A 56117-nucleotide genomic window follows, 5' to 3' on the forward strand; every position below is an offset into this window, starting at 1 on the left:
ATCGCCGAACGCAACCGGGGCTATGACGCATGATGATGCCCGTTCCGCAAAAAGCCCCTTTTTCTGGCTTGCTTCCTTTCGCCGTTTCCAGGTATAGTTTTCTCGCTGTCGCAAAATCGGCAGCCGGGCGTAGGAACCCGTGTTTAACTATGGCGACACCAGACGCGCCTTGCGTCTTTTTTTGTGTCCGTGCCTTGATGCACCCATTCAATACACAGTGGCCTTTTCGCCATTGTGGGTATCGCGTAATGGTGGCTCAGGCGGGGCAGCCTTCGGGCTGGCCGGTTCTCATAGTTACCGGTATTCCTACCCCCGTCTGGGCTACCACCCATGAGCGTAGGAACTCCGGTGGTGGCTGTAACCAGCTAACTATGGAGGTTGCCCCTATGGCTACGACCCTCACCCCGTCACACCCGCAGTTTGTCTTTGTGTTTGCCGCCGTTCGCCGCGCAGACCGTCAGCCCCGTATCTGTATGCTCCGCGCCGTCGCCGGAGATGAACACGCCGCACGTCTTTCCCTCGTTCGCGATTATGTCCTCTCGTTTGCCGGGCGTCTGCCGGTGGCGGAGGTGCGCGCATGAAACAGCCCGCTATCACCGTCAAAGACCTCGAATGTCTGGAGCACCTGCGTAACGTCGGCCAGTTCGTCGGCGAGCTGATGCAGGTGCAGGACTGTACCTCCCTGCGTCGTGACCCGGCCCAGCAGTTACAGCTCACCTCCGTGATTTACCTCATGACCGCCCAGCTCGACGGCGTGGTCGAGCGCTGCAACCACCGCTGGTTCACCGGGGAGGGCAACGTATGAAAACGCCATTACCGCCCGTATTACGTGCCGCCCTGTATCGCCGCGCCGTGGCCTGTGCCTGGCTGAGACTGTGCGAACGTCAGCACCGCTATCCCCACCTCACCCTCGACGCGCTGGAAAGCGCCATCGCCGCCGAGCTGGAGGGCTTCTATCTGCGCCAGCACGGCGAGGAAAAAGGCCGCCTGATTGCCTGTGCATTACTGGAAGATTTGATGGAGGCCGGGCCGCTGAAAGCCGCCCCGTCGCTGTCCTTCCTCGGGCTCGCCGTGATGGATGAGCTCTGCGCCCGCCATATCACATCGCCTGTACTGCACTGAGGGAGAAAAAACCATGAAAATGAACGTAACGGATACGGTAAAACAGGCGTGCGGCCACTGGCCGCGCATTCTCCCGGCGCTGGGAATGAAGGTAATAAAAAACCGCCATCAGGCCTGTCCGGTATGCGGCGGCGCTGACCGGTTCCGCTTTGACGATAAAGAGGGGCGCGGCACATGGTTCTGTAACCAGTGCGGCGCCGGTGACGGCCTGAAACTGGTTGAGAAGGTGTTTGGCATATCGGCATCCGAGGCCGCCGGGAAGGTGAACGCCGTCACCGGGACGCTGCCGCCGGTAGCCCCGGAGGTGACAGCGGCCGCAGAGGCCGGAACGGAGACCGACCGTAAAGCGGCGGCCGCGCTGGCCGTCAGGCTGCTGGAGAAAACCCGCCCGGCCACCGGCAACGCCTACCTGACCCGCAAGGGATTTCCCGCCCGGGAATGTCTGACGCTGACCACGTCGCACAAAACCGGCGGCGTGGCCTACCGTGCCGGTGATGTGGTGGTGCCGCTGTATGATGAGTCCGGCACGCTGGTTAACCTCCAGCTTATTAATGCTGAGGGTCTCAAGCGCACCCTGAAAGGCGGGCAGGTCAAAGGGGCGTGCCATCTTATCGACGGACAGAAACAGGCGGGAAAACGCCTGTGGATAGCGGAGGGCTATGCGACGGCCCTTACCGTGCATCACCTGACCGGGGAAACCGTCATGGTGGCGCTGTCGTCCGTGAACCTTCTTTCTCTGGCGAGCCTTGCCCGCAGCAGGTACCCGGCCTGTCAGATTATCCTTGCCGCCGACCGTGACCTGAACGGCGACGGCCAGACTAAAGCCGCCGCGGCCGCAGCAGCCTGTGAGGGCGTTGTCGCCCTGCCGCCGGTGTTTGGTGACTGGAATGATGCGGTGATGCTGAAGGGGGAGGACGTGACGCGGAACGCCATTTATGCCGCCATCCGGCCAGCAGCACAAAGCCCCTTCGACACCATGAGCGAGGCGGAATTTACCGCCATGAGCGCCAGCGATAAGGCGATGCGGGTGCATGAGCATTACGGCGAAGCGCTGGCCGTGGACGCCAACGGCCAGCTCCTGTCCCGCTATGAAAATGGCATCTGGAAAGTGATTCCGCCGTCTGATTTTGCCCGCGACGTGGCCGGACTGTTTCAGCGCCTGCGCGCCCCGTTCTCATCGGGGAGAATTGCGTCGGTGGTGGAGACCCTGAAACTGATTATTCCGCAGCAGGATGCACCGGCACGCCGTCTGATTGGTTTTCGCAACGGGGTGCTCGACACCCAAAGCGGGATATTCAGCCCGCACAGTAAATCGCACTGGCTGCGCACCCTGTGCGACGTGGATTTTACCCCGCCGGTGGAGGGGGAAACGCTGGAAACCCACGCGCCTAACTTCTGGCGCTGGCTCGACCGGGCGGCCAGCAGCAACCCGACAAAACGTAATGTGATTCTGGCTGCGCTGTTTATGGTGCTGGCGAACCGCTACGACTGGCAGCTCTTTCTCGAAGTGACCGGCCCCGGCGGCAGCGGGAAAAGTATCCTCGCCGAAATTGCCACGATGCTGGCCGGAGAGGATAACGCCACGTCAGCCGCTATCGACACGCTGGAAGACCCGCGCAAGCGTGCCTCTCTGATTGGCTTCTCGCTCATTCGTCTGCCTGACCAGGAAAAATGGAGCGGTGACGGTGCCGGACTCAAGGCCATCACCGGCGGCGATGCGGTCTCCGTTGACCCGAAATACCAGAACCCGTATTCAACACATATTCCGGCGGTCATTCTGGCCGTGAACAATAACCCGATGCGCTTCACCGACCGCAGCGGCGGCGTGTCGCGTCGCCGGGTGATTATTCATTTCCCGGAGCAGATAGCCCCGGAGGAGCGCGACCCGCAGCTCAGGGATAAAATCGCCCGCGAGCTGGCCGTCATCGTGCGCCAGTTGATGCAGCAGTTCAGCGACCCGATGAGCGCCCGCGCCCTGCTCCAGTCGCAGCAGAACTCCGACGAAGCGCTCAGCATCAAGCGTGATGCTGACCCGACGTTTGATTTTTGCGGCTATCTGGAGGCACTGCCGGAGCCGGACGGGATGTATATGGGGAACGCCAACATTATCCCGCGTCAGCCGCGCCTCTACCTGTATCACGCCTATCTGGTGTACATGGAAGCCCACGGCTACCGGAACGCGCTCAGCCTGACCATGTTCGGCAAGGGGCTCTCAGCCATGCTGAAAGAGTACGGTCTGAATTATGAGAAGCGCCGCACAAATCAGGGCATGCAGACCAATCTCGCTCTCAGGGAGGAAAGCAACGCCGACTGGCTGCCGAAGTGCGACGAACCCACCGCGACATAACCTACCCGGACCGGCATTGCCGGTCTTTTTTTACCGGCACACCGGCCAGAGTGAACAGTAAAGTGTTCACTATTCACTGAGTGTTCACCAGATAACACAATGAAATTAAACAATAAAAACCCTGAGTGAACAGTGTGAACAGTTTTTCCAGAAAAAACTTTTTACCCTCAAAAGTGATCATACCGCTCAGGGCGTGAAGCAGACTTCCGTAGCAGTTGTTCATATGTTAATCTCTTATGAATCCAAAATGATAAAAAACGACATTCCCTAAAGGTAATCTATGGATTTAGATGCGTTTTTCCAGGATTTATATCAAATTGATTCTGATGAACTAATTACAGATTTCTGTCGTAAAAATATTTTACACGGAACCCCGTATGTGTTTTCATCAAATGATGGCGATTTTTATGAGTTCAGAAAGAGAATTGGTGATTTCTTTAAAATACCATTTTATGAAATTTACATCATGGGTTCTGCAAAATTAGGATTTAGCCCTTTTAAAAAGAAAGAATTTGATTATGACTCAGATATAGATGTTGCGTTAGTATCACCGATTTTATTTGAGAAAATAATGGGTGACATTTCTGAATTTCAAATGAGTTTCAGGAAAAACCGTAGTGCCGTTCAAGAAAGGGAACTTAAACAATACCACTTATTTCTTGAGTATGTTGCTATGGGCTGGATAAGGCCAGATAAACTGCCTGTTTCGTTCCAAATGAAAGAGTTTAAAGATAGTTGGTTTGATTTTTTTAGAAGTATATCTAATGGTAAATCCGAAGTTGGGAATTATCAAGTAACTGCTGGTGTTTTCAAAAGTTACAGTCATTTAGAGAAATACACAGTTTCGGGATTAAAAGATCTTAAAAACGTCCAAAGAATAGGCAGGTAATATGGTAGATCAAATAAAGGCATCAGTTACAAACCCTACAATTGCCGATATATATGAAAAAATTGACTCAAACAGACTGATTTTAGCACCAGATTTCCAGAGGAAGTTTGTATGGACTCAAGATCACCAAGAACAATTTCTAGATACCATATTAAATGGATATCCATTCCCTGAGGTATACGTTTGCCAAGGAGAAACTGATGTCAGAAAACTACGCACAACTCAAAAAATAATAGATGGTCAACAGAGATTAACAACCATAAAAAATTACATAGAAAATAATTTTTCAAAAGATTTAAAATTGGTTAAATCTTTTGATTCTCTCAATGAAGAGGAAAGGGGAAATTTCCTTTCTTATCAGATAGTTTTGCGGGATATTGGTAAAGTTGAAGATAGTTTGGTCAAGGAGATATTTCGTAGGATTAACCTAACTAAATTCAAACTTGAAGATATTGAAATACATAATGCGATTTATGACGGCCATTTCATCCGAACAGCTAAAGAGTTAGCTGAGCAGATTGATCTTACTCAATTCGGAGTTTATTACGAATCTGAAATGTCTAGAATGGCAGATGTTAATTTATTTTTATTAGTTATGTCTACCATTGAAAGAGACGGATATTTCCCAAGAGATAATGAACTGGAAAGATGCGTTGCAGAATTCAATGAAGAATATCCAAATGCATATAAAATGAAATCTTTGATTTTGAAGGTTATGTCTGAAATTAAGAGTTTTAACCTAGAAGCTGACTCTATCTGGTTCAGGAAGTCATGTTTCTTCACTATGATAGTTGAGTTATGCTGGGCAAAACAACTCCCTAGCGACATCGTTAAAAGATTAAATTCGCTAGATAACATTATAATGGGTAGCAAGCAAGATTTAACTAGTGATACTGGAAAATTTTATCGCGCAATGTATTCTGGAACTAATGATAGAAAATCAAGAGTTATTCGTTCTGAGGTATTCAGGAAATACATTTTAAATTAGCGAAAATCTTGGTTAGTATCTCAGCAGCAGTTGGAATATGGGAACTCTAACTAATCTACTATTTTTCTAAAAAAAGCTTTGCACCTACCCAGTGCAAGGCTTTTTTTTCAAAGTTCAAGGTTAATTATATTAACCGCCCCGTTCTAAACGGGGATTAAATTATATAATCAATCAAAAAAATAATTACCATTTATAATATAAAGTTTTTAAAAATAAAATTAATACGGCAATTTATTATTATACTTTTTATTCAATTTTAAAGGACACGGTGTCGCAGCTTTAAGTTCCGCTCTTCGCTCACTGCAAACTATAACGCTTGTACCTACGGTCTGTTGAGGTGAACAGTAAAGTGTTCACTGTTCACCGAGTATACACACGCTAACACCATGAAAATAAATAACAAAAATGCTCAGTGAACAGTGTGAACAGTTAAACCCAAAAAAACTTTTTACCCCCTCACCACCATCGTATTGCGGTGATGGTCGCCGGAAACATGCCAGAAACGCGCTGAGGTGAAGAGTTGACTGTTCACTCTTCACCAACTAATCACCACCAACCAACAGGAAAATAACAAGAAAAATACCGAGGTGAACCGTGAGAACATTTAAAAGCAACAAAACTTTCTTATGGTATTTGAGGTCCGGTTAGGATCCGGGTTTCGGATCCTAACCGAATGGGGCGTTAGTCTTTAATTAGATAGTAATATCAAACAGCTAAGTTTGATATGGTCGCAAAAATGGTTGGGGGCACAAAAGGGGGCATATAATTTTTGATTTATATATTATCTTTTTAATTTCATTAAGTTATGACATGATTTGAGTCCGGCCTTCGCACCTTTCCCATTTTTAAAAAATCAGCTCAGTGAAATATTTTACTTTTCTTGCATGCCCAATCTTACCTCATTCTTTCCCGCACAAAGGCAACTGTGAGTGTTAATGGCGTTAGACTGTTAGCTCACAGCTTGCGAGTATCTGCCTGGCTTAAACTCTGTCTGCATCTCAGCCAGATTCCTGAAGAGAACATGCATATCCTGATAAATTTCACTATTTGCCATAACCCATATATTACCGCCAGAAGCCGACCATCAAAAAAATAAGATTACTTTAAATAAAATCATAAAGTTAAAATGGACTGTCGGCTAAACAGCTTATACCCTAATCCGCATGTTATAAAATAGTATTGGGTGGTTTATGGCTCTACAAGGAAAGTTGATTTTGAACGGGGCAGACTATGCACCTTTCAACCTGTACGGCGTGGGCGTGTTCATGGCTTTTTCCGGTAATGGTGTTTACCGAAACAAAGGAGCGTGTGGAGCTGTAAAAGGGGATGGCCCGTTGCCTCCTAGAAAATATTGGATAGTTGATCGTGGTGCTGGCGGGTTCCTTTCAGGATTGAAAGCCAAAGGACAGGATACATGGAACAAGATTAGGCACGGCGCAGAGTTTGGACGTGATGAATGGTTTGCTCTGTATAAAGATGGTTGGGGCATTGAAGACGGAACCTGGATTAACGGTGTTCACCGTGAATTATTCCGGCTTCATCCTGGAACATTATCAGAGGGCTGCATAACTATTGCCCATAACTCCGACTTCGCACAAATTCGCAATGCATTGATGAACACATCGCTTATTCAGGTTCCGTGTATGCGTTCTCTTATGGCTCGTGGCTGGGTTGAGGTAGTGGCTAATGGCAACACCAACACTTGCCCGTAGATGGGGCGAAAGATTGCTAAAGACGGCTCTATTTCTGCTGACCGGTATGGCTGTGGGGATAATATTAGGCAATCCAGAAATTTACATTAATCATGCAATTGCATCAAAGATAAGTGACCTTGTTTACGACGATATTAACGCAGAAACCATGTATGACACTTATTTTTACCTTGATGTTCTGGCAGTAGTTATTATCACCACTGTTATTTAATAACGATGAAGTTGATCAGAAAAATAACGAGCAAATGAAATGTCAATCCCTCCGTACATGTGGCTAAAAGATGATGCCGGCGCAGACTGTAGTGACACGCTGTCAGAAGGTTGTATCACCCTTCCACATGATTCAGATTTTGCCATGTTACGCAATGCGTTACTGAGAACACAGCAGGTATATGTTCCTTGTATGAGTAAACTAAAGGCATACGGCACAATTGAAGTGATTGCCAATGGCAAAACATGCCCTTAGCTTGTTCATTAAGATAGCGCTGTTTTTTGTGGTTATGGCGATTGTCTCTAAGATAATTCCTTACGACGGTTTAGTCAGTTCAATCATTGGTCTTTTCGATTACCAAAGCGCCAGTAATTTTACTAGCTTCATACTAGGTGCACCTGATTTAGAGGTGTGGGAATCGTTACATATTTACTTCAGTATCCTGATTAATACCCTGATCAGTGTTCCTGTCATGAGTGCGATTATTACCGCTTACAGCGGCGTTACGCATAAGGTTAGTCCAACCAATCTCCCTGAGGATTGGATTTTATCCACACTGCGACGTTTAGCTAAGTTATTTGCGTTCACGTTGTTGTTCTGGATACTGTTCCGCTTTCTGCCTTACCAGGCTTTTCTCCCCGATGGAGAAAAATATTCAGATCTCATTATTACGGCAATCATCACTTTCAATTTTTTGCTAACGGTGGCTTGTTATCGGGTCATTATGAATAAAATCACAACTAAAAGGAGTTTGTAAAATGCCTGTTCCGGCTTATATGTGGCTTAAAGATGATGGCGGCGCAGATATTAAGGGATCTGTAGACGTTAAGGATCGTGAAGGGAGTATCGATATTATTGGTTTTAGTCACGGTTTGAACATTTCGGTGGACGGAGTCAATGGCAAGATCACTGGCAAGCGATCGCACTCTCCAATGATGATTGAAAAGGAGTTTGATAGTTCCAGCCCGTATCTATATAGCGCCGTATCTATGGGTCAGACGCTGAAAAGCGCGGAGATTCGCTGGTATCGCATTAACTATGCAGGGCAGGAAGAGTGCTATTTCATTATGACCCTTGAGGGCGTGAAGATTACAGGCGTGAATCCGGGTATGCCAAACGCTAAAATGGCCGGTAACTCGCAGATTAATCATATGGAATCTATTGCTCTTATGTACAATAGAATCACATGGCGCTATGTCGATGGTAACGTGCAGTATACCGACGACTGGAATGTGAGAGCGTAGCCGGATAGATAAGGGAGCGTGACGGCCCCTCAGCATGCTCACACGTACCGTAGGCTTGCGCGCCTCAGCGTTAACATGACATGGCCTTTCATAGCGATCGCCGCGCAAAAGCTCTTCTACTAAATTATTTCGCACATCCCGACCATACCTGATGTAATACCTTATTGAGGGTGGATGCGTTTGTCTTAAAATACTCTATTTCCCCCCGGAATAGCTAAAATGAAAAATAACCGCTCCTGACCTATCAGGAGCGGTATTTATTATGTTCTCGCGGCTTTCCCCGCAATCACCCCAATAAACTCCCGGATCTGCTTCTGCTTCCTCGCCGACAGCTTCTCCACCCGACGCATCGCTTCTTCCAGCTCCGGTTCCGGCTCTACCGCCGTCAGCACGATACATCCCGCCATCACCCGGGCTTCCACCTTTGTGCCCGTCGCGAACCCTGCGGCTTCCAGCCACTGGCCTTTCATCGTTAACGCCGGAATAGGGCTGTAATCCGGAAAACGGCTCACATAGCTCACGGTTAACTGGCGCTTATTTTTCGGCGACACTTCTGGATCGCATGAATCTGCAATACAATCGGTTTCAGTCATAATTGCTATTCCGTATAAATAGTGATTGTGATGAGCGATGCGGGTGTGTTGGCGCACATCCGCATCGCGCTAAATAACACCTGTAAATTTAGCCAGTAATAAAAACAAAGTCCAGCGGATAATAAAACTTAATCGGCACCTTCTGACTTATTTTAAGAACCGGGGATTATATTGAAGAGTGATCTTTACAGTGGAGAAATAGAGTGCATGAATGGATTTATTTCTTGCTGGTAATTAAATGAGTTAACGCTAAATATTATTAGCAACCATCGGGGAACAACGTCAGCCCATCCCCCATCCCGCGAATAAGCCCGCTCGCCTCAGCGCTGATACCAGCCCGCCACCACTTCCGCCAGATCGTCCTCAACCGTATAAAAATAACAGGCCGGGATTTTCAGCACTTCCGCCAGCCGGCAGGCCAGCGCGAAATCAGGGGTGTGGATCCCGCGTTCATACTGGTTCATCCGCGCGCTCGCCGTCGCCTCATCGATACCCGCGAGGATGCCCAGCTTCTGCTGGGAAAGCCCCGTTCTGAGGCGCGCTTCTTTTAAACGGTGCGGCAGCATGATGATCCTGAAAGGCTGGAGACAGAATCACGATTTTGGAAGCTGTTAGTTGAAAATGTACTAAGTATTACTTAGTGTGGTGGTGGGAATTTGCACGACTTCGCGAACGCAAAGGGATAAATGAGATGAACAGAACTGATATGCATCCGGCTGATATTATTGCGCAATTGAAAAAGCGCAACCTGTCGCTGGCGGCGGTGTCGCGCCAGGCGGGGCTGAGCTCGTCAACGCTGGCCAACACGCTGTCTCGCCCCTGGCCCAAGGGGGAGTTTTTAATTGCCCAGGCGCTGGGGATCGACCCTGCGGAAATCTGGCCGAGCCGCTATTTTGACCGGGAAGGTAATCCGATCGACAGGAAGAAACTGATTCGTTCGAAGTGTGAATGATTCGCACCCGCAGGCCTGATGTGGATAGCTATTCGCAGGGCAGGACATCCGGCCACCGGCTAACGCCGGTAGCCAGATGTATAAAGTGACAAGGAGAAGGGAACATCCCTGTTCCCGGAGCCCTTAAACCAGCAGCTCCGCCTGGCCGCTCAGCAGGCTTTTATGCGCCGTCTCGCAAATCCGGCTGGCCTGTAGCCCGTCGTCTGCGCTGGCGGCATAGGGGGTATCGGTCTGCACCGCTTTAATAAAGTCATTAATCGGGTCAATACCAAACCCGCTGGCGACGCCGTCGCGGTAGGTAATGAAGTAGCTGTTCGGGGTCTTAACCGTTTGCTGGCCGAAGATCTCCAGCCCGCGGTTTTGTGAATCGGAGCGGATCCAGGCGTTATCGCACAGCACCGCCATGCGCCCGTCGTTGTCTTTCGGGAAAGCGGCGGGCAGGACCCAGCTGTTTTCAATGACCCATGAACTGCCGTCCTCCATCAGCAGGGTGCTTTGCACGCTGTCCCAGGTGTCCAGCCCTTTACTCGCCAGCAGGCGTTTCTGCCCGACGGCGTAAACCGATTTCACCTCCTGCCCGCTGATATAGCGCACCATGTCGAAGCAGTGCGATCCGAGGAACCACACCGGCGAACTGTGCGCTGACCAGGCCAGCCAGTCGGTGGGAACGGCGATCACATCATCCATATTGATATAGCCGCGCAGGATCCTGCCGCTTTCCGCCTTCTGCACCTCCATGCGCACGCGGATCGCCGCCGGATCCCAGCGCTTGTGAAAATCGACGCCGACGGTTACCCCATGCTCCCTGGCGGCGGCAATAATCGCCTCGCAGTCGGCCACCGAGGTCGCCAGCGGTTTTTCAATCAGCACATGCTTACCGTGGGCAATGGCCTGCAGAGCCGGTTCCTTATGGAAAGGATCGGACGTCGCCACGGAAATGATATCCACCTGCTGTTCATCCAGCAGGGCGGACAGGCTGGCGTACCCGGCGATGCCCAGCTCATCCGTTACGGCATGGCAACGCTCCGTGTTGTTGTCGCAGACCGCGACCAGCTCCACGTCCGGGTTATGCAGATAGGCGTTGATATGGTGCTTGCCATAGATCCCCGCGCCGACAACGGCCACTTTTAACTTGCTCATCATGACGTTCCTTATATGTCTGTTAAAACAGTCCCAGAGAGAATGCCCAGCCAATCATCACGGCCAGCGGGCCGGTCAACTGGCGGGAAAGCAGGAAGGCCGGTACGCCGCTGGCGATGGTCTCCGGTTTGGCCTCCTGCATCGAGAGGCCGACGGGCACGAAGTCGCAGCCCACCTGTACGTTAATGGCGAACAGAGCGGGCAGGGCGAAAGCCGGCGAGATATTCCCCAACCCAATCTGGGTGCCAATCATCACCCCCACCACTTGGGTAATCGCCGCGCCGGGCCCGAGAATGGGCGACAGAAAGGGGATACCGCAGATCACCGACAGCAGCAGCAGTCCCCACAGCGAGTTCGCCATCGGCGTCAGAGCGTGGGCGATCACGTTGCCCAACGACGTGGCCTGGACGATGGCGATCAGCACGGAGACAAAGGCCATAAACGGGATCACCGTTCGCACCGACACGTCCACCGCCTCGCGGCTGGCGGCAAACAGCAGGGCGATCACGTGGCCGGTCTTATTGCCCAGCGTTTCCACCGCCAGAATCAGCTGATTGCCGAAGGTGGCGGGCGGCGGCGTCTGCGCGACCGGCGGGGCAGGCTCCACCGCAATCGTCTGCGGCTCATCCGGCATCGCGTCCGCCGCCACGCGGGTGATCTGCCCTTCATGCACGTCCGACACGTAGTTGCTGGCGTTAATAAACTGCGCCAGCGGCCCGGCCTGGCCGGTGGGCATCACGTTAATCGTCTTGATGCCTTTTTTCGGATACAGCCCGCAGCGCAGCGAGCCGCCGCAGTTGATCACCACGCACAGCGTCTCTTCATCCGGCGGAACGGCCTGAAAGCCGTTGATCACCTCCGATTGCGTGAGTTCGCCCAGCCGACGGGCGACGGGATGGATCTCCCGTCCGGTCAGCGACACCACCTTCAGGCCGCTGCCGATCGGCAGCCTCAGCCCGGTCCCGAACCCTTCGGCGCCGGGAGCTACGTTGATCAGGTTCATTGCGCACTCTCCTTAACGATCAGATCGCCCTGCAGCACCGCAAACGCAGGGACCTTGCCGGCAAGATGTACCGTGCCCTGATGGCGCGGCGCGCTGGCGCTATCGAACACCAGCGTCAGGTGCCCGAGCTCCAGCAGCGCCTGCAGGGCGTGGCTGCCAACGGCGGTGATGGGGTAGTCTTCGCCCCCGAGCGTGAACCGATCGCCCGCCCGTAGCCGGGCATGCTCGTGCTGAAAAACGGGCCGCAGGGCCAGGGCGTAATCCAGGCAGTCCGCCGGGCCGTCGGCGTGAAAGGTAATCAGCAGGTTATCCGCCAGGCCGTCCGCCACATGGGGGCCGACGCGTTCGATATGGGCCTGATAGATCATGCCGCACCTCCCGTCGCCTTATGGCGCAGGCGCAGGAACAGATATTCGGTGATCATGCCGCGCAGCAGGCCAATGATGATGGCGGCGGCGATATAGCGCAGCGCCAGTTCGGTCACCGGCAGGCCGAGGGTTTTGATCCCGGCGGCGACGCCCAGCCAGATGAACAGCTCCGAGGGCACCACGTGGGGGAACAGGCTGGTCAGCGGGTGGGCGGTGGTGCCCAGCGCGTCTTCATACCCGGGTTTGCTCTTTTCCGGCAGCAGCTTGCCGAGCGTTAGCGCGCCGGGGCTGCTCATAAAGAACCAGCCGAGGATCGGCAGCAGGCCATAGGTCAGGATCCGCGAGCGACCAAACAGCGTCGCTACCCGTTCCATGCGCCGCTGGCCGACCAGCTTCATCAGAAAGTTGATGGCGAGCAGCAGGCAAATCAGCATCGGAATGATCCCGCTCATCATGTCGAGAAAGACCTTCCCGGCGAGCTGGAAAATATTGATAAAGCTTTCAGCAAGGGTAACCAGAAACATGGCGACCTCCTTGCGTAGGGCGGGTTGGCAGTGCGACAGCGGTGGTGATTTTCATAAGTAAAGTTCCCTGTGTTGGTTAAGGTTACAAACGAAATTCATTGTTTTTAGCGGGCTTATATTTGTCTTCTTCTGGAAACTGAAGGCGGCGGTCCTGACTATGCCCCTGAGTCACGCAGCGGCCAGAATCCCAAGGTTTCACCCGGAGTAAATTAGCTGGCGGTTATTTCTCGTCGGTCATGGGCGCTGAGCTATCGTGATGCGTTCTGATTGTTATTGGATATTGTTGGATAATTTATTATCCCGTTTTGGGATATTTATGGAAGCGATCGATATTCGATTTTGGGATATCGATCGAGAAAAATGACATGTCTTCTATTTATTCTGATGAATATCAATCGGTTATAAAAATATTACGTGCTGCGAGAAAAGAGAAGGGGCTAACTCAGGTCAAGCTGGCCCAGGCGCTGGGGCGCCCACAGTCATTTGTCGCCAAAATGGAGAATGGTGAGAGGAGATTAGATGTCGTGGAATTCGCGCATATTGCTGCCTTGCTATCCATTGATCCGGTCAATGTATTAAATATCATTATGTCAAAATACGAATCATAAGATCTGAGTGGCTTTGCTGGTCTTAAAATCATTTGTGCTGACGGGGCAATATTTGCGTACTGCTGCCAATCTATTTATCCCCTTATGCAAATTGGTCATCCGCGGCCTGACAGGTTAAAAGCATCATATTATTTATATGAATGACTCCTCCTCAGATTCAGGCTCTCTGGAGGGGCGCATTAAAAAGCTCAGATTGCAATCTGGCCCGTCCCAGGAGGCATTTGCGGACAAGTACGGGCTTGATCGCGCTCACATCAACGGCATCGAGTGCGGACTCAGAAACTCAACCCTCGAGGTGATTAATGTTCTGGCGAAAGGTCCGGAAGTGGGGAGCTTATTCCACTTTGATATAGATCGAAAAAAATGACATGCCTTCGATTAGATGACGGGTTCTCACCCCATCATTGGAGCCGCCAGCTGATCCTTAACCGATCGGCATTACGTAACCATGCGGATTAATATAAGGCGGCGGCGTGCGTGGTGTTATTACCGAGCAGTCTGGCAATCTCAAGGCGCGTGTCCTGGAGCGCAGGCAAGTATTGGCGGATGCGTGCATCGGTCATATGGTTCACGGTTCCGGAAATACAGATCGCTAGCGGAGCGCTGTTAGCTGCGGTGAGCAGCGGAATGGCGATACCACGTAATCCCTTTTCCGCTTCCTCATCGTCAATAGCATAACCCGCCTGCGCCACCGTTTGTAGTTGTTGCAGTAATTCGCTACGAGTCGCAATAGTCTGCGGAGTTCGTGTCAGCAATGTTTCTTGTGGATAGAGTTCCATCAGGCGAGGAACAGGCAGAGTGGCGAGCATGCATTTGCCGGTTGAGGTGCAATGGGCTGGCATACGCAGACCTTCCGCAATGGAAAAACCATAAAAATCTTGTGTGGTGACGCGTGAGAGATAAATCACTTCGGCGTCGGTTAAGGTAGCGAGCTGCACCGTTTCTTCCACCTGCTCGCTGAGCTTTTTCATCCATGGCAGGACCACAGCGTGCGTGACAATACGCGACTGATACAGCATACCCAGCTCGTAATTAATATGTCCGAGCGAGTAAAGCCTTGATTTTGCATCCTGTTGTAGAAGTTTTTCCTCCTCAAGCGTTTTTACCAACCCGTGCACTGTCGTTTTGCTCAGGTTCATCAGAAGGGCTATTTGCGCGATCGACAGTTTTTCGTGTTCGCGAAACAGTTTTAAAATAGCGGATGCTCTGCTAACGCTCTGTATGGACATTTTAACCTCCCAGTTAGCGGGATATAGTAGCAAAGTTGCCATCAGTTTAATCCCCTTAATCACCACTGTGTGTCCTATCTACTGATATGCGTTTGGCAGTAAAATTCTGTCTCTCGTTGTTGGTCAGTTTTGATCGACATCACAAAAATTTATCATGGCTGGCGAAATTTCTGGCTTTTTTATGCACTGTCCATTAAATGATCAATTCGACATTGTTGAACGAGGTTCAGAACGCAAGCGGATGAATAAAACCATTGAACGGACGGTTCAGATTCTGGAGTTCATAGCAAAAAGTCGCGAACCCGTCACCATGGCGGAGGTGCGAAACGCACTGGGGCTACCGAAAAGTAGCGCGTCGGATATTTTTAATTCATTGCTGGATTTGGCTATTTTACGATTGGACGATCGCGGCTATGCGACGCTAACCGCCGGAGCACGCTTTTATGACATCAGCGCCGGATTTATCGCAAAAAACGATCTGATTTCCGTCAGTAATGACGTGTGTGTCGGGTTAGCAAAAGAGACTGGCAAATTGGTTTGTCTGTCACTGTTTAATGATAATGAAATTGTGTTACTGGAGAAAATTAGTGGCAGTGATATTGTTCAGCCGCAGTTGAATGGCTTGCCGAAATTTTCTCTTAGCCAGAGCGCCAGCGGTAAGGCGATTTTAGCCGCAAGTAGCCGCAGACAAATACGGCAATTACTGCCTGGTGCGCAGGAAGCGGATCTGTACTCTGAACTGATGCAAGTATCCCGCGATGGCTATGCGATAAGCCATGAACTGCCTGATTTATCAACCATCGCGGCGCCAGTACTTCAATCAATCGGCGACCCGCTGGCGGCGATCTGTATCATTGATTTTGATTTCCGATTGGATAGCGAAGAGCAAAGACGGTTAGGTGAGAAAATTGCGGCAGCGGCGCTAACCGCTTCCCGGCAAATTGGTTTTAAAGGGCAGAGTCTGTTCCAGGATCCGCAAGTCTTTCGTCATAACTAAAGGATGGCCGTCAGGACGGCCTTTTTTAGAATCATTATTATGAACTTCGTTCGACAATGTCGAATATGTGAGGTGGCTATGCTAGAAGGTGTGAAAGTTCTTAGTTTTACTCATTACTTACAGGGGCCTTCTGCAGCGCAGATGTTGGCAGATTTAGGCGCTGATGTTGTGAAAGTGGAATCACCGAAAGGGGCCTATGAGCGTTCCTGGTCCGGTTGTGACACCTATGTCAATGGGGTCAGCGTGTTTTTCCTGTTGGCAAATCGCAATCAGCGCGGTATGGCAATAGATCTCAAGTCAGAAAGTGGGAAGCAGATTATTTACGATCTGCTAAGTCAATACGATGTGATCATCGAAAATTTTAAACCTGGCGTAATGGATCGGTTGGGGCTGGGCTATGAGGAAGTTAAAAAGGTTAATCCGCGCATCGTGTACTGTTCCTGTACCGGCTATGGTTCTGCTGGTCCTAAGGCTAAAGAACCGGGGCAAGATTTAATGGCGCAGAGTATTAGCGGACTGGCGGCCTTAAACGGACCTGGCTCCCATCCGCCGATGCCTGTGGGGACCGCTATTGTCGATCAGCATGGTGCAGCATTGGCTGCGCTTGGAATTATCGCGGCGATCTTCAATCGGGAAAAAAGCGGCAAGGGACATAAAGTCGACGCGTGTTTACTGCATTCGGCGCTCGATCTGCAAATCGAACCATTGAATTATTTTCTCAACGGCGGCCAGTTAACGCCACGGGCAGATAGCGGTTTATCCAGCCGTTTTCATCAAAGCCCGTATGGTATTTACGCCACGCGTGATGGCTATATTTCTCTCTCGCTAACGCCATTTGAACGTTTAAAGTCGGTGTTCAGTCCACAGGCGCTAGCCGGTTTTACCGCCCAGGATCAAATGCGCCAGCGGATAGATTTTGATGCATGCGTTGCGACTGAAATGTGCACTAAAACTACGGCGGAATGGACGGCGTTATTTAAACAGGAAGGTATTTGGCATGCTCCGGTGAATGAATACCCCCAAGTGGTCGAAGATGAACAGGTGCAATTCAACGAGGTCTTTTTGACTATGGATCATCCGGTTGCTGGTAGGGTGCGCGTTTTAGGGCATCCCAATCATTACGATGGCAAGCCATTGCCGCTACGACGGTTACCGCCCGAACTGGGAGAGCACAGCGAAGAAGTGCTGCTCGAACTGGGCTATTCGGCAGAAAAGGTCGCCGAGCTGTTGGCGAATAATGTTATTACTACCCACCAGGAGTAAATATTTATGTTACTGATCAATTGTGAGAGGCAGGGTGCGGTTGCAGTTGTCACACTGAATAATCCGCCGTTAAATCTGGTCACGCTTTCGTTATCAAAACAATTACGTGCAACTTTGCAGTCTCTGGATGCCGATGATGAGGTTCGGGTCATCGTTTTAACCGGTTCGGGTCACAAAGCATTCTGTGTGGGCTCGGATATTAAGGAGTTTCCTGAGGTCTGGGATAACGTAATTGAAAAGAAACTCCAGAAAGAGAATGAAACTTTTAATACTATTGAGTTTTTGAATAAGCCGGTGATTGCTGCTATGGAAGGCGTCGTTTGCGGCGGTGGCTTCGAAATGGCAATGGCCTGTGATTTACGGGTTTTATCCGACAGCGGAAAAATAGCATTACCTGAAATTAATCTCGGTGTGTTTCCCGGTAGTGGGGGATTATTTCGGTTGCCAAAACTTATCGGCGCGGCGCGAGCGGTGGAACTGATGATGACCGGAACATTTGTTGAAGCGCAACAATGCATCGCATGGGGTATGGTCAATCGTCTGGCGCCTGCCGGGACAGTGTTAGAGGCAGCGGTCAGTTTAGCGCAAGAAATTGCATTAAAACCACGAGAAGCAATTAAATTAATTAAGCGAGGGGTGCGTGAGATTGGTATGCAACCTACTGAGCAATGCTTCCTGCAGAATTTGCGCTTTAGTGAAAATATTTTCCGTACGGTTGATTGTGCGGAGGGTGTTGCTGCTTTCCTGGAAAAAAGGGAGGCGAAATTCTTATAAAAAAACATCGGCAAAATAATCATCTCGATAAAAAATATAACGATCCTCTTAAATTCAATTGAGGTTAGCAAGATGAATACATTACCTGTACGCCGTTGGCTATATATTATGCCAACGATTTTTATCACCTACAGTTTGTCTTATCTCGATAAAGCAAACTACAGCTTTGCTTCGGCTGCCGGGATCGGCGATGACCTGGGAATTGACCCTTCAATGGCTTCATTGATTGGCGCGTTGTTTTTTCTGGGCTATTTTACCTTACAAATTCCGGGAGGAATGTTGGCGGAAAAATGGAGCGTGCGTAAATTACTGACCTGGAGTTTGGTTATCTGGGGGCTTTGCGCGACATTGACCGGCCTGGTTACTAACGTCACCTCGTTGATTATAATCCGTTTTATGCTTGGGGTGGTGGAAGCCATCGTAACGCCCTGTTTGCTGATTTTGGTTTCCCGCTGGTTTAGTCATTCCGAAAGGTCCAGGGCTAATACCCTGTTTTTGTTAGGCAATCCTGTGACAGTGTTGTGGATGTCCATTCTCTCGGGCTGGTTAGTCGAGCGTTGGGGATGGCGCCATATGTTCGTCATTGAAGGGATCCCGGCAGTGCTGTGGGCGGTGGTCTGGTGGTACGTGATCCGCGATAAACCCGAGCAGGCCGACTGGTTAAGCGCCGAAGAAAAAACGGCAATCAACCAGGCGCTGGAGAATGAGCAAAAAAGTAAAGAAGTCATGACCAGCTGGCGTGAAGTTTTCCGTTCTGCCAATGTGATCAAACTGGCGGGCTGGATGTTTTTCCAGAGCATTGGTTTTTATGGTTTTTTAATGTGGTTGCCGTCAATTTTACATTCCGGGGCGATCTCAATGTCTGAAACCGGATTGCTCTCAGCCTTACCTTATGGTTTGGCCGCTATTTTCATGTTAATTGCAGCCTGGCTGAGTGATAAGTATCAAAAACGCGTAGCATTTGTCGCCTGGCCTATTTTTATTGCCGCCTGCTGTTTCTTAGCGCTGGCGCTGCTCGGCAATACGCATTTTTGGGTTTCTTATCTGTTGCTGGTCATCACGGGGATTTGCCTGTATGTTCCATTCGGCCCTTTTTTCGCCTTGGTACATGATGTATTACCCACTTCGATGGTGGGGGGCGCAGGGGGGATGATCAATAGCATGGCCGCGGTGGGGGCCTTTATTGGGTCTTATTTAGTTGGGATGCTGAATGGTATTACACATTCAACAAACTCCTCTTATTATTTGATGGCGGTAAGCTTAGCGATTTCGGTAATTTTCGGCCTCTCGATTAAGCAAAAAAAAGTCGTTGACGGCGAGTCATTACGGCATCGATCCGGAGTGGCGTAATAATGCAAATATAATGCGTCATTGATGTCCGCTAAGTGAATATCAATCATTGCATGACAAATATCGTTAAGCGCTCTATTTATTTTTATCAGGCTACTTTACTAAAGCAGTTCGAGTCTGTATGTCTAAATATTCGGACTGAATGAGGATTCTATGAATTGGTTATCTGATGCGATTAATAAGTGTCTTGCTAAAACGCATGTAAATGCGCAGAAGTTTACTAACTTTCCACATATTACTGAACGAGGTAAATATGTCTTTACGTCGGATGGCGTGTGGACTGGCGGTTTTTGGAGCGGTATTCTTTGGTTGGCTTACCAGCGTAATCCGTCGCCAGCATTATTAACCGTTGCCACACATTTTACCGAGCGCTTACTGCCGAGAGCCAACGATCGACACAATCATGATTTGGGCTTTATGTTTTATCCGAGCGCAATAGCTGGATGGCGACTCACCCATCAGGCGCACTATAAACAAGCCGCGCTAACGGCGGCAAGCAGCCTCGCGGCACAATTTAATCAGCGTGCCGGGTTTATTCCTGGATGGGGCTTTTTTGGCGGAGAAGAATGGTCTACCTCAGTCCTGATCGATACATTAATGAATCTTCCGCTATTGGCCTGGGCGGTAAAGAACGGGGGAGATCCTGCATTATTAGCGGTTATTGAACGACATACCACAAAAGCGCTTTCACATCATTTACGAGCGAACGGTTCAGTTTTTCATGTCTATCATTTCACTGAGGAGGGAACAGGCGTTCGTGGTGATACTTACCAGGGGCTTTCGGCGGACAGCGCCTGGGCTCGTGGGCAGGGGTGGGCGATTACCGGTTTAGCCCTGCTGGCCGATGCGTTGCATAATCATATTTATCTGGAAACGGCAGAAAAAGTTGCCGAATTTATTTTGTCGCATCTACCAACCGACCATATACCTTTCTGGGATTATGACGACCAGCGGCCTGATGCGCCAAAAGATGCGTCAGCTGGAGCCATCAGCGCATATGGCTTGCTACGTTTATATCGGTTGACCGGGAAAGAGCGATATAAAACCGCAGCTCGGACGATCCTTCAGGCATTGGCCGCCTGTTGTATTGTTGAGGACAATGAAGGTCTGTTGGCACATTCGACCGCCGATCTGCCGCATGGTCTGGGAATCGATCAGGCGACGGGCTATGGCGATTATTATTTTCTCAAGGCGTTGTATGCCTTAGAAACGATATCAACAGATAGTTAAGTTATCTGATTAATAAACGTACTGATTGGCGTGCCGGCCTGGCTATTTTTATCAAGTGAGGCGGTACGCTAGCTTTTATCACTGGTGATGAAATTACATATTTAAAAATATTCTCCTCAAGCGCCAAGAAAGGCAAATCTACCCAGAGGCTATTATCATTGAGCTAATTTCAGACGTTCCAGTGCCTCAATCACTACCGCAGCAGAGCCACCGGGAGCGGCAGGCATCACCTTCGCGCTAATCGCATTTTGCCGCGCTTTGGGATAGACGCCATAGCCTATTTTCAACTGCTGCCCTGCCTTTAGGTGTTCACACAGCGCTCTGTTGGTTTTTGTCGCCAGCAAGATCTGAATCGCCATGGCTGTCGGGAAGCGGTTGACCATTCAGCAGATTCAATCTTTGCTGACGACTTTTACCTTTCCTGTCGAGGAACGAATCTGCAAGTTGGGCCGGATGACCAGATGGCTGACGGGTTTCTCTGGCGATTCAATGCGCTGCAAGATCTGCTTCGCGGCATGCTGTCCCAGCGACAGCGGATCGATAGCAATTGTTGTCAGCGGCGGGTTGCTGTAGGCGCCAGCCGAAACGCCATCATGACCAATAAGCGAAATATCCTGCCCGGCCTTGAGGTTGAGTTCTCCCAACGCGGAGATCGCGCCGAATGCCATCAAGTCGTTGTAATACAGAACAGCGGTAGGGGGTTCCGGCAGTTTCATCAGGCTTAGCATCATCTGGTAACCATTTGCGCGGGTGGGTTCACAGCGGTAGTTATTCTCGTTGTCATCCCAGGGTTCGAGGCCGTGATGACGCATCGCCTGGACGTAGCCGGTAAAACGGGCGTGGCTGGAAAGTCCCCCAATAAATGCGATACGAGAGTGGCCATTCATAATGAGGTGTTCTGTCGCTTCCAGCATGCCTGACACGCTATCAACTCCGACATAATCGACCGAAATCTGCTTAAATTCCATGGGGCGCATAGCAATCAGAAGCGGTGTCCGGCTTTTGACGTACCGCAGCAAATCCTCTTCTTTCGTACCGTTGACCGGAAACAAAACCAACCCCGCCACGTGGTGTTCAAGCAACGCGTCCAGAACGTGTTTTTGTCTGTCCTGCTGCTGGGAGGTATTGGCCATCATTGTGATAAAACCATGCTCGGCCAGGGTCGTTTCAAGGCCCATGGTGAATTCGGCAAAAAACGGGTTGGTGAGATCATCAATGACAACGCCCACTGTCTGGGAATGACGGGAGCGTAAACTGGCTGCCGAACGGTTATAGACATAACCCAGGGCGTCCATCGCCTCCTGCACCCGATGACGTGTTTCTGCTTTAATCAACTCGCTCTGATTCAATACCAGAGAAACGGTGGACTTAGAAACGCCAGCCTCACGGGCAACATCGGACAATGTGATACGCCGATGTTCAGAAGGTCTCGTTGACATTTTTCTCCCTGCGGTGCTCATAAAAGACGGTTTCCGATTGGTCTTAGCAACCTTATCACAGTTTCTGTTTCTGCCATGATTTCCGTTTTTCTCTGTAATGTGCAGTAAGTCGCAAATCTGAGCCATTCAGGTTGATGGAAATCTTTATCCCGAGTATTAATTCATCAAATTTAGATCGATCCAATAAATATTAAAATAAATTTTTCATATAAAACAATGAATTGTTTTTTTAAATTAAATCGAAATAATTGGAGGGTCGTATGAAAAAGCAACTGATTACCGCTGATGAAGCCGCAGCGCTCATACCCGATGGCAGCACCGTTACTGTTTCCTCATCCAGCGGTATGGGGTGCCCGGATACAGTACTTGCAGCCATTGGCGAGCGCTACGCTCGTACAGGACACCCCAGCTCTCTGACCACCATCCATCCTATTGCGGCGGGCGATATGTACGGCGTGAAGGGCATCGATCACATCGCAATCCCAGGACTGCTCTCCAAAGTGATCGCCGGTTCATACCCATCGGGCCCTTCATCGGCAACGCCGCCGGCCATCTGGCAGATGATCACCGGCAATGACATTCCGGCCTGGAACCTTCCGTCGGGTATTTTGTTTGATATGCATCGTGAAGCCGCTGCCCACCGTCCGGGCGTGTTGACCAAAACCGGTATGGATACCTTTGTCGATCCGCTCCGTCAGGGCGGTGCCATGAACGACAAGGCTAAATCTATTCCGCTGGTAGAGCGTGCGCAGTTCGCCGGCGATGAATGGCTGTTCTTCCCGTCAATCGCGCCTGACGTGGCTATCATTCGCGCCACCACGGCCGATGAACGCGGCAACCTCTCCTACGAACATGAAGGCGCTTATCTGGGGCCACTTGAACAAGCGCTGGCCGTACGCAACAACGGCGGCATCGTGATTGCACAGGTCAAACGCCGCGTCACCTCCGGCAGTATCAAGCCGAAAGATGTGCGTGTACCAGGCGTGCTGGTTGACTATGTGGTGGTGGCATCAGAGCAGACGCAGACCACACAGACCGTGTATGACCAGGCCATTTCAGGCGAAATGATTCGCCCACTGGAGGAGTTTTCCCTGATGGACAACGGTCCTGCAAAAGTGATTGCCCGCCGGGTGGCACAAGAACTCAGGGATGGGGAGGCTGTCAATCTGGGCTTCGGCATTTCAGCCAACGTGCCGCGCATTTTGCTAGAAGAACAGCGTCATGGCGAAGTGACCTGGCTACTGGAGCAGGGAGCCGTAGGGGGCGTACCGCTGCTGGAATTCCAGTTTGGCTGTGCATCGAACGCCGAAGCCATCATGCCTTCACCGCAGCAGTTCACCTACTTCCAGGGGGGCGGTTTTGACGTGACGTTGATGTCCTTTCTACAGATTGGCGCCGACGGTTCCGTCAACGTTTCGCTATTGCCTGCCCGTCCACACGTCACCGCCGGCTGCGGCGGCTTTATTGATATCACCTCTCATGTCAGGCGAGTGGTGTTCTCCGGCTTCTACAATGCCGGTGCCCAACTGGCGCTGGAAAACGGCGAGCTGCAGATCCTGCGGGAAGGTAAAGCCAAAAAAGTGGTTAGCGAAGTGGCGCACGTCACCTTCTCCGGCAAACGCGCCATTGAGCAAGGCCAGCAGGTGATGTATGTGACCGAGCGCTGCGTGCTGGAGCTGACCGCAGACGGCCTGGTCGTGACCGAAATTGCGCCGGGCGTGGATCTGGAGCGCGACATCCTGCTGCAGAGCGAGACACCGCTGCGGGTATCACCCGATCTGAAAGTCATGGACCGCAGCCTGTTTACTGAGGAGAACCCATCATGAGTAACGGAAGTATTAGCCTTGAGATTAACGGGCATGTTGCCACGCTGCTGCTGAACCGCCCGGAAAAACTCAATGCGCTTACGCCGGAAATGCTTGAAGAACTCGCTGGTCACTGCCGTACCCTGGAAAACAGCAGCGATGTCCGGGTGGTGTTGCTTAAGAGCGCGAGCGCGAAAGTTTTTTGCGTCGGGGCCGATATCACGCGCTGGAACGCTCTGATGCCGCTGGATATGTGGCGTAGCTGGATTCGTCGTGGCCATCAGGTCTTTGATGCACTGGCTGAACTGCCGCAGCCGGTTATTGCCTTGATGAACGGCTTGTCCTATGGCGGCGGGCTGGAGCTGGCCGCCGCGGCGGATATCCGGATCTGTTCGGCAAACGCGAAGATGGCCCTGCCGGAAACCGGTCTGGCCACCGTTCCGGGTTGGTCTGGTTCACAGCGCCTAACGCGCCTGATTGGCTCACCGATGGTGAAAGAAATGGCATTCACAGGAGAGCCCGTAGATGCCATCAGAGCGCGGGAATGCGGGCTGGTCAATCGGGTGGTAGAAGATGCTGCGCTTGCTGACGTCGGTCTGCAGATGGCGCATCAGATTGCGGCGCGCGCGCCGATTGCGGTTCAGATGGCGAAGCAAATCATTGACGCCGGCGACGGGATTGCCGTCGGTCGAACGCTTGAAGCGCTGGCTGGGGCATATACAGCCACCACGGAAGATGCCCGTGAGGGTGGGCAGGCATTCAGGGAAAAACGACAACCGGAATTCAAGGCACGCTGATTCTGTGACTAAGGATGCCCATACCGGGCGTCATTCATTATAAATAAGATACCCACAATGCCGGAATATTAATCCTGTTTAAGATTCCGGCGGGAGATGACTTTATGAATACCCGCACTCAGAATAATACCGCCGGGAATAACACCTCCCTGCTACATGATGAAGTCACAACAAAAGATTTACGCCGTGCCGCCTGGACCTGTTCGCTTGGCAGCGCGCTGGAATATTATGATTTTGCGCTTTATAGCCTTGCTTCAGCGATTATTTTTGGCCCACTCTTCTTCCCGCATCAGGGGCCGGGCATGGCCCTGATCGCCAGCTTCGGTACATACTTCCTGGGTTTCGCCATCCGTCCGGTTGGCGGGATTCTTTTCGGTTCGCTGGGAGACCGTCTGGGACGCAAGTTTGTACTGTTGGCGACCGTCTTGCTGATGGGGACGGCAAGTACGCTGATCGGCTTCCTGCCCACCTATGAAACTGTCGGTATCTGGGCGCCGATTATGCTCGTCGCGCTTCGTTTGCTACAGGGGCTGGGGGCCGGTGCCGAGCAGGCGGGGGCGGCAGTTCTGATGACAGAGTACGCGCCTAAAGGGAAGCGAGGATTTTATGCCTCATTGCCGTTCCTCGGCATCCAGATTGGTACCTTTATCGCCGCTGCCGTCTACTTCATGCTGCTGAATATGGAAACCAATGTGGCGGAAGGCTGGCTGTGGCGCGTGCCGTTCCTGGCAAGCGTATTCATCATCGCCATCGCTGTATATATCCGTCTGCATCTGAAGGAATCGCCCTCGTTCGCAAAACTTGAGGCTAAAAAGCAGGTTACCGATAAGCCGCTGCGCAACCTGTTGAAAACGTCTCGCCGTAACGTCCTGATTGGTATAGGCCTGCGTTTGGGGGAAAACGGTGGTTCGTCAATTTATCAGGCGCTTGCGGTCAGCTATCTGGTGGGCGTTGTCGGTATGGAGAAGGTTGTCGGTACGCTGTGCCTGATTTCAGCGGTCGTAGTCGGGGCGATTGTCGTACCGATCGCTGGCTGGCTGACTGACCGTTTTGGCCGCGTCATCGTTTACCGTTCATTTGCTATCTTCCAGCTGGCTATCGCCTTCCCGGTATGGTGGACCTTCAGTCACGGGAATGTGACCAGCTCCATCGTCATGTTGTCCGTTGCACTTGGTGTCGGTTCATGGGGAATGTTTGGGGCGCAGGGAGCCTATATGCCGGAGCTTTTTGGCGCCCGTCACCGCTACATCGGTGTGGCGCTGGCGAGGGAAGTGTCTGCTGTGATTGCCGGGGGGCTCGCGCCGCTGGTGGGTTCCGCGTTGATTGCATGGGCCGTTACTACCGCTGATCCTACCGGTCGTGCAGCCTGGGTATTCATTGCTTCGTACCTGTGCCTGCTGACGCTAGGGACCGTTATTGCAACCTTCATATCGCCAGAGACGCGTGACCGCGACCTGGATGATGTGAACGATGCGGCGAAAGCGGATAAACGTCTACCTGCGGCAGCGCCTCACCACTCGGCATAGCCGGGCGTTAAACCTCCCCCGGCTCTCTGCCGGAGAGGTTTATGCAGGAGCAATCGGTGGCCGTTATAGCGTGCGTTCCTGCATCTGCCCATCCTTGCTACTGTCGTACGACCGTCCCGCGCCCCCTGCAGAATTTCGATAAAGACCAGCGATGGAGTAGAAAATGAGTTTTATTGATCGGCAAATCCTTAGCGAACTGACGCAGGTTTCCTTCCCGAAAGGATTCCGGACGGCGGAAGTCGCTGACGTTGTGCAACAGGACGGTGAGGAGTATCCCGTTTATCGCGCCGATGCCGTGGTGGTAGGTTCCGGTGCGGCCGGGCTGCGTGCCGCCGTTGAGCTGAAACGCCGTGGTCTGAACGTACTTATCGCCACCGCCGGGCTGTATATGGGCACGTCAGCCTGTTCCGGTTCAGACAAGCAGACACTGTTTACCGCTGCGACCTCTGGCAAGGGCGATAATTTCCTGCGACTTGCCGAGGCATTAGGCAGCGGAGGCGGAATGGATGCTGACACAGCCTATGTTGAAGCCGTCGGATCTATTCATACCCTGGCCGGATTGCAGTATCTCGGGCTGGAATTGCCTGAGGACCGCCTGGGGGCCATCCTTCGCTACAAGACAGATCATGACGACGCGGGCAGGGCGACGTCGTGCGGGCCACGCACTTCGCGCCTGATGGTCAAGGTGCTGCTGCAGGAAGTGCTGCAGCTTGGCATTCCGCTGCTGAGCGGCGCCACGGCGCTGCGCCTGCTACGTCAGAATGATGAGACGGGTACGGAGCGTTGCGCTGGTATGGTGGTTGCAACAGGCGGACGAAGCAGGAACGCCAACGGGCTTGGCGTCATCCTGGCGCCAAACGTGGTGCTGGCGACCGGGGGGCCAGGAGAGATGTATCGCGACAGCGTATACCCCAAAAAATGCTTTGGCTCGCTGGGACTGGCTCTGGAGGAAGGGCTGGCGCTGGTTAACATCATTGAAAGCCAATTTGGGATCGGTACGCCGCGCACGGCTTTTCCCTGGAATCTGTCCGGCACGTATGTTCAGGTCATGCCTTATATCTACTCCGTTGATGGCGCAGGCGCAGAGTTCAACTTTCTGGCGGACTACTACCGGACCACGCAGGAGCTGGCGTCCAACGTTTTCCGGAAGGGATATCAGTGGCCATTCCACGCTACGCGCACCCTGGACTTTGGCTCAAGCCTGGTCGATATGGCGATTGCCAAAGAGCAAACGCGGGGGCGTAAAGTATTTATGGATTTTCTGCGTAATCCGCAGCCGGTACCGGGCGACCGGCCCTTCAGCCTCGACAGGCTGGATGACGACGTGCGCGCCTATCTGGAAAACAATAATGCGTTGGTGGAACGGCCTGTCGATCGTCTGCGTCAGATGAATCCTCTTTCTATTTCTTTGTACCAGATGCACGGCAATGACCTGGAAACCACCCCGCTGCAGTTCGCCATGAATAACCAGCATATGAATGGCGGTATTGACGTGGATATCTGGGGGCAGACTTCGCTACCTGGCTGCCACGCCATCGGCGAAGTTTCCGGGACTCATGGCGTGACCCGACCGGGAGGCGCCGCGCTCAACGCGGGGCAGGTTTTTGGCGTGCGCGCGGCGCAGTATATCGCTGGCGCTGGAAAGCGCGGTTCGGCAGACGACCTGCCCTCGCTTGCCGCTCCCGTGCTGGCTCAGGTTAACAGGGTGATTCGGGACGCGCTCGGCAATCATAATGGCATGACGCTGCGCGAGATTCGCGATCAGATCCAGTCGCGCATGTCGGACTACGCCGGGTTTCTGTGTTCTGCCGGTGAGATTTCCGGCGCGCGTGAACAGGCCGATAGGCTGAAAGACCGCGTCTATGCCGGCGGGCTTGCGATTGGCCATGTCGCTGAGGTGGGCGAACTGTTCATGTGGCGACATCTGTCGCTGGCCTCTGCGGCGGTACTGACCATGCTGGAACAATACGTTCGTAATGGCGGCGGTAGCCGCGGCGCGCGCATCATTCTGGATCCTGAGGGCGAGTGCGTACCGAAGATTCGCTCTGGCATTTGCGAAGAGTGGCGTTTTCGCCCGGAACGAGATGAGGATAAAAATTACAAGTTCACGATTCGCTACCTGGGCGACCGCTTCGTGGTTGAGAAGACGCCACTCAGGGCAATGCCGGATATGAGCAACACCTACTTTGAGAGAAACTGGCCGGATTTCCTGACCGGAAAAATTTTTGGCCGGGCGTAATTCTGGCCCTCAACCCCCTTCGATGTTGAGGGCTTCTCCAGCGCGCAGGACCGGACTATGAGAATCGCTATTGTTTATGGCAGCACGACACGTTACACCGAGCGGGTTGCCGACAAAATTGCTGCCCAGCCAGGGTTTGAAACCGCTGAGCTGATTGATATTGAGGAAGGCAGCGTCAGTGAGCTACTGGATTTTGATTTCATTATCTTTGGTATTCCAACCTGGGACTATGGTGAGGTGCAGGCATCCTGGCAAAACGTCTGGGACGATATTGACCGCGCTGATTTTACCCACAAGCTGTGCGCTTTTTTTGGCCTCGGTGATCAGATGGGGTATTCGGAATGGTTTGTGGACGCGATGGGGCTGTTGCATGACAAAGTTGTGCGGCAGGGCGGGGTGGCTATCGGCGACTGGCCAACGGAAGGCTATCACTGCAATACCCGGCTCTCCATTGCAGGAAACCGCTTCGTGGGCTTGCCCGTTGACGAAGTTAACCAGGCCGAACTGACGGATGAACGCATAAAAATCTGGTGTGGTCAGCTGCGGGACATCATCGGCTAAGCGGTGAAATTCGCCGGACGCGAAGATATGGCCCGCGAGAGGCCCCATCAATGTTATGAAGGGACGGAGTCAGTATGACGAAGCCGGCGTCTTCCACGGGGAATAAAGGAACCCACTCGTATTCGCTCATCTGAAAGGAGCGTTTATGCCCCCTGACTTTAGTCTGCAAAACGATGGCGCGCGATGTACTGTATGCCCGTCATACTCCAGGCCGCATGTGCGTTGTCTGCATTCGTTCACCCCCTCACTTACCTGCGCATGACCCGATCTGCGGGGTCAGTGGCCCGCGCTCTCTCCATGCCTTCCCGTCGTGAAAGGTTGCACCGTTTGTGATCGGCGTGACGCCGTATTGCTCCCTTTTGGTATTCCGCCGTCATCGTGGTTTTCAGGATGCGTAAGATTATAAATAGTTATTACCAATGATTTCAGTGAGTCAGGGAATCTGGCACCAGAATTGCTTATTCATCAGTGGCTGACTGCCGCACACAGAAAAAGCGCACTTAAAGCGCGCAATGCAACCACATAACCACACGATTTATCCATACAGGATGCTTTATGAAAAAGATGATGTTCTCCACTTTATTCGCAGCAGCTTCTCTGCTTGCTGTCGCGCAGCAAGCGCACGCGGGCGCCACGTTGGATGCAATTAAGAAGAAAGGGTTTGTTCAGTGCGGGATCAGCGATGGTCTGCCGGGCTTCTCTTATGCCGATGCCGGCGGCAAATTCACCGGTATTGATGTGGATGTCTGCCGCGCGACGGCGGCTGCGGTGTTTGGTGATGCCAGCAAGGTGAAATATACCCCGCTGACGGCAAAAGAGCGTTTTACCGCCCTGCAATCCGGCGAAGTGGACATTCTGTCCCGCAACACCACCTGGACCTCTTCGCGCGATGGCGGCATGGGCTTCCTGTTCGCCGGCGTGAACTATTATGACGGCATCGGCTTTCTGACCCATCAAAAGGCCGGTCTCAAAAGCGCGAAAGAGCTGGATGGCGCCACCGTCTGTATCCAGGCCGGTACTGATACCGAGCTGAACGTCGCGGATTACTTCAAAGCCAACAACATGCAATACACGCCGGTGACCTTCGACCGCTCTGACGAATCCGCCAAAGCCCTCGACAGCGGCCGCTGCGATACTCTGGCGTCCGACCAGTCTCAGCTGTATGCGCTGCGTATTAAGCTGGGCAAACCGGACGAGTTCATTGTGTTACCTGAAGTGATTTCCAAAGAGCCGCTGGGCCCGGTGGTTCGCCGCGGGGATGACGACTGGTTCACCATCGTCAAATGGTCGCTGTACGCCATGCTGAACGCGGAAGAAATGGGGATCAACTCGAAAAACGTCGATCAGATGGCGGCAAAACCGTCCAACCCGGACATCGCTCACCTGCTGGGGGCTGAAGGCGACTTTGGCAAAGATCTGAAGCTCGACAACAAATGGGCGTTCAACATTATTAAACAGGTCGGTAACTACCAGGAAAGCTTTGACCGCAACGTCGGTAAAGACAGCGAGCTGAAAATTTCGCGTGGCCTGAATGCACTCTGGAACCAGGGCGGAATTCAGTACGCCCCGCCGGTACGTTAATTCTGCCTTCCAGTCGGGCACTGCGCCCTGCGGTGCCCAATGCGTTTTTTTCACTGAGGTTTCAACATGTCTCAACGCCCAACCGTAAAAAGGGATTTTTCGATCGGTAATCCTACGGTTCGCGCCTGGTTTTACCAGATAGTCGCCATTGTGGCCGTGGTTGCCGTTGTCGGGTATCTCATCCACAACACGGTGATCAACCTGGCCAATCGCGGCATTACATCCGGTTTTGCTTTTCTGGAACGTAGCGCCGGCTTCGGCATCGTCCAGCATCTGATTGATTACACTGAAGGTGATACCTACGCGCGCGTGTTTATGGTGGGGTTGACCAATACCCTGCTGGTTTCCGCGCTCTGTATCGTTTTCGCCTCCGTTCTCGGGTTCTTTATCGGCCTCGCGCGTCTGTCGGATAACTGGCTGCTGCGCAGGCTATCGACTATTTACATCGAAACGTTCCGCAATATTCCGCCGTTGTTGCAGATTTTCTTCTGGTATTTCGCGGTGCTGCGTAATCTGCCCGGCCCGCGCCAGGCGCTGAATGCATTCGATCTGGTCTTTGTGAGCAACCGTGGCCTGTACCTCCCATGGCCGACCTCGGCGCCGGGCACCTGGCCCTTTGTCATCGCCCTGGCGCTGGCGATCGCCGGTAGCGTCGCGTTGTTCAGGTTTAACCGTAAACATCAGCTCAAGACCGGCCGCCTGCGCCGCACCTGGCCGTTCGCCGTGGCGATGATCGTCGTCTTCCCGCTGATCGCCCATCTGCTGTTTGGGGTCGCCACCCACTGGGATCTCCCGCAGCTCCGTGGGTTTAACTTCCGCGGTGGGTTCGTCATGATCCCGGAACTGGCTTCTTTGACGCTGGCCCTGTCGATCTACACATCGTCGTTTATTGCCGAAGTGATTCGCTCCGGTATCCAGTCGGTGCCGTCCGGGCAGAATGAAGCCGCCCGTTCGCTGGGGTTGCCGAATCCGGTCACCATGCGGCAGGTGATCATCCCGCAGGCGATGCGGGTGATCGTTCCACCGCTGACCAGCCAGTACCTCAACATCGTGAAAAACTCTTCGCTGGCGGCGGCAATCGGCTACCCGGATATGGTGTCGCTGTTTGCCGGTACGGTGTTGAATCAGACGGGGCAGGCGATTGAGACCATTGCCATCACGATGGCGGTCTATCTGAGCATCAGTCTGATTATTTCGCTGCTGATGAACCTCTACAACCGCAAAATCGCGCTGGTTGAGCGTTAAGAGAACGGGATGACTATGTCTGTGACTACACATGAAACACCGCCTGTGCCGACGAATCCGTTCGGTAAAGCCTGGGCCTGGGCACGTAAGAACCTGTTCTCCAGCTGGTTTAATACCCTGCTGACGCTGTTGTGCCTGTGGATTATCTGCAACGTAATTCCTCCGGCGCTGAACTGGCTGCTCTTCCAGGCGAACTGGGTGGGGACAACCCGCGCCGATTGCACTAAAGAAGGCGCCTGCTGGGTGTTTATCCATGCGCGCTTTGGTCAGTTTATGTATGGCCTCTATCCGCATGAACTGCGCTGGCGCATCAACCTGGCGCTGGTGATTGGGCTGCTCTCCATCATCCCGATGTTTATCAAATCGATGCCGCGCCGCGGCCGTTACATCACCTGCTGGATAGTGGCCTATCCCATCATCGTCTGGCTGCTGATGTACGGCGGCTATTTCGGCCTTGAGCGCGTAGAAACCCGCCAGTGGGGGGGCCTGACGCTGACGCTGATCATCGCGTCGGTAGGGATTGCCGGGGCTATGCCGTTGGGGATTTTACTGGCGTTGGGACGGCGTTCAAAGATGCCGGTGGTACGTACCCTGTCGGTGATTTTTATCGAATTCTGGCGCGGGGTGCCGCTGATTACCGTGCTGTTTATGTCATCGGTGATGCTGCCGCTGTTTATGGCCGAGGGGACCACCATCGATAAGCTGGTGCGCGCCCTGGTCGGGGTCATTCTGTTCCAGTCGGCCTATATTGCGGAGGTGGTGCGCGGCGGCCTACAGGCACTGCCCAAAGGGCAGTATGAAGCGGCGGAATCGCTGGCGCTGGGTTACTGGAAAACGCAGATTCTGGTCATTCTGCCCCAGGCGCTCAAGGTCACTATCCCCGGCCTGGTCAACACCATCATCGCTTTGTTTAAAGATACCAGTCTGGTGATCATCATCGGCCTGTTCGATCTTTTCAGTAGCGTACAGCAGGCAACGGTTGACCCTACATGGCTCGGTATGTCGACCGAGGGCTATGTTTTTGCCGCGCTCGTCTACTGGATTTTCTGTTTTAGCATGTCGCGCTTTAGCCAGCATCTGGAAAAGCGTTTTCATACCGGGCGTAAATCGCACTGAGGTTTTACATGACACAATCTATGATTCATTCTGCTGACGCGATGATGATCTCGCTCGAAAATGTGAATAAATGGTACGGACAGTTCCATGTATTGAAAGACATTAACCTGCAGGTGAAACCGCGCGAACGTATCGTGCTCTGCGGGCCCTCGGGATCGGGGAAATCGACCACCATTCGCTGTATCAACCACCTCGAAGAGCACCAGCAGGGGCGTATCGTGGTTGATGGTATTCATCTCAATGATGATGTGCGCAATATCGAGCGCGTGCGCACGGAAGTCGGCATGGTCTTCCAGCACTTTAATCTTTTCCCGCACCTGACCGTCCTGCAGAACTGTACGCTGGCGCCGACCTGGGTGCGTAAGATGCCGAAGAGGGAGGCGGAAGAGCTGGCGATGCACTATCTGCAGCGGGTACGCATCGCCGAACATGCGCATAAGTTCCCGGGGCAGCTCTCCGGCGGTCAGCAGCAGCGCGTCGCGATTGCCCGTTCGCTGTGCATGAAACCCAAAATCATGTTATTTGATGAGCCGACCTCCGCCCTTGACCCGGAGATGGTGAAAGAGGTGCTCGATACCATGATTGGCCTGGCCGAGGACGGGATGACGATGCTGTGCGTTACCCATGAAATGGGCTTTGCCCGCACGGTGGCCGACCGGGTGATCTTTATGGATCGCGGGGAGATTGTGGAGCAGGCCCCGCCACAGGAGTTCTTCTCGCAGCCGAAATCAGAGCGTACGCGCGCGTTTCTGTCGCAGGTGATTCACTAAGATCCCGTTTGTTCCCCCTGTTCAGGCAGGGGGCATTCCTACAAAATCACGCTGCCAAAGTTCAGCGGGTTGCGCATCACGTGGGCCAGGGTATGTAAATTTTCAGTGCAGACTTCCCGCGACCAGGCGCCGCCGAGGCAAATCCGAATGGCGTCCGGCGGGTTGTTATCGGTACAGAAGGCGGCGCTGGAGACGGCGCTGACCCCGAGATCGCGCAGCTGCACCGCCATTTCCGCAGGGTTCCAGTTAAAATGCCGCGGGAGCTGCAGCCAGAGGTGGAAGCCCTCCGGGGTTGCCCGATAGCTGAACTCCTTGAGAATGTCGGCGGCTATTTTCTGGCGGATCGCCGATTCGGCGCGCACCGACTGCAATACCCGATCCGCCGTCCCCTCCTGAATCCACTGTGCGGCCAGGGCGTTGGTCAGCGGACTGGCCATGACGTTCAGCGCCCGCAGCGCCCCCGCCAGCAGCTGCGTATTGCGTTTCCCCGGTCCTTTGACAAACGCCGTGCGCAGCCCGGGGCCGAAGCACTTCGACATCCCGGTAAGATACCAGGTCAGTTCGGGAATCAGCTCGCTGAAAGAGGCGATATGCTGCGTCGCCAGCGCGGCGTACGCCTCATCCTCGATCACCGGGATGCTGTAGCGCAGCGCGACGTCCGCCAGCGCCTCGCGCCGACGTAACGGCAGGGTCAGGGTGGTGGGGTTCTGGATCGTCGGGTTGACGTAGAGCGCGCGAATATTGCCGGTCTGGCACTGATGTTCAAACGCGCGCGGCAGCGGGCCGTCCTCATCGCAGGGGAGGGATTGCAGCGTAATATTTAGCTGGCTGGCGATGGCTTTCAGTCCGGGATAGATCAAATCGCTGACGCACACGCTGCCGCCGTGGCGACACAGCAGCGTCAGCAGCCCCACCAGCGCGCTGTGGATCCCCGGCGCGACCAGAATCTCGTCGATGCTGACCGGCGGCAGTTGCTTCTCCAGCCACACTTTCGCCATTGCTTTATCATCCGCGAGGCCGCCAAAATCCTGGTAGCGCAGCAGGGCCAGAATATTTTTCTGGGTAAATAGGTTAATGGCCCCTGCGGCGATCGCCTGCGCCAGCTCCTCTCCCGGCTCAATCGGCGAGTTCATGGTCATCTCATAGCTGCTGCCGCCGTTGAGCGGTACCGAGGGTACTTTGCCGCGGATAAAGCTCCCCAGCCCCGGACGAGAGTCGATCAGCCCGCGCCGCCTGGCTTCGGCGTAACCGCGGGTCGCCGTGGTGTAGTTAATCGCCAGCAGGGCCGCCAGATCGCGCAGCGGCGGCAGGCGGTCGCGGGGCTGAAACTCTCCGCTGTTGATGCCATCGGCAATGATATCGGCAATCAGCAGGTAGGCCGGGCGCGCCGTATGCTGCTGTTGATGGGTTTTCCAGCGGTTGGCGATTTTGTTCAGCATAGGGCTCCCCCTGAAAAGAGCGGCAAAGAGTGACACTATTCCCTGTTGTTTGGTGCTATGCAATCATATTTACCATTGATTGCATTATTGATTGCATGATGATTTTGATTGTGTGCATTTGTGGTGCAAAAAGGCATCAAATCGGTGCGTTTCCCCGGAATGGTGCGGGTTCTGTACGGAGCTGAAGGCGGGGCGATCGCCGGGATAAAAATTTTTTAGCGCACAATTTGAGCAATTGATAGGTCATTGATTGCATCCCCGCGATCGTCCGCTGGCACGGCGCTTGCTCTACTCCCATGGCATCACCTGCGGATGTGCCATAACGGGGAGAGACACTCCCCCTATAACTATCGGGAGAAGAGCGCTATGCCAAAAGTCACATTACCAGCCCACCAGACCGGTGATTTTCTGGTCGATTATGAAGAGAAAGTCTTTGAGGACGTAAAAGCCGAGCCGGGGCAGAAGGCGCTGGTGACGTTCCACACCGTCGCTTTCGAAGGTTCGATCGGCTTCGTCAATATGCTGCAGGCCACCCGTCTGCAGCGCAAAGGTTTCGCCACCTCCATCCTGCTGTACGGCCCGGGGGTGATGCTCGGCGTGCAGCGCGGGTTCCCCACCCTCGGCGCCGAAGCTTTCCCTGGCCATCAGAACTACGCCAATCAGCTGACGAAGTTTATGTCCGAAGGCGGGAAAGTCTACGCCTGCCGCTTTGCCCTGCAGGCGCTGTACGGCCACGGCGAACCCTCCCTGCTGGAAGGCATTCGCCCCATCAACCCGCTGGATGTACTCGATCTCAAACTGCTCCACGTGCGGGATAACGCGGTCATCATCGACACCTGGACGATGTAAACGGAGGCGCATGATGGCTGAATCACGCATTATTCGTGCGGCGGCAGCCCAGATTGCACCGGACCTTCATGAGGCCAGCAGGACGCTGGCCCGGGTTCTGGAGGCAATCGACGAGGCTGCGGAGCAGGGGGCGGAGATCATCGTTTTTCCGGAGACGTTTGTTCCCTACTACCCCTACTTCTCGTTTATTACCCCGGCGATCAGCGCGGGAGCCGCCCATCTCAAGCTGTATGAACAGGCCGTCGTGGTGCCGGGGCCGATCACCTGTGCCGTCGGCGAGCGCGCGCGTCTGCGCGGCATCGTGGTCGTCCTGGGGGTGAACGAACGCGATCGCGGCACGCTCTACAATACCCAGCTGGTTTTCGATGCCAGCGGCGAACTGGTGCTCAAGCGGCGCAAAATCACGCCGACCTACCATGAACGCATGATCTGGGGGCAGGGCGACGGCGCCGGGCTGAAGGTGGTGGATACCGCCGTCGGGCGGGTGGGCGCCCTGGCGTGCTGGGAACACTACAACCCGCTGGCGCGCTATAGCCTGATGACGCAGCACGAAGAGATCCACTGCAGCCAGTTTCCCGGCTCGCTGGTCGGCCCCATTTTCGCCGAGCAGATGGAGGTCACGATTCGCCACCATGCGCTGGAGTCCGGCTGCTTTGTCATCAATGCCACCGGCTGGCTGAGCGAAGAGCAGATCGCTGAACTGACCCCGGATCCCGCCCTGCAGAAGGGGCTGCGGGGCGGTTGTCACACCGCCATCATCTCGCCGGAGGGCCGTCATCTGGCGCCGCCGCTGACCCAGGGCGAAGGAATACTGATTGCCGATTTGGATATGGCGCTGATTACCAAACGCAAACGGATGATGGATTCGGTCGGCCACTACGCCCGCCCGGAATTGCTGAGCCTGCGGCTGGATAACACGCCGGCCCGCTATGTCGTGACGCGTGAAACAGAACCCGAAACCGGAGGAGGTCGCGATGCAGAACATACCGTCCACGCGCCAGCAGCTGATTACTGAGCTGCTGACCCAGGGGGTTAACGTCATTAACCCGCAGCAGGAGCACGTCAGCCGCCACGGCGGCGCCGGGCCATCGGATCATCAGGCGATGAACATTGACGGTGTGACGGTGATGGTGCCGATATACACCCACGCCGCCCATCGCTCGCCGTGGCAGGTGAAGCACGAGGCGTCCGGCGCCGCCCGGCTGTTTAACAACGCCATCCCGGTGCGGGAGATTAGCTTCGCCAGCAAACCCAGGTTTTACGATCGGCAAACGGCGGACGGGATCCCCTATTCGCACATTGCCACCCTGCACGGCACCGACGTGCTGGCGACCACCATCCTACAGACCTGTATTCGCTATGAGAACCGGGCGAAGGCCTGCCAGTTCTGCGCCATCGGCCAGTCGCTGGCCGCCGGGCGCACCATTGCCCGGAAAACGCCGGAGCAGCTGGCCGAAGTGGCGAGGGCGGCGGTGGAGCTGGACGGGGTAAAACACATGGTGATGACCACCGGCACGCCGTCGGGCAGCGACCGCGGCGCGCGCATTCTGGTGGAAAGCGCCCTCGCCATTAAAGCCGCGGTGGACCTGCCGCTGCAGGGGCAGTGCGAGCCGCCGGGGGACGCGAAATGGTTTACGCGGATGAAAGAGGCCGGTATCGATGCGCTGGGGATGCACCTGGAGGCGGTGACGCCGGAGGTCCGCGCGCGCATCATGCCGGGCAAAGCGCAGGTCAGCGTCGAGCAGTACCTTGAGGCCTTCGCCGACGCGGTAGCGGTCTTCGGGCGCGGGCAGGTCAGCACCTATATTCTTGCTGGCCTGGGGGACACGCCGGAGGCCATTCTGTCGCTATCGCAAACGCTGATTGGTCTGGGCGTCTATCCGTTCGTCGTGCCCTTTGTGCCGATCAGCGGTACGCCGCTGGAGCACCATCCGGCGCCGGACAGCCGGTTTATGTCCTCGATTTTGCAACCTCTGGGCCAGATGCTGAACCAGGCGCATTTGCGCTCCAGCGATATCAAAGCCGGCTGCGGCCGCTGCGGCGCCTGCTCGTCGCTCTCCAGCTTTGAACAGGACACGGCCTAAGAGGAGCGAGCGATGAATGAATATGCCGGATATACCATTAAATGGGTCACGCTGCCGTGGGAGCGCGAGCAGGCCTATGCGCTGCGTCGGCAGGTTTTTTGCCGCGAGCAGGGGCTGTTCGCCGATGACGATCGCGATGAGATCGATGACCACGCCCACCTGCTGGTGGCGCTGGGCTGCGTGGCCGGCTGGCACGACCGGGTGGTCGGCACGGTGCGCATCCATCAGCAGTCGCCGGGAGTCTGGCTGGGGTCGCGGCTGGCGGTGGACGCCGCCTATCGCCGCCAGGGGCAGCTGGGGCCGACGCTGATCCGCCTCGCGGTATGCAGCGCGCACGCCCTGGGCTGCGAGGCGTTTTATGCCCAGGTCCAGCATCAGAACGAACCGCTATTTCGCCGCATGCGCTGGCAAACCCTGGAGTGGCTTGAGCTGCGCGGCGTCAGGCATGCCCGGATGCAGGCCGATTTAGCGTTTTACCCGCCCTGCGACGATCCCCGGAGCGGGATGGTGATCCCGACCTCGCGTCCTCCGCGAACCGCTGACGCCGCGGCTTTTCTGACGGGGGGGCGCGTATGAATCCGAGCCTGCCGGCGCTGATCGCGCGGTTACACGCCTTTAGCGGCATCGCGCATAAGCGCGACATCCAGCAGGTGGCGCGCGAGCTGCGCGACGCCTGGCCCAATCCGTGTCCCAACGGCGATGACTGCGCGCTGATCCCGGACGGCAGCGGCTACAAGCTGCTGGCGATAGAGGGATTTATCAACCGCTTTGTGGCAGAAGACCCGTGGTTTGCCGGCTGGTGCGGGGTGATGGTCAACCTGAGCGATATCGCCGCGATGGGCGGGCGCCCGCTGGCGGTGGTCAACGCGCTGTGGGACGAGGCGCAGCCGCACGCGGCGCAGATCTTACAGGGGATGGCCGCGGCCTCGCGCGCCTATCAGGTGCCGATCGTCGGCGGACATACCAACCTGCGCAGCGAGCGGTCGCAGCTGGCCGTAGCGGTGCTCGGCGAAACGGCCAGTCCGCTCAGCAGCAGCGCGGCGCAGGCCGGGCAGACGCTGATGGTCGCCATCAACCTGCAGGGGAGGTGGCACCCGCCGGGAAATAACTGGGACGCGGCGACCCGCGCGGATCCCGTCGAACTGCGCCGGGCTCTCGCGCTGCTGCCGGAGCTGGCCGCCGAGGGGAGCCTCTGCGCTGCGAAGGATATCAGCCAGGCGGGGCTGGCCGGGACGCTGACGATGATGCTGGAGAGCTGCGGCCTCGGCGCCGAGGTGACGCTTGAGCAGATCCCGATCCCGGCGGATATCGACCTGGAGCAGTGGCTGTGCGCCTTTCCCAGCTTCGGCTTTCTGCTGGCGGTGGACGAGGCGCGCTGCCACGAGGTGGCGCAGCGCTTCGCCGCCTGCGGTATCGCCTGCGCCGCGGCGGGGCATTTTACCCGCGAGCAAAAGCTGCTCCTGCGCTACCGGGAGCAGCGCGCGTGTTACTGGGATCTGACGCAGCAGCCGTTTACCGGCATGACTCACCAATAGAGGAACAGATAATGCCTGCAATGCATTTTGTGGTGTGCTGGCCTGACGGCAGCAAAGAAACCTGTTATTCGCCATCAACGGCGATTGAGAAATACCTGTTGGTTAACCATCCCTACGCGCTGAACGAGTTTGTGCAGGTGACCACGCGCGCGCTGGATGAGGCCAGCGAAAGGGTCAACGCGAAGTTTGGCTATTACTGCTCCAGCGCGCAGGATCAATCGGCGGCGATCGTGCAAAAGGCGGCGCAGTTCAGCCCGGAGCAGAGAGTCACGGTAGAAAAAATTACCCCCATTACAGCCTGACGTTAACCGAGAAAACGATGAATACGAACTCCTATCCTGTCGTCATTATTGGCGGCGGTCAGGCCGGTCTTGCCATGAGCTGGAGCCTGACGCAAAAAAACATCCGTCATATTGTGCTGGAACGCCATCGTCTGGCCTGGGCCTGGCGGGAGCAGCGCTGGGATAACTTCTGCCTGGTGACGCCAAACTGGCAATGCAAGCTTCCCGGCTTCCCTTATGACGGCGACGATCCCCACGGCTTTATGCTGCGGGACGACATTGTGGCCTACGTCGAACGCTACGCCCGGAGCTTCAACGCCCCGCTGCGCGAAGGGGTCAACGTCCAGCGGGTAGTGAAGCGCGACGGCGGGTTTACGCTGTTTACTTCCCTCGGCGAGCTGCAGGCCGACCAGGTGGTGGTCGCCGTGGGGAACTACCATCGCCCGCGCTTTCCGGAGCTTGCCGCCCGGCTTCCCGAGCGCATCGTGCAGATCCATTCCGCGCACTACAAATCCGCGCAGCAGCTGCCGGAAGGGGAGGTGCTGGTGGTGGGCTCGGCGCAGTCCGGCGCGCAAATCGCCGAAGATCTACACCTCGCGGGACGCCAGGTGCATTTATGCGTCGGCAGCGCGCCGCGGGTGGCGCGTTTTTATCGCGGCCGCGACGTGGTGGACTGGCTTGACGATATGGGCCACTACTGCCTGACGGTGGAGGATCATCCGCAGGGCGAGGAGGCCCGGCGCAAAACCAATCACTATGTGACCGGGCGCGACGGCGGGCGCGATATTGATTTACGCGCGTTTGCGCTCCAGGGAATGCGGCTGCACGGGCGCCTGCTGGCGTATGCCGATGGCAAACTGCACACCGCTGACGACCTGCGGACTAACCTTGATGGCGCTGACGCCACCGCGCAAAAAATTAAAGACAGCATCGACGCGTGGATTGCCCGGCAGGGCATTGATGCCCCGGTCGAAGCCCGCTACCAGGCGCCGTGGCAGCCCGATGGGCCTGCGGAGCCGATCGATCTGGCGGCGATCTCGGCCATTATCTGGGCAGTCGGCTTCCACACCGATTTCAGCTGGATCGAGGTCCCGGCGTTCGATGAGAAAGGCTATCCGCGCCATCAGCGCGGCGTCTCGGTTGAGGAGGGCCTCTATTTCCTTGGGCTGCCCTGGCTCTGGACCTGGGGGTCGGGGCGTTTCGAAGGCGTAGGCGATGACGCTCTGTGGCAGGCGGAGATTATCGCGCGCCGCGCCGGGCATATCGCCGCGCGGGAGGCCGTCGATGCCAACAGCGCAGAGTGAGCACGATCCCTTCCGGCGCGACTTCTGGCGGGAAGAGGCCGCGCGGCTGTACTGGGAAACGGATTTTACCGAGGTGGTGGAAAGCCTTGACGGCAGCCCGCGCTGCCGCTGGTTTACGGGCGGGCGCACCAATCTCAGCTTCAACGCCCTGGACCGCCATTTAGCAGAGAAGGGGGAGAAGTGCGCCATTATTCATCGCGACTATCTCGGGCAAACGCACCGGCTGAGCTATCGCGAGCTTTGGCAGCAGGTGAATACCCTCAGCAGCATGATGCAAAGCTGGGGCGTGAAGCCGGGGGACCGGGTGCTCATCGCCCTGCCGATGACGCCGCTGGTGGCCGTCGCCATGCTGGCGTGCGCGCGCATTGGCGCGGTGCATGTCGTGGTCTATTCCGCCGTCACCCATGAGGCCCTGATGCAGCGCATCGCCGTCAGCCAGCCGGTGCTGCTGTTGCATAGCCGCGAGCCGCGCGGCCGTAAGGAACTGCCCGTTATCGCCGAGCGGATGGCCGGACTGCGGGTGGTGGATACGCACGGCCGGGCGTTTGGCGAGCTGTTGGCACGACATCGCGGCAGCGTCGTGCCCTGTACCTGGCTTACGGCCTCCGCGCCTTCGCATCTGCTGTTTACGTCGGGGACGACGGGAACGCCGAAAGGGATCGTCCGCGATACGGGCGGCTACGCCGTGGCGCTGCTGGCCAGCCTTGTGCATCTCTTTCGGCTGCGGGACGACGAGATTTTCTTTACCACCGCCGACGCCGGCTGGGTGACCGGGCACAGCTACGGGATCTATGGGCCGCTGCTGGCGGGGCTGACGACAGTGCTCTGCGAGGTTAACTCGCCGGGAGAATACTGGTGGCAGATGGTGGAAACCCTCGGCATCACCCGGATGCTGACCATTGCCGGGGCGATCCGCATGGCCCGGCGGCAGGGTAAGCCGCGCGCCGATCTGACCTCGCTGCGCACGCTCTATCTCGCCGGCGAGCCGCTGGATAACGCCACCGATGAGTGGGTGGCCGCGCAGCTGGGGGTGCCCTGCGAGAACCATTACTGGCAGACCGAATCCGGCTGGCCGCTGCTGGCCGGCTCCGGCAGCGCGCTCTCGCCGGTGTTCACCCGCGCGGCTGAGGTGGTTCATCCCGCCAGCGGGAAAACCTGCGCGCCGGGCGAGACGGGCATGCTGGTGATTAACGGCACGCTTGGCCCCGGCGGGATGTCGACGCTATGGCAGAATGATATCCAGCACGACCAGTACTACTGGTCGTATCGGCAGCGACAGTGGCGCTATGCCACCCACGATTGCGCGATAAGGGTTGGCGAGCGGATTATTATCCAGGGGCGGATGGATGACGTGATGAATATCGGCGGCAAGCGCATCGCCACCGCAGAGATAGAAAATGCCCTGATGGGGCTGGAGGGGGTTGTCGAGGTGGTTGCCGCCGGGACGGCGCACTACCTGCTGGGGGAAATGGTGGCGCTGTTTGTGGTCACCGATACGGCCGACCCTGCGCAGCAGGCCGCGCTCAAAAAAAACATTTGCGCCCGGCTGATGGCGCGATGCGGTCGCTTCGCCGTGCCGCGGCGTATCCACTTCACCTCGGCCCTGCCTAAAACCTTCTCCGGGAAGGTGATGCGCCGCATGCTGGCTTAGGAGCGGCAGGCGCCTTGAGCCTCACCTGCGCGCCTCCCGGAGATCGAAACGAATCGGGAGCGTCACGCTGAACGACGGCTGCCCCGCGCGGATATCATCCGGCGGCGCAGGCAGCGGCGCCGCCCGCTTCGCCAGTTGCTCCGCCTCGCGGTCCAGCGAATCCACCCCGCTTGAGCGGAGTAACTTCGCCATCAGCACGTTGCCCTGGCGATCCAGGGTGATGCTGATATACACCACCCCCTGTCGCTGCTGGCGGAGCGCCACGGCGGGGTAGCGCTTAAAGCGGCTCAGGTGCGCCAGCAGCTGCCCGCTCCAGTCTGAGCTCATCGGGTTCGCCTGCGCCGCCGCCATGTTCTGCGGCGCTGCGACTTGCTTATCGTTCATCGAGGGCGGGGCGCTGGTATCCGGGGCGGGCGGCGTTTTTGACGGCATCGCCTCCCGTTCCGTCGTGGTTTTAGGCGGCGTCGGGTCTTTGCGCTTCGCGGGCTTGCTCTTTTTGACCGCCGGAGGCGTCTTCGGCTCCGTGCCCTGCGGGGCCTGGGTCAGCGCCGGCCGGCTCTCCTCTTTCGCCTCCTCCTTCTGCGCCACAGGCCGGCTGCTGGGGAGGGAGTGCGTCTGGAGTACCCCGGTCGGCATTTTCTCCGGGCTGGCGACGGACTGGGTCTGGCTGGACAGCATTAGCACCACCATCGGCGCGGCCGCCGGTAGCGGCGGCGGCGGGCTGGACTGATAGCAGAGCCAGCCCAGCAGCATCACGTGAAGGAGCAGCGTCAGCAGACCTGCGAAAGTCCACCGCCTTCCCGCGCCCCGCTCCCATCCCTGAGGGAAAAGCGGGGCAGCGGAGAGTGCGTTTTTATTTAACATGGAAAAGTTACCACCGGTACAGGAGAGCGTGTCGTCGCGAGCGCAATGCCGCGACGTTAATCACAATCGGATAATAGACAGGACACGCCGCCGGGCCGCAAAGGGCATATCTGGCGGGAATAACGGGATATAACGCCATAAGTAGTTATTTATTGGAATAAATGACTTCAGGATACGCTGACAAAGTACTTTGACAGATAGTTTATCTGGACTGGCAGGCTGTCAGGCAACGCATCAAGAATGCGGTCAGTGTTATTCAGCGGGAAAACGCCCGACAGCCGTAGATTCGCGACTTCCGGTCGGTAGCGGATGTAGCCGCGGCGATACCGCGTCAGCTCATCAAGAAAATCAGCCAGCCGCATATCATCGGCGACGATAAGACCGTTTAACCAGGCCGGTTCCGCCTGCACCCGGTGTAACGCGCTATACCCGTGTTCATTAAGCCACAGGCCATAGCCCGCATTGATGGTCACGCTGTGGCTGTCTGCCGCCGGGCGGGCGTTCAGCTGGCCGCGATACACCGCAATATCGCTCTGCGTATCGCTAAGCCGGATCGCGAAGCGGTTGTTGTGTGCGGTGAGCTCGCCCTGCGGCAGTCGCAGGCGTAGTAACCCGGCGCTCTGCGGCGACGTCACCATCATTTCCCCGTTCAACAGGGCCACCTGCTGGCCGTCGTCGTGGGAGGTGACGTTGACCGCCGTTTGCGTGTTCAGCATCAGCTGCGTGCCGTCCATCAGCGTGACATTTTTCTGTTCGCCGATCGCTGTCCGATAGTCCGCCAGCCACGGCCGCCAGAGGCCGTTCCCGGCGCCGATCCCCACCGCGCCGGTCAGCCCGACCACGGCAATGCTCTTCAACAGCCGGCGGCGCTGGGGGTTGGCCAGGCGGGACAGGCTCTGCTGAGCGGCCGCGCCGTTAAGCAGAGAGAAACCGGAGGAAAATTCACCGATCTGCCGCCAGGCCTGGGCATTTTCCGGCCGCGACTGATACCAGCGCTGCCAGTTGTCCCGATCTTCCTGGCTGGCCTCTTCCGACATCAGCTGCGTCAGCCAGATGGCGGCTTCACGGGCGCTTTGTTCATTGAGAGTGGATGAAGGACTCATACTGGTATCAACACGCCGCTATGACGATGATAAGGCAAAGAAACATTGCAGATTCGCGCGTTGCAAATACTGTTTGACCGAGCTGGTGGAAACTCGCAGCCGCTCGGCAATATCGCAGTAGCGCATGCCCTGCAGATGGGCCAGCAGGAACGCTTCGCGCACCGGCGCGGGCAGGCCGTCCAGCGCCTGGTCCAGTTTTTCCAGCATCTCGATCGCCTGCAGACGGATTTCCGCCGCCGGGGATTCGGCCTCCGGCAGCTCGCTCAGGGCCTGCAAATAACGCTCTTCAATATGCTTGCGGCGGTAATAGTTGGCCACCAGCCGGCGCGCCACCGTAGCTAAAAAAGGCCGGGGATGACGAATGGCCGTCAACTGTGGGCTGAGCAGAATGCTGATAAAGGTATCCTGCGCCAGATCTTCGGCATGCCAGGCGCAGTCGACCTTTTGCCGCAGCCAGTGGCACAGCCAGCCGTGATGTTCACTGTAGAGCTGCCGGGCAAACCCGTTAGCGATTGCAATATCTTTCCTGGCCATACGGCATACCAAACGTGAGCGTTTTAAATGAAAATAAGAATCATTACTAATTAAAATAATGTAAGTTATGTGTCAAGAGATTGCTGATTATTTACATTACGCCGGGGGTTCAGGAGGGGAAAGCAGGGGAGCCGACGGCTCCCCGTGGGTAAAACGTCAGAAACGCTGGCTGACGCTGAATTTAATATTCCGCCCGACCCCGGACACGGATTCGCCGAGGTAGGGGTAATATTCGTGGTTGAACAGATTATCCACCGCCACCCGGGCCTCAAACCCTTTCAGCGCCGTGGGCTGCCAGGTGGCGAACAGGCCGTGCAGGGAGTAGCCGGCGGTTTTCGGCAGCGCCCAGACGGAAGCGAGGGGATCGCCGTCGGCCGGCGAGCGGTCCTGTTTGCGCACGAAATCGCCGGTCCAGCCAAACGCCGCGTCCCATTGCGGCACTTTTATCCCCAGCACCGCGTGGGCGGTGACCGGCGGAATTTCCGCAATCCAGGTCTGGTTGCCCCAGGGATCGCGCGGGGAAGCATCGCGCTTACCGCGGATCGCGGAGTAGGCAAAGCTGCCGAACACCCGATCGCTATCGTAGAAGGATTCAATTTCCAGACCTTCGATGGTATAGCCCGGCAGGTTACGGTAGTTCGACAGCGGCTGACCGCACTCTCCGCCGCTTCTGGCGGCGTCGCACAGCACCCCGCGGCGATAGAAGATTTCATCCTTGCCGCGGTTGCGGAACAGGGTAGTACGAATTTGCAGGCTGTCTTCCGCCGTCACCAGGTTGTTGAAATCCAGCACCGCGCCTACCCGGATCCCGGTAATACGCTCCACCTTAAGATCGCGGCTGGTGCCGGGAACGTTAGAGCTGGCCGACTGAACTTCGTACTGCTCATCAATGACCGGCGCGCGCCAGGTGCGGCTGACGTCGGCAAACAGCGACAGGTTGGGCGTGGCTTTCCAGATTGCCCCCAGGTGCGGAGACCAGCCGGTGTAGGTGACACTGCTGTAATCATGCCCGGCGGCAGGATCGCTATCGTTATAGCGCGGCGCGCGGTTAGGCTGGCCGGTATTGGTGACGTGATCGAAGCGCACGCCGGGCGTGATGGTCAGGCTGCCGTAGCTGACCGCATCCTGCAGATAGGCGCTGCGGGTTTCCTGCTCCCCCGCCGGCATATAGTAGGGCTGGAAATAACCGTAGTTGTAGCTGGCGCTATTTTTCTGCGCCGGGTAGTACATCAGCGTATCGCGTTTATGCTTATGCCAGCGCACGCCGAACAGCAGCTTATGATCGAGCGGGCCGCTGCTGAAGCGGCTCTCGTTGTTCATATCGAGCTGCCGATCGACATAGCTCACCCAGCTTTCGTTCCCCAGCGAGCCCAGGTAGCTGTACTGCGACGCGGAATCCGGGCGTTGATCATGCTGTTCGGTTTTCGAGTGGGCGTAAGATACCGTCAGGTTCAGCAGCGGCTGCTCTTCCGGCGCCAGGTTCCATTTTACCGAATAGTTGGTGTCCACCTGATCGCGATACACCAGGATGCGGCGCCACGCCTCATCCCGGCCGTAGCGGTCGATATCCGCCTGGCTGGGGGCGCTGATATCGTCGCGCTTGGCGGCAAACGGCTGCCAGCCGTCGGACTCGGAGCGCATCGCCGACAGGGTCAAGGTCTGCGCATCGGTCAGATAAAGGTTGGACTTCAGCAGCCAGGAGGCCTGATCGCTGGAGGAGTAGGCAAAGCGCGTGCCGTCAGGCCGCTTAATGTTGCCCCCGTCACGCTTGCTGAAATAGACCAGCCCGTCGGCAAACCCTTCTTCGGTGCGGCCATAGAGCGCGCCGCTGTAGATCCCCTGGCGGTCATTGGTGTGATAGCTGTACTTCAGCAACCCGCCAAAATTCTCGCCGGGCTGCAGCATATCTCCGGCATCTTTGGTTTCCATCGTAATGGTGCCGCCAAATCCGCCGTTGCCATTCAGCAGGTTATGCGGACCCTTATCGACATCAACGCGCTTGAGCAGCTCCGGCTCGATGAACACCGAGCCCTGGCGGTATTTCTCGAACCCTTTTGGCGCGCCGTCCAGCACCACGTTGACATCTTCCATATCGCCCATCCCCCAGATGTTCAAACTCTGTCCGCCGGGGCGAGGGGAGCCGGCCATCGAGACGCCGGGCAGGCGATCGAGCAGGCTGGCGACGTTATCGGCCTGCACGCGCGCGATGTCTTCCTGATTTAAGGTCGAACGCCCGGCCGAGACGCTATCGCTTAAGCCGCTGACCACCGACAGCTCCGGGATCACCAGATCCTCGAGTGGCTCAGCCGCCGCCAGGCGATAGCCGTTCGCCGTCTGCTGCGCGCTGAGACCGCTCCCCGCGAGCAATCGGTTAAAGGCCTCTTCAAGGCTGTAGCGCCCCTGCAAGCCGGCAGTGCTTTTGCCCCGGGTCTGCTCTGGCGTAAAGGTCAGAATGACCCGGGCGCGACTGGCGAGATTTTGTAACGCCGGGGTTAGATCGCCAGCCGGAATGGCGAAAGACTGAATATCGGTTTGTTGTGACGGCGCCGCCGGGGTCTGAGGGGCAAAAACGGAGGTCACGCAAGAGGCCAGAACCAGCAGCCCGCACGCGGGGTTGACCATTCTGCCAGAGGCCCGTTTTTTGCCAGGATGATGAATATGACGCCGGGTACCTCTGGCGGATACACCTTTTGCCGCGCGGTTGTTTTGTATAGACATCGACTGTTCCCTGAATGTATGAAACTGGAATCTCAGTAGAGAGGTCACTCAGGCGAGAAAATCGGGCAGAAATTTACTGAAAAAATTCCTCATGCGGCGCTAACACGGCGCGGACGCGGTTGTTTCCCGCACTGTGGCCCGCCAGGTGGATGACGAGCCGGCCATCCTCGCGGCGCAACAGGTTGACAGTCTCGCGTGATATTGATAATCATTATCAATACGATGTATTTTTCACGACGCGTCGACTCACCGCAGGCGGGTCGTTCTCCGGGACAAGAGCATGCCATCATCCTCGTTCGCGCCTTACTCCACCGATTGCTGCATCGTAGGCGGCGGCCCCGCCGGGTTGATGCTGGGCTACCTGTTAGCCCGGGCGGGCATCGACGTGACGGTGCTGGAGAAACACGATGATTTTCTGCGTGATTTCCGCGGCGATACCATTCACCCTTCCACGCTGGAACTTATGCACCAGCTCGGGCTGCTTGACGATCTCCTGACGCTGCCGCACCAGCGTGCGGAAACGCTGTGGGCGGAAATCGCCGGGCGGAATGTGATGCTGGCGGACTTCACCCGTCTGCCGACACGCTGCAAATTCATCGCCTTTATGCCGCAGTGGGAATTCCTCAGTTTTCTGGCGGAACGGGCCGCCGCTTTTCCCCATTTCACGCTGATCAAGTCGGCGCGGGTGTCACAGCTGATCTATGAGCACGATCGGGTGTGCGGCGTTGTGGCCGATACCGCGGAAGGCCCGATCGGCGTGGCCTGCCAACTGGTGGTCGGCGCCGACGGGCGGCACTCCGTGGTGCGGGAAAAAGCGGCGCTCAGCAGCCGGTCGTTTGGTTCGCCGCGCGACCTGCTGTGGATGAAACTCAGTAAGCGACCGGGCGATCCGCCATGGTCGATGGGCCATACCGGGCCAAAGCGCAACTTTATCATGATCGATCGCGGGGATTACTGGCAGTGCGGCTATGCGATCGATAAGGGGAGCTTTGATACGATTCGACAGCACGGGCTGGAGAAATTTCTGCTGCAGGTGGCCGAGGCGGCCCCGTTTCAGGACGACCGCTTTCAGGAGATTGTCAGCTGGGAGCAGGTCAAACTGTTGAGCATCCGTATCGACAGGCTGGAGCAGTGGGCGAAGCCTGGCGTGCTGTGCATCGGCGATGCGGCGCACGCCATGTCGCCTATCGGCGGAGTGGGCGTGAATCTGGCGATTCAGGATGCGGTGGCCGCGGCTAACGCCATTATCCTGCCGCTGCGTCAGCGGTGTTTACAGCTAAAACATCTGCGGCGGGTGCAGCGGCGGCGCGATTTCCCCACCAAAGCCACGCAGTTTTTGCAAATTAAAATGAGCCAGCGCCGGCCGAAGAAACGCCGCGCGGCGGGCGGCTCCCGTTTTATGACCTACGTCAGCCACAGCCGCTGGCTGCCGCGATTGTTCGGTCGGATCATCGGCCTGGGATTTCGTCGCGAAACGCCGCGTGCGTTTTACCGGCATACGGACGCCGCCACGCCGCCTTCATCGGCCAGGTCATCGAAACGCTAAAAGGTATCACGCCAGACGCCCGCCATTTTGCCGGGTCTCAGGTCATGCCGGGCGCTCCGTAAGCCACGATAATCTGCTGATAGAGCGCTTCGGCGGCGGCGAGTTTGCCCAGCTCACAATATTCATCGGTCTGGTGCGCCATCGTCGGTTCGCCGGGGCCGAGAATAATACACGGCGGCCTATTAAGCGCGGGCAGCAGCAGCGAGGCATCGGTGAAGTAGGGAACAATGCGCGGAACCAGCGGCTGCGGGTGTAAAGGCTGGCACAGCCGGTACAGATCGCGGATCCACGGCGCATCCGTATCGCTGAGCACGGCGGGCAAATCCACCAGCGTTTCCTGGCTGACCTCCTCGCCAAGATGCTGATGCAGCCGGGTACAGATATCGTCGTGCCGGAGATTCGGCGCGGTGCGGATATCGACATCGAACGCCGCGCTGTCCGGCACGGAATTGATATTCAGCCCGCCGCTTATCCTCCCGACGTTCAGCGTCGGCTGGCGCATCAGCGGGTGCGGCGGGCCGGGCGAGAAGTGACGGATTTTTTGCAGGGCGTCCGCCGCCCGATAAATCGCGTTAATTCCCAGCTCCGGCATTGCGCCGTGGGCGGTTTTGCCCCGGGTGCGGCAGCGTAGCCAGAGCGCCCCTTTATGGCCGATGACCGGATAGTTCGCCGTCGGCTCGCCGACGATCAGCGCCCCGACGGCGGGTAGCGTCCCCTGCGCCAGCAGCGCCTGTACGCCGTCGCAGCCGGTCTCTTCCCCGCCGGTCAGCAATAGCACCACGCCATTGCCCGCGTCTATCTCTTCCGACCGGGCTACGCAGGCGCAAAGGAAAGCGGCGATCGCCGCTTTCATGTCGCTGGCGCCGCGGCCGTATAGCCGGTCGCCATCCACTTCGCCGAACGGATCGCGGCTCCACGGGGCGTCGCCGAGAGGCACGGTATCCAGATGGCCGGTGAAGGCCAGCGGTAAACCGCCGCGCTTGCCGGGCAAACTGGCGAGCAGATTGCTGCGTCCTTCGCCGAACGTCGACAGCGTGACCTGGAATCCCCGTTCCCGCAGCCAGTCGGCAAGGAACGCCATGCACTCCGCTTCGCGGCCGGGCGGGTTAATAGTCTCGAAGCTCAGCAACTGACGGGCGAGAGCGAGCGTCGGCGTATTCATCGCTGCGCCCCGGTTAACCAGTCGAGAGCGTTAATCCACAGGCGGCGATAGCCTTCCCAGGCGCTGAACTCCTCCGGCAACCAGTGGGCCGACATATCGCTGGTCCATGCCAGGGTGCGTCCACGCTGATACTGACGTACCGCCAGCAGCGGATGGCCGGTTCCGGCAATGGTCGCCAGCAGCTCGCCCTGCGGATGCATTTCCACCTCGTTATAGCCCAGTAGCCACGGCCACTCGCCGTCCAGTCCGTCCAGCAGCGGATGGCGGGCGACCGTTTCGACGTAACAGCCTTCCGGGGTTTCTACCCGGTCGTCCCACGCCAGGCAGCGTACCGGCAGCACTTTTTCAACGGCGGTGTTGCGAAAACGCGCCGCGCCGTTAATCCCCTGGAAACTAAAGTAACCGCCGATCATCATCAGGCTGCCGCCCGCCGCCACGTAATCGTGCAGCAGCGTCAGGCGGTTGGCGGTCCGCTTGCTCTTCAGCCAGGTATCCGGATGCAGCAGCAGCGTATTGGCGCCGATATCGGAAAGAATGATGACGTCCCACTTTTGCAGCGCGTCGAGGGTCAGCGGAAAGTGGTTCTGCGCGTCATGCGCCGGCATGTGGGTGACGGCATAGTCGCTGTCCGCCAGCGCCTGCATAAAGGCGTCCGCGCCGCTGTGAAACGTGGCGGTAAAAAACTGATCAAAACCCTTTACGTGCGTGGCGCTGCTGGTCCATGACTCGCCGACCAGTAAAACTGATTTTTTCATTGGTTTCTCCATTCGCCGCCGAAGACGCGCTGCGGGTTGGCGATCATCAGCGTTTCCAGCTGTTCGTCGCTGACGCCGTGGCGGCGCAGGCGTGGGACAAAATGTTTGAGGATGTAGCCATAACCATGCCCGCCGTAGCGGGTGAGCATGGTTTTCAAAAAGACGTCCTGCGAGAGCAGAATTTGCTGAATAAAGCCGTCGTCGATTAGCTCGCGGATGGCGCGGGCGTTCTCCTCGTCGGAGGGCGACTGTGCCGATTCATCGGCGTAGTAGTAGCTCATGCCGATCATGTCGTATTCGAGAAACGCGCCGCGCCGGGCGAGATCGCGCTGATAGGTCTTATCCGCAAAGCTGGGGTTCATATGGCACAGCACGGTGTGGCGCAGGTCGGCGCCTTCCTCTTCGAGGATATCCAGCACCTTGTGTCCCAGCCGCTCCCAGCCCGGCAGATGCACCTCGATCGGTACGCCGGTGGCGGCGTTGGCGCGTCCGGCCGCGCGCAGCGATTTCTCTTCCAGCGGCGTAAAGCGGCTGGAGACGCCGATTTCGCCAATCAGCCCGGCAATCACCTCCGGCTTCTCTTCTTTGCCGCCGACGTCGTAGATCAGCTTGTCGGCGAGCGTGGCGACGTCGAGGGTTTTCGACCACTCCGGATGCGAAGGCTCAAGGTAGAGCCCGGTACCCATCACGATATTCAGCCCGGTTAAGCGCGAAATCCGCTGCAAGGCTCGCGGGTCGCGGCCAATGCCGAGGTTGGTGGGATCGACCACCGTGTCGCCCCCCTGGGCGCGAAATTTCAGCAGTTCGGCAATCGCCGTCTCGACATCGAACAGCTGGCAATTATCGCGGCTCATCAACGGGTTCATCGCCAGCTCGCCGAGATTTTCAATGCTCACCGGCGCTTCGGCGATATGCCGATCGCTACAGCAGCAGGGGGCCACCCATTTCCCGGCGGCGTCGAGCAGAATATGCTCGTGCATCAGGGTCACCCCCATTTGCGCCAGCGGCATCGGGCCGAGGACGGTCATCACATAGCCGCTGCTCACGCCAACCGGCAACGGCTGCGGGTGGCGAAAAATCGATCCTTTCACGTTCATGGTTACTCCTTCGCCGGGCGGCGGACCGGATTGAGAATGCGGGTGTTCAGCCAGATAGCCAGCAGGATGATGGCGCCGGTGGCAATCTGGGTATAAAACGGCGAGATATGCGAGAGGATCAGCCCGTTCTGGATCACGGCGATGGAAAGCGCGCCCAGCAGGCTGCCGATAATGGTGCCGAATCCGCCGAACAGGCTGGTGCTGCCGAGAACGACCGCGGCGATCACCTGTAGCTCAAAGCCTTCCCCCTGGTTGGAGGAGCCGCTGCCGAGTCGGGCGGTAATGATCATCCCCGCCAGCGCGGCGGCCATCCCGCTGAGCATGTACACCCGCAGAGTCACCGAGCGGGTATTGATCCCGCCGCGGCGCGCGCCCTCCGCGTTGGCGCCAATCGCGGTAACGTAGCGGCCAAAGCGCATATGATTTAACGCGATATGGGCGACAATCAGCACCGCGACGCCAATCAGCGCCGGCATCGGTACGCCGAGCACCCAGGCGCGGCCCATCTGGGTAAAGAGGCTGTCTTGCGGAATGGGGATCGAGTAGCCCTGGGTGATCAGTAGGGCGATGCCCCGCACGATCGCCAGCGTCGCGAGGGTGACGATAAACGCCGGGATCCCTTCGCGGGCGATAAAGAAACCGTTGATCGCGCCGATCAACGCGCCCACCAGCAGGCCGCCGATCAGCACCACCGGCCACGGCAGTCCCCATTGATTAAGGGCGATCGCCGACAGCGCGCCCACCAGCGCCAGGGTTGAACCCACGGAAAGATCGATCCCGCCGGTGGTGATCACAAAGGTCATCGCGCTGGCGACGATCAGCAGCGGCGCGGTCTGGCGAATGATGTTCAGCCAGTTGCTGCCGGAGAGAAAGTTGCCGGTGATCAGCGAAAAGACCACGCAGCAGAAGACGAAAAACAGCGCGATGCTGACCACCCCGGAGTGGCTGTGCATAATGCGCTTCGGCAGCGAGTGCTGCAGCATGCGCGGGCTGGAGAGATTAATCATACTCATCGATATCCCCTTAATGGGCGCGGGCGGAGTGAGCAGTAAATTTCTCACCGACGATCAGATTGACGATGTCCGCCAGGCTGGTATCACGGATCTGCCGTTCGGCGACGTTGGTGCCTTCATACATCACCATGATGCGGTCGCAGACGAGAAAGAGATCCTGCAAGCGGTGGGTGATCAGGATGACGCTGACGCCACGGGCGCTCACCCGTTTGATCAACTCCAGTACCGCCTCCACCTCGGCTACCGCCAGCGCGGCGGTCGGTTCATCCATGATCAGCACTTTGGGGTTGAACGCGGCGGCGCGGGCGATGGCGATCGCCTGACGCTGGCCGCCGGAGAGATTACGCACCATCACTTTGGTATCGGGGATCGAGATCCCCAGCCCTTTGAGTATGTCGCGCGCGTCGGCGTGCATTTTTTTCTCGTCGAGAAAGGGGAGGCCGAGGATCTTTTTCATCGGCTCGCGGCCCATAAACAGATTGCCGGCGACATTGACGGTGTCGCACAGCGACAGATCCTGATACACCATCTCGATCTGGCAACGGCGGGCGTCGGAGGGGTTCAGAAACCGCTGCTCGACGCCATCAATACGAATGGTGCCGCTGGTGGGGACAACCGCGCCGGAGAGGATCTTGGTCAGCGTGGATTTACCGGCGCCGTTATCCCCCACCAGCCCCAGCACTTCGCCGGGAGCAAGCTGAAGATTAACGCCGCGCAATGAGCTTATCGAACCGTAGGTCTTGGTGATATCCACCATTTCGACACGGGCCGCTGCTGCCTGTTGATGCATGCCATTACTCCCAAAAATGAATGGATGGTCGATGACGTTGCTGTCGGGCGGCGCATCATCCGGCGGTCCACTTCTTGTAAACCGGTTTACTTGATGATGACAGCACGCCCCTGGGTTTCTGCTGCTGTGTTCGGTACTCGTTCGCCACGGTGATTAAAGCAGCAAACGTGCCAGCTGAAAAAAACAACATGGCCAACGGGCCTAACATGATGAGTGAAAAGCGATTATTTTCTATTCATCAAGTAAACCGGTTTACCTGATCGGAAAGCGCGAGAGCGCCGGCGGCGACAAAATGCGCTAAAACTGTGCAAGAGTTGCTCTGATTTAGCGCGTGAGCGGGCGAATGGAATCTCTGGCGACCCACTCGACGGCGAGGCGGGTCTGCTCCGGGACGCTTTCACCGCGCAGCAGACGCAGCATCAGGTTGACGGCGGTATGCCCCATCTGGTGGGCGGGTTGGCGAATGGTGGAGATGCGCGGCTGGGTGAATTCGGCGTAGCTGGCGTCATCGAAGCCGACGACCGACAGCGCCTCCGGCGCCTGCAGGCGGCGGGCGCGCAGGCCGTCAAGGATCCCCAGCACCAGGAAGTCGCTGGCGGCGAAGATCGCGGTCGGCGGCTCCTCATAAGACAGCAGCTGGCCGAGCGCGCGGGCGCCGTATTTGCGCTCATATTGACCGTACATCACCCACTCCTGCGGGCAGCGGAGACCGGCCTGCTCCAGCGCCTCGCAAAAGCCCTGGTAGCGTTCGCGTACGCTCATCAGCGCGTCCGGCCCGCCGATAAAGGCGATGCGGCGGTGCCCGGCGGCAATCAGCTGTTCGGTCGCTAATCGCCCGCCCTGCAGGTTGTCGGCGAAGACCTTCGGGGCGCTGCTGCCGGGGATATCTTCATCCAGCAGCACGATGCGCGAGTGACGCTGAATTTCACGGCGCAGCAGGCCATCGTCGGGACGGTTGGTGGTGAAGAGCAGACCATCGACCTGGCAGGTATCCAGCCAGCGGATAAACTGGCGCTCCTTCTCCGGGTTGTTGCGGGTGATACACAGGACCAGGCTATAGCCCTGCTCGGAAGCCGCCTCTTCCGCGGCGTTCGCCAGTTCGGCGAAAAAGGGGTTGGTGATATCCGGCAGCACCAGGCCGAGGGTTTCGCTACCGCCTTTGCTGAGGCGGCGCGCGAGGCTATTCCCACGGTAATCCAGCTCGCGGATCGCGGATTCCACCCGTTCGGCGGTCTCCTGGGGCAGAACCAGGCTGTGGTTGAGGTAGCGCGAAATCGTGGCTTTGGAGACCCCTGCTCGCTGAGCGACATCGGAAAGAACGACCCGTTTTTTTATCATAGCGGCGCTGCGGATAGTGGCGGAGTATTATAAGTAACATAGCGCCGGGGCTAAGTCATATTCTTCATCGGCTCCCGTTTCGCCGCCGCCCTGCGGACCGCCAACGAACGCGTGGCGTATAAAGTATCGCGCGCTGACGATAGCTTTTTCTTATTCTTCCGTGGATAAACTTTTTTCCGCTTGACAAGCGTAGGCAAAACGCGAATTTTAATAACCGTTCCCGACGTTGCTTCTGCTTTTATGTTTTCCCTGAGATAAATGGATGGCAGGGAAAGCCCACTGTTCGATTATCACCTGAACGCTATTCCGGCGTCTGTGCTTCGTTATTCGTCCCGCCTGAAAATTCCTCGTTATCCGGGGTTCCCATTCTTTATATTTTGTCGAGGGCATTACCTATGTTTTTCAACATCAATAAAAAAGCGGCGTTAATG

General features: G+C 56.3%; 55 protein-coding genes and 4 pseudogenes (1 of these 59 running past the window's edge). 39 read left to right on the top strand and 20 right to left on the bottom strand.

The genetic code is table 11. From position 1 onward, the window contains the following. Nucleotides 1–149: 149 nt before the first annotated feature. From ACI2JR_RS20085 to ACI2JR_RS20140, 12 genes and pseudogenes are all read left to right on the top strand, one after another. Nucleotides 150–362 (top strand): annotated as a pseudogene (locus ACI2JR_RS20085) (ash family protein); the annotation flags it as partial. A 24-nt stretch (nucleotides 363–386) separates the two neighbouring features. Further along, a complete protein-coding gene (locus ACI2JR_RS20090) occupies nucleotides 387–581 on the top strand; it encodes a host cell division inhibitor Icd-like protein (RefSeq protein WP_004132556.1) in 195 nt (64 codons plus the stop codon). Further along, a complete protein-coding gene (locus ACI2JR_RS20095; RefSeq protein ID WP_004136110.1) occupies nucleotides 578–805 on the top strand; it encodes a hypothetical protein in 228 nt (75 codons plus the stop codon). The genes ACI2JR_RS20090 and ACI2JR_RS20095 overlap by 4 nt, the downstream gene beginning before the upstream one ends. After that, nucleotides 802–1122, top strand: coding sequence for a DUF5375 domain-containing protein (locus ACI2JR_RS20100; protein WP_462479307.1), 321 nt, complete (start codon nucleotides 802–804; stop codon nucleotides 1120–1122). The genes ACI2JR_RS20095 and ACI2JR_RS20100 overlap by 4 nt, the downstream gene beginning before the upstream one ends. 13 nt (nucleotides 1123–1135) lie before the next feature. Continuing rightward, nucleotides 1136–3469 carry a primase-helicase zinc-binding domain-containing protein gene (locus ACI2JR_RS20105; protein ID WP_462479308.1) on the top strand — a complete coding sequence of 778 codons (2334 nt, stop codon included), beginning with the start codon at nucleotides 1136–1138 and terminating at the stop codon, nucleotides 3467–3469. A gap of 280 nt (nucleotides 3470–3749) precedes the next feature. Continuing rightward, nucleotides 3750–4358, top strand: coding sequence for a hypothetical protein (locus ACI2JR_RS20110; protein ID WP_064171384.1), 609 nt, complete (start codon nucleotides 3750–3752; stop codon nucleotides 4356–4358). A gap of 1 nt (nucleotide 4359) precedes the next feature. Then, a complete protein-coding gene (locus tag ACI2JR_RS20115) occupies nucleotides 4360–5346 on the top strand; it encodes a DUF262 domain-containing protein (protein WP_462479309.1) in 987 nt (328 codons plus the stop codon). Between the two features lie 1190 nt (nucleotides 5347–6536). After that, nucleotides 6537–7058, top strand: coding sequence for a DUF2778 domain-containing protein (locus ACI2JR_RS20120; protein ID WP_462479310.1), 522 nt, complete (start codon nucleotides 6537–6539; stop codon nucleotides 7056–7058). Next, nucleotides 7033–7269, top strand: coding sequence for a hypothetical protein (locus ACI2JR_RS20125; RefSeq protein WP_462479311.1), 237 nt, complete (start codon nucleotides 7033–7035; stop codon nucleotides 7267–7269). Before ACI2JR_RS20120 ends, ACI2JR_RS20125 begins: the two co-directional genes overlap by 26 nt. Before the next feature lie 99 nt (nucleotides 7270–7368). Then, nucleotides 7369–7524: pseudogene (locus ACI2JR_RS20130) on the top strand (DUF2778 domain-containing protein); the annotation flags it as partial. After that, nucleotides 7505–8026 (top strand): hypothetical protein, encoded by a 522-nt coding sequence (locus ACI2JR_RS20135; RefSeq protein WP_462479312.1) that lies wholly within the window; start codon nucleotides 7505–7507, stop codon nucleotides 8024–8026. The pseudogene ACI2JR_RS20130 and the gene ACI2JR_RS20135, both read left to right, overlap by 20 nt. 1 nt (nucleotide 8027) lies before the next feature. Further along, complete coding sequence (locus ACI2JR_RS20140; protein WP_462479313.1) at nucleotides 8028–8513, top strand: Hcp family type VI secretion system effector; 486 nt, start codon at nucleotides 8028–8030, stop codon at nucleotides 8511–8513. Between the two features lie 260 nt (nucleotides 8514–8773). Here the strand turns inward: ACI2JR_RS20140 and symE are convergent, their stop codons facing one another. Then, nucleotides 8774–9106: an endoribonuclease SymE gene (gene symE / locus ACI2JR_RS20145; RefSeq protein WP_462479314.1), complete on the bottom strand. Its 333-nt coding sequence runs from the start codon at nucleotides 9104–9106 to the stop codon at nucleotides 8774–8776. Nucleotides 9107–9426: 320 nt separating this feature from the next. Next, nucleotides 9427–9672 (bottom strand): helix-turn-helix transcriptional regulator, encoded by a 246-nt coding sequence (locus ACI2JR_RS20150; RefSeq protein WP_032689680.1) that lies wholly within the window; start codon nucleotides 9670–9672, stop codon nucleotides 9427–9429. Nucleotides 9673–9797: 125 nt separating this feature from the next. On the opposite strand from ACI2JR_RS20150, the gene ACI2JR_RS20155 reads away from it, so the two are divergent. Next, nucleotides 9798–10058 (top strand): helix-turn-helix domain-containing protein, encoded by a 261-nt coding sequence (locus ACI2JR_RS20155; protein WP_132731582.1) that lies wholly within the window; start codon nucleotides 9798–9800, stop codon nucleotides 10056–10058. Nucleotides 10059–10181: 123 nt separating this feature from the next. Here ACI2JR_RS20155 and ACI2JR_RS20160 read toward each other — a convergent pair whose 3' ends face one another. The 4 genes from ACI2JR_RS20160 to ACI2JR_RS20175 are packed head-to-tail and all read right to left on the bottom strand — an operon-like array spanning nucleotide 10182 to nucleotide 13093. Further along, nucleotides 10182–11198 carry a Gfo/Idh/MocA family protein gene (locus ACI2JR_RS20160; RefSeq protein WP_462479329.1) on the bottom strand — a complete coding sequence of 339 codons (1017 nt, stop codon included), beginning with the start codon at nucleotides 11196–11198 and terminating at the stop codon, nucleotides 10182–10184. A gap of 22 nt (nucleotides 11199–11220) precedes the next feature. Next, nucleotides 11221–12201 (bottom strand): PTS glucitol/sorbitol transporter subunit IIB, encoded by a 981-nt coding sequence (locus tag ACI2JR_RS20165; RefSeq protein WP_132731581.1) that lies wholly within the window; start codon nucleotides 12199–12201, stop codon nucleotides 11221–11223. Continuing rightward, nucleotides 12198–12569, bottom strand: a complete 372-nt coding sequence (locus tag ACI2JR_RS20170; protein ID WP_132731580.1) for a PTS glucitol/sorbitol transporter subunit IIA — start codon at nucleotides 12567–12569, stop codon at nucleotides 12198–12200. Before ACI2JR_RS20170 ends, ACI2JR_RS20165 begins: the two co-directional genes overlap by 4 nt. Then, entirely contained in the window at nucleotides 12566–13093 is a 528-nt protein-coding gene (locus tag ACI2JR_RS20175) for a PTS glucitol/sorbitol transporter subunit IIC (RefSeq protein WP_047663899.1), read from the bottom strand. The genes ACI2JR_RS20170 and ACI2JR_RS20175 overlap by 4 nt, the downstream gene beginning before the upstream one ends. Before the next feature lie 365 nt (nucleotides 13094–13458). Here ACI2JR_RS20175 and ACI2JR_RS20180 point away from each other — a divergent pair, with 365 nt between their 5' ends. Next, the gene (locus tag ACI2JR_RS20180) at nucleotides 13459–13701 is read left to right on the top strand and encodes a helix-turn-helix domain-containing protein (RefSeq protein ID WP_132731578.1); all 243 of its coding nucleotides are present in this window, start codon (nucleotides 13459–13461) and stop codon (nucleotides 13699–13701) included. A 136-nt stretch (nucleotides 13702–13837) separates the two neighbouring features. Next, nucleotides 13838–14068: a helix-turn-helix domain-containing protein gene (locus ACI2JR_RS20185; RefSeq protein WP_462479315.1), complete on the top strand. Its 231-nt coding sequence runs from the start codon at nucleotides 13838–13840 to the stop codon at nucleotides 14066–14068. 88 nt (nucleotides 14069–14156) lie between these two features. Here the strand turns inward: ACI2JR_RS20185 and ACI2JR_RS20190 are convergent, their stop codons facing one another. Beyond that, complete coding sequence (locus ACI2JR_RS20190; RefSeq protein ID WP_132731576.1) at nucleotides 14157–14972, bottom strand: IclR family transcriptional regulator; 816 nt, start codon at nucleotides 14970–14972, stop codon at nucleotides 14157–14159. A 112-nt stretch (nucleotides 14973–15084) separates the two neighbouring features. Between ACI2JR_RS20190 and ACI2JR_RS20195 the strand changes: the two genes are divergently transcribed. The 5 genes from ACI2JR_RS20195 (at nucleotide 15085) to ACI2JR_RS20215 (ending at nucleotide 20544) form a co-directional block, all read left to right on the top strand. After that, complete coding sequence (locus ACI2JR_RS20195; RefSeq protein ID WP_132731575.1) at nucleotides 15085–15927, top strand: IclR family transcriptional regulator; 843 nt, start codon at nucleotides 15085–15087, stop codon at nucleotides 15925–15927. Nucleotides 15928–16005: 78 nt separating this feature from the next. Next, nucleotides 16006–17190, top strand: coding sequence for a CaiB/BaiF CoA transferase family protein (locus ACI2JR_RS20200; protein ID WP_132731574.1), 1185 nt, complete (start codon nucleotides 16006–16008; stop codon nucleotides 17188–17190). A 6-nt stretch (nucleotides 17191–17196) separates the two neighbouring features. After that, complete coding sequence (locus ACI2JR_RS20205) at nucleotides 17197–17964, top strand: enoyl-CoA hydratase/isomerase family protein (protein WP_132731573.1); 768 nt, start codon at nucleotides 17197–17199, stop codon at nucleotides 17962–17964. Between the two features lie 72 nt (nucleotides 17965–18036). Then, the gene (locus ACI2JR_RS20210) at nucleotides 18037–19314 is read left to right on the top strand and encodes an MFS transporter (protein ID WP_132731572.1); all 1278 of its coding nucleotides are present in this window, start codon (nucleotides 18037–18039) and stop codon (nucleotides 19312–19314) included. Between the two features lie 153 nt (nucleotides 19315–19467). Continuing rightward, complete coding sequence (locus ACI2JR_RS20215) at nucleotides 19468–20544, top strand: glycoside hydrolase family 88 protein (RefSeq protein WP_132731571.1); 1077 nt, start codon at nucleotides 19468–19470, stop codon at nucleotides 20542–20544. A 164-nt stretch (nucleotides 20545–20708) separates the two neighbouring features. Here the strand turns inward: ACI2JR_RS20215 and ACI2JR_RS20220 are convergent. Together ACI2JR_RS20220 and ACI2JR_RS20225 are read right to left on the bottom strand one after the other, a co-directional pair. After that, nucleotides 20709–20840 (bottom strand): annotated as a pseudogene (locus tag ACI2JR_RS20220) (S-adenosylhomocysteine hydrolase); the annotation flags it as partial. Between the two features lie 96 nt (nucleotides 20841–20936). Further along, complete coding sequence (locus tag ACI2JR_RS20225; RefSeq protein WP_132731570.1) at nucleotides 20937–21983, bottom strand: LacI family DNA-binding transcriptional regulator; 1047 nt, start codon at nucleotides 21981–21983, stop codon at nucleotides 20937–20939. 260 nt (nucleotides 21984–22243) lie between these two features. Here ACI2JR_RS20225 and ACI2JR_RS20230 point away from each other — a divergent pair. The 9 genes and pseudogenes from ACI2JR_RS20230 to ACI2JR_RS20270 all read left to right on the top strand — a co-directional run bounded on the left by ACI2JR_RS20230 (nucleotide 22244) and on the right by ACI2JR_RS20270 (nucleotide 33623). Then, nucleotides 22244–23813 (top strand): annotated as a pseudogene (locus ACI2JR_RS20230) (acyl CoA:acetate/3-ketoacid CoA transferase). Further along, on the top strand, nucleotides 23806–24585 hold the full coding sequence (locus tag ACI2JR_RS20235) for an enoyl-CoA hydratase/isomerase family protein (protein WP_132731568.1): 780 nt from the start codon (nucleotides 23806–23808) through the stop codon (nucleotides 24583–24585). Before ACI2JR_RS20230 ends, ACI2JR_RS20235 begins: the two are co-directional and overlap by 8 nt. 104 nt (nucleotides 24586–24689) lie before the next feature. Continuing rightward, the gene (locus tag ACI2JR_RS20240; RefSeq protein ID WP_132731567.1) at nucleotides 24690–26111 is read left to right on the top strand and encodes an MFS transporter; all 1422 of its coding nucleotides are present in this window, start codon (nucleotides 24690–24692) and stop codon (nucleotides 26109–26111) included. A 163-nt stretch (nucleotides 26112–26274) separates the two neighbouring features. Beyond that, the gene (locus ACI2JR_RS20245) at nucleotides 26275–28350 is read left to right on the top strand and encodes an FAD-binding protein (RefSeq protein WP_462479316.1); all 2076 of its coding nucleotides are present in this window, start codon (nucleotides 26275–26277) and stop codon (nucleotides 28348–28350) included. A gap of 57 nt (nucleotides 28351–28407) precedes the next feature. Next, on the top strand, nucleotides 28408–28911 hold the full coding sequence (locus ACI2JR_RS20250; protein ID WP_132731565.1) for a flavodoxin: 504 nt from the start codon (nucleotides 28408–28410) through the stop codon (nucleotides 28909–28911). Between the two features lie 555 nt (nucleotides 28912–29466). Then, nucleotides 29467–30492, top strand: a complete 1026-nt coding sequence (locus tag ACI2JR_RS20255; protein ID WP_132731564.1) for an amino acid ABC transporter substrate-binding protein — start codon at nucleotides 29467–29469, stop codon at nucleotides 30490–30492. 66 nt (nucleotides 30493–30558) lie between these two features. After that, nucleotides 30559–31737 carry an amino acid ABC transporter permease gene (locus ACI2JR_RS20260; RefSeq protein WP_132731563.1) on the top strand — a complete coding sequence of 393 codons (1179 nt, stop codon included), beginning with the start codon at nucleotides 30559–30561 and terminating at the stop codon, nucleotides 31735–31737. 15 nt (nucleotides 31738–31752) lie between these two features. Continuing rightward, a complete protein-coding gene (locus tag ACI2JR_RS20265) occupies nucleotides 31753–32853 on the top strand; it encodes an amino acid ABC transporter permease (protein ID WP_132731562.1) in 1101 nt (366 codons plus the stop codon). Between the two features lie 8 nt (nucleotides 32854–32861). Further along, nucleotides 32862–33623 (top strand): amino acid ABC transporter ATP-binding protein, encoded by a 762-nt coding sequence (locus ACI2JR_RS20270; protein ID WP_462479317.1) that lies wholly within the window; start codon nucleotides 32862–32864, stop codon nucleotides 33621–33623. Between the two features lie 38 nt (nucleotides 33624–33661). Here the strand turns inward: ACI2JR_RS20270 and ACI2JR_RS20275 are convergent, their stop codons facing one another. Continuing rightward, on the bottom strand, nucleotides 33662–35062 hold the full coding sequence (locus ACI2JR_RS20275; protein WP_132731560.1) for an aminotransferase-like domain-containing protein: 1401 nt from the start codon (nucleotides 35060–35062) through the stop codon (nucleotides 33662–33664). A 366-nt stretch (nucleotides 35063–35428) separates the two neighbouring features. Here ACI2JR_RS20275 and ACI2JR_RS20280 point away from each other — a divergent pair, with 366 nt between their 5' ends. The 8 genes from ACI2JR_RS20280 to ACI2JR_RS20315 are packed head-to-tail and all read left to right on the top strand — an operon-like array spanning nucleotide 35429 to nucleotide 42766. After that, nucleotides 35429–35911 (top strand): MSMEG_0572/Sll0783 family nitrogen starvation response protein, encoded by a 483-nt coding sequence (locus tag ACI2JR_RS20280; RefSeq protein WP_004210304.1) that lies wholly within the window; start codon nucleotides 35429–35431, stop codon nucleotides 35909–35911. 13 nt (nucleotides 35912–35924) lie between these two features. After that, a complete protein-coding gene (locus ACI2JR_RS20285) occupies nucleotides 35925–36926 on the top strand; it encodes a Nit6803 family nitrilase (RefSeq protein ID WP_004902273.1) in 1002 nt (333 codons plus the stop codon). Next, nucleotides 36886–37995: an MSMEG_0568 family radical SAM protein gene (locus ACI2JR_RS20290; protein ID WP_462479318.1), complete on the top strand. Its 1110-nt coding sequence runs from the start codon at nucleotides 36886–36888 to the stop codon at nucleotides 37993–37995. Before ACI2JR_RS20285 ends, ACI2JR_RS20290 begins: the two co-directional genes overlap by 41 nt. 12 nt (nucleotides 37996–38007) lie before the next feature. Further along, a complete protein-coding gene (locus ACI2JR_RS20295) occupies nucleotides 38008–38571 on the top strand; it encodes an MSMEG_0567/Sll0786 family nitrogen starvation N-acetyltransferase (protein ID WP_075253147.1) in 564 nt (187 codons plus the stop codon). Beyond that, nucleotides 38568–39530, top strand: coding sequence for a sll0787 family AIR synthase-like protein (locus ACI2JR_RS20300; RefSeq protein WP_462479319.1), 963 nt, complete (start codon nucleotides 38568–38570; stop codon nucleotides 39528–39530). The genes ACI2JR_RS20295 and ACI2JR_RS20300 overlap by 4 nt, the downstream gene beginning before the upstream one ends. A gap of 11 nt (nucleotides 39531–39541) precedes the next feature. Next, the gene (locus ACI2JR_RS20305; protein WP_032413253.1) at nucleotides 39542–39832 is read left to right on the top strand and encodes an MSMEG_0570 family nitrogen starvation response protein; all 291 of its coding nucleotides are present in this window, start codon (nucleotides 39542–39544) and stop codon (nucleotides 39830–39832) included. Nucleotides 39833–39849: 17 nt separating this feature from the next. After that, complete coding sequence (locus ACI2JR_RS20310; protein WP_462479320.1) at nucleotides 39850–41115, top strand: MSMEG_0569 family flavin-dependent oxidoreductase; 1266 nt, start codon at nucleotides 39850–39852, stop codon at nucleotides 41113–41115. After that, nucleotides 41096–42766 (top strand): AMP-binding protein, encoded by a 1671-nt coding sequence (locus tag ACI2JR_RS20315; RefSeq protein WP_462479321.1) that lies wholly within the window; start codon nucleotides 41096–41098, stop codon nucleotides 42764–42766. The genes ACI2JR_RS20310 and ACI2JR_RS20315 overlap by 20 nt, the downstream gene beginning before the upstream one ends. Before the next feature lie 21 nt (nucleotides 42767–42787). Here ACI2JR_RS20315 and ACI2JR_RS20320 read toward each other — a convergent pair whose 3' ends face one another. From ACI2JR_RS20320 to ACI2JR_RS20335, 4 genes are all read right to left on the bottom strand, one after another. Then, entirely contained in the window at nucleotides 42788–43630 is an 843-nt protein-coding gene (locus ACI2JR_RS20320; RefSeq protein ID WP_462479322.1) for a TonB family protein, read from the bottom strand. Nucleotides 43631–43797: 167 nt separating this feature from the next. Next, nucleotides 43798–44733, bottom strand: a complete 936-nt coding sequence (locus ACI2JR_RS20325) for a FecR domain-containing protein (protein ID WP_462479323.1) — start codon at nucleotides 44731–44733, stop codon at nucleotides 43798–43800. Nucleotides 44734–44751: 18 nt separating this feature from the next. Next, nucleotides 44752–45267, bottom strand: coding sequence for a sigma-70 family RNA polymerase sigma factor (locus tag ACI2JR_RS20330; protein WP_132731552.1), 516 nt, complete (start codon nucleotides 45265–45267; stop codon nucleotides 44752–44754). 156 nt (nucleotides 45268–45423) lie between these two features. Next, entirely contained in the window at nucleotides 45424–47889 is a 2466-nt protein-coding gene (locus tag ACI2JR_RS20335) for a TonB-dependent hemoglobin/transferrin/lactoferrin family receptor (protein ID WP_462479330.1), read from the bottom strand. A gap of 376 nt (nucleotides 47890–48265) precedes the next feature. On the opposite strand from ACI2JR_RS20335, the gene ACI2JR_RS20340 reads away from it, so the two are divergent. Beyond that, nucleotides 48266–49531, top strand: a complete 1266-nt coding sequence (locus tag ACI2JR_RS20340; protein WP_462479324.1) for an FAD-dependent oxidoreductase — start codon at nucleotides 48266–48268, stop codon at nucleotides 49529–49531. A 37-nt stretch (nucleotides 49532–49568) separates the two neighbouring features. Here ACI2JR_RS20340 and ACI2JR_RS20345 read toward each other — a convergent pair whose 3' ends face one another. The 6 genes from ACI2JR_RS20345 to ACI2JR_RS20370 all read right to left on the bottom strand — a co-directional run bounded on the left by ACI2JR_RS20345 (nucleotide 49569) and on the right by ACI2JR_RS20370 (nucleotide 55686). Beyond that, complete coding sequence (locus ACI2JR_RS20345) at nucleotides 49569–50693, bottom strand: M20 family metallopeptidase (protein ID WP_132731550.1); 1125 nt, start codon at nucleotides 50691–50693, stop codon at nucleotides 49569–49571. After that, on the bottom strand, nucleotides 50690–51448 hold the full coding sequence (locus ACI2JR_RS20350) for a glutamine amidotransferase (RefSeq protein WP_462479325.1): 759 nt from the start codon (nucleotides 51446–51448) through the stop codon (nucleotides 50690–50692). The genes ACI2JR_RS20345 and ACI2JR_RS20350 overlap by 4 nt, the downstream gene beginning before the upstream one ends. Next, a complete protein-coding gene (locus ACI2JR_RS20355; protein WP_132731589.1) occupies nucleotides 51445–52539 on the bottom strand; it encodes a phosphotriesterase family protein in 1095 nt (364 codons plus the stop codon). Before ACI2JR_RS20355 ends, ACI2JR_RS20350 begins: the two co-directional genes overlap by 4 nt. A gap of 8 nt (nucleotides 52540–52547) precedes the next feature. Continuing rightward, complete coding sequence (locus tag ACI2JR_RS20360; RefSeq protein WP_165905791.1) at nucleotides 52548–53549, bottom strand: ABC transporter permease; 1002 nt, start codon at nucleotides 53547–53549, stop codon at nucleotides 52548–52550. Between the two features lie 19 nt (nucleotides 53550–53568). Further along, a complete protein-coding gene (locus ACI2JR_RS20365) occupies nucleotides 53569–54315 on the bottom strand; it encodes an ATP-binding cassette domain-containing protein (RefSeq protein WP_462479331.1) in 747 nt (248 codons plus the stop codon). Nucleotides 54316–54672: 357 nt separating this feature from the next. Then, nucleotides 54673–55686 carry a LacI family DNA-binding transcriptional regulator gene (locus ACI2JR_RS20370; RefSeq protein WP_462479326.1) on the bottom strand — a complete coding sequence of 338 codons (1014 nt, stop codon included), beginning with the start codon at nucleotides 55684–55686 and terminating at the stop codon, nucleotides 54673–54675. 428 nt (nucleotides 55687–56114) lie between these two features. On the opposite strand from ACI2JR_RS20370, the gene ACI2JR_RS20375 reads away from it, so the two are divergent. After that, nucleotides 56115–56117: the 5' portion of an ABC transporter substrate-binding protein gene (locus ACI2JR_RS20375; RefSeq protein ID WP_243655260.1), read on the top strand. The gene runs 909 nt beyond the window's last position; only the first 3 of its 912 coding nucleotides appear in the window; it begins with the start codon at nucleotides 56115–56117; the stop codon falls past the right edge of the window.

Source organism: Klebsiella sp. NPDC088457 (assembly GCF_044900465.1).
Classification (GTDB): Bacteria; Pseudomonadota; Gammaproteobacteria; order Enterobacterales; family Enterobacteriaceae; genus Klebsiella.

Coding starts and splice junctions, on each gene's coding strand:
- ACI2JR_RS20140 (WP_462479313.1), top strand. CDS start 8,028: ATGCCTGTTCCGGCTTATATGTGGCTTAAAGATGATGGCGGCGCAGAT.
- ACI2JR_RS20185 (WP_462479315.1), top strand. CDS start 13,838: ATGAATGACTCCTCCTCAGATTCAGGCTCTCTGGAGGGGCGCATTAAA.
- ACI2JR_RS20285 (WP_004902273.1), top strand. CDS start 35,925: ATGGCTGAATCACGCATTATTCGTGCGGCGGCAGCCCAGATTGCACCG.
- ACI2JR_RS20300 (WP_462479319.1), top strand. CDS start 38,568: ATGAATCCGAGCCTGCCGGCGCTGATCGCGCGGTTACACGCCTTTAGC.
- ACI2JR_RS20275 (WP_132731560.1), bottom strand. CDS start 35,062: ATGCTGAACAAAATCGCCAACCGCTGGAAAACCCATCAACAGCAGCAT.
- ACI2JR_RS20175 (WP_047663899.1), bottom strand. CDS start 13,093: ATGTTTCTGGTTACCCTTGCTGAAAGCTTTATCAATATTTTCCAGCTC.
- ACI2JR_RS20150 (WP_032689680.1), bottom strand. CDS start 9,672: ATGCTGCCGCACCGTTTAAAAGAAGCGCGCCTCAGAACGGGGCTTTCC.
- ACI2JR_RS20305 (WP_032413253.1), top strand. CDS start 39,542: ATGCCTGCAATGCATTTTGTGGTGTGCTGGCCTGACGGCAGCAAAGAA.
- ACI2JR_RS20110 (WP_064171384.1), top strand. CDS start 3,750: ATGGATTTAGATGCGTTTTTCCAGGATTTATATCAAATTGATTCTGAT.
- ACI2JR_RS20310 (WP_462479320.1), top strand. CDS start 39,850: ATGAATACGAACTCCTATCCTGTCGTCATTATTGGCGGCGGTCAGGCC.
- ACI2JR_RS20350 (WP_462479325.1), bottom strand. CDS start 51,448: ATGAAAAAATCAGTTTTACTGGTCGGCGAGTCATGGACCAGCAGCGCC.
- ACI2JR_RS20100 (WP_462479307.1), top strand. CDS start 802: ATGAAAACGCCATTACCGCCCGTATTACGTGCCGCCCTGTATCGCCGC.
- ACI2JR_RS20120 (WP_462479310.1), top strand. CDS start 6,537: ATGGCTCTACAAGGAAAGTTGATTTTGAACGGGGCAGACTATGCACCT.
- ACI2JR_RS20245 (WP_462479316.1), top strand. CDS start 26,275: ATGAGTTTTATTGATCGGCAAATCCTTAGCGAACTGACGCAGGTTTCC.
- ACI2JR_RS20250 (WP_132731565.1), top strand. CDS start 28,408: ATGAGAATCGCTATTGTTTATGGCAGCACGACACGTTACACCGAGCGG.
- ACI2JR_RS20170 (WP_132731580.1), bottom strand. CDS start 12,569: ATGATCTATCAGGCCCATATCGAACGCGTCGGCCCCCATGTGGCGGAC.
- ACI2JR_RS20345 (WP_132731550.1), bottom strand. CDS start 50,693: ATGAATACGCCGACGCTCGCTCTCGCCCGTCAGTTGCTGAGCTTCGAG.
- ACI2JR_RS20265 (WP_132731562.1), top strand. CDS start 31,753: ATGTCTGTGACTACACATGAAACACCGCCTGTGCCGACGAATCCGTTC.
- ACI2JR_RS20155 (WP_132731582.1), top strand. CDS start 9,798: ATGAACAGAACTGATATGCATCCGGCTGATATTATTGCGCAATTGAAA.
- ACI2JR_RS20205 (WP_132731573.1), top strand. CDS start 17,197: ATGTTACTGATCAATTGTGAGAGGCAGGGTGCGGTTGCAGTTGTCACA.
- ACI2JR_RS20325 (WP_462479323.1), bottom strand. CDS start 44,733: ATGAGTCCTTCATCCACTCTCAATGAACAAAGCGCCCGTGAAGCCGCC.
- ACI2JR_RS20225 (WP_132731570.1), bottom strand. CDS start 21,983: ATGTCAACGAGACCTTCTGAACATCGGCGTATCACATTGTCCGATGTT.
- ACI2JR_RS20270 (WP_462479317.1), top strand. CDS start 32,862: ATGACACAATCTATGATTCATTCTGCTGACGCGATGATGATCTCGCTC.
- ACI2JR_RS20370 (WP_462479326.1), bottom strand. CDS start 55,686: ATGATAAAAAAACGGGTCGTTCTTTCCGATGTCGCTCAGCGAGCAGGG.
- ACI2JR_RS20180 (WP_132731578.1), top strand. CDS start 13,459: ATGTCTTCTATTTATTCTGATGAATATCAATCGGTTATAAAAATATTA.
- ACI2JR_RS20090 (WP_004132556.1), top strand. CDS start 387: ATGGCTACGACCCTCACCCCGTCACACCCGCAGTTTGTCTTTGTGTTT.
- ACI2JR_RS20340 (WP_462479324.1), top strand. CDS start 48,266: ATGCCATCATCCTCGTTCGCGCCTTACTCCACCGATTGCTGCATCGTA.
- ACI2JR_RS20115 (WP_462479309.1), top strand. CDS start 4,360: ATGGTAGATCAAATAAAGGCATCAGTTACAAACCCTACAATTGCCGAT.
- ACI2JR_RS20095 (WP_004136110.1), top strand. CDS start 578: ATGAAACAGCCCGCTATCACCGTCAAAGACCTCGAATGTCTGGAGCAC.
- ACI2JR_RS20320 (WP_462479322.1), bottom strand. CDS start 43,630: ATGTTAAATAAAAACGCACTCTCCGCTGCCCCGCTTTTCCCTCAGGGA.
- ACI2JR_RS20210 (WP_132731572.1), top strand. CDS start 18,037: ATGAATACATTACCTGTACGCCGTTGGCTATATATTATGCCAACGATT.
- ACI2JR_RS20335 (WP_462479330.1), bottom strand. CDS start 47,889: ATGGTCAACCCCGCGTGCGGGCTGCTGGTTCTGGCCTCTTGCGTGACC.
- ACI2JR_RS20235 (WP_132731568.1), top strand. CDS start 23,806: ATGAGTAACGGAAGTATTAGCCTTGAGATTAACGGGCATGTTGCCACG.
- ACI2JR_RS20125 (WP_462479311.1), top strand. CDS start 7,033: ATGGCAACACCAACACTTGCCCGTAGATGGGGCGAAAGATTGCTAAAG.
- ACI2JR_RS20135 (WP_462479312.1), top strand. CDS start 7,505: ATGGCAAAACATGCCCTTAGCTTGTTCATTAAGATAGCGCTGTTTTTT.
- ACI2JR_RS20260 (WP_132731563.1), top strand. CDS start 30,559: ATGTCTCAACGCCCAACCGTAAAAAGGGATTTTTCGATCGGTAATCCT.
- ACI2JR_RS20255 (WP_132731564.1), top strand. CDS start 29,467: ATGAAAAAGATGATGTTCTCCACTTTATTCGCAGCAGCTTCTCTGCTT.
- ACI2JR_RS20195 (WP_132731575.1), top strand. CDS start 15,085: ATGGCTGGCGAAATTTCTGGCTTTTTTATGCACTGTCCATTAAATGAT.
- ACI2JR_RS20330 (WP_132731552.1), bottom strand. CDS start 45,267: ATGGCCAGGAAAGATATTGCAATCGCTAACGGGTTTGCCCGGCAGCTC.
- ACI2JR_RS20105 (WP_462479308.1), top strand. CDS start 1,136: ATGAAAATGAACGTAACGGATACGGTAAAACAGGCGTGCGGCCACTGG.
- ACI2JR_RS20315 (WP_462479321.1), top strand. CDS start 41,096: ATGCCAACAGCGCAGAGTGAGCACGATCCCTTCCGGCGCGACTTCTGG.
- symE (WP_462479314.1), bottom strand. CDS start 9,106: ATGACTGAAACCGATTGTATTGCAGATTCATGCGATCCAGAAGTGTCG.
- ACI2JR_RS20215 (WP_132731571.1), top strand. CDS start 19,468: ATGAATTGGTTATCTGATGCGATTAATAAGTGTCTTGCTAAAACGCAT.
- ACI2JR_RS20240 (WP_132731567.1), top strand. CDS start 24,690: ATGAATACCCGCACTCAGAATAATACCGCCGGGAATAACACCTCCCTG.
- ACI2JR_RS20160 (WP_462479329.1), bottom strand. CDS start 11,198: ATGAGCAAGTTAAAAGTGGCCGTTGTCGGCGCGGGGATCTATGGCAAG.
- ACI2JR_RS20295 (WP_075253147.1), top strand. CDS start 38,008: ATGAATGAATATGCCGGATATACCATTAAATGGGTCACGCTGCCGTGG.
- ACI2JR_RS20290 (WP_462479318.1), top strand. CDS start 36,886: ATGCAGAACATACCGTCCACGCGCCAGCAGCTGATTACTGAGCTGCTG.
- ACI2JR_RS20365 (WP_462479331.1), bottom strand. CDS start 54,315: ATGGTGGATATCACCAAGACCTACGGTTCGATAAGCTCATTGCGCGGC.
- ACI2JR_RS20200 (WP_132731574.1), top strand. CDS start 16,006: ATGCTAGAAGGTGTGAAAGTTCTTAGTTTTACTCATTACTTACAGGGG.
- ACI2JR_RS20280 (WP_004210304.1), top strand. CDS start 35,429: ATGCCAAAAGTCACATTACCAGCCCACCAGACCGGTGATTTTCTGGTC.
- ACI2JR_RS20190 (WP_132731576.1), bottom strand. CDS start 14,972: ATGGCAACTTTGCTACTATATCCCGCTAACTGGGAGGTTAAAATGTCC.
- ACI2JR_RS20165 (WP_132731581.1), bottom strand. CDS start 12,201: ATGAACCTGATCAACGTAGCTCCCGGCGCCGAAGGGTTCGGGACCGGG.